The sequence below is a fragment of the Neobacillus rhizosphaerae genome (assembly GCF_937468385.1).
GTDB classification, from domain to species: Bacteria; Bacillota; Bacilli; order Bacillales; family Cytobacillaceae; genus Neobacillus; species Neobacillus rhizosphaerae.
In genome coordinates this window covers 1-57,671 of record NZ_CALBWS010000013.1, presented here as the reverse complement: position 1 = coordinate 57,671, position 57,671 = coordinate 1, and the positions used below count along the sequence as shown (strand labels likewise).

The window sequence follows — 57,671 nt, the reverse complement described above, 5'->3', positions numbered from 1 at the left end:
GTTATGTACAGATACAGCAACTAATTATAAGAAATTCGCAAAACTTAAAGGTTTACAGCACGAAACTGTAAATGGAAGTCAAAAACAACGTGTGAAAAAGGGCATATTCCACATTCAACACGTCAACAACTCTCATAATCGTTTAAAAGGTTGGATGGAGCGTTTCCAAGGTGTTGCAACGAAATATTTGGACAACTACCTCTATTGGTTTCGATGGCTCGATATAGGGAAAAATGTTGCATTTGAAAAACGAGTTGAGCAAATGCTAATTTCAGCCTGTCAAAAATCCAATCATACAACCGTCAACATTTTAAGGAGCATTTAATGAAGGACAAAAAAAGCCGTCAATTGACGACTAATTTATCGGTTTAATACTTCTTTTTCTCTTCCAAATAACAATAACGATTACTGCCCAAAGTAAAAAGGCACAGGCATAAAGTGGATATGAAGACGAATTGAATGCAAAAGTAATTTGGTCAAATATTGTGGGGTCTTTTTTATATTCAATTGCATAACCTCCCACAACCCCACTGAATATTGAAAATAATAGAAAACCAAGTGTACTTATAACAAGTTGAATGATGTAAATAAAATATCTCATTTGGTTTAACCTCCCTAAATAACAGAATTTTCCCTTAGTGTAATTTTACACTAAAAGAGGATATTGTCAATTATAGTATTATATATATTTTGAGCTAAAAAACAACAAACTTTACGAAAACAGCCTAAATGTAAGACTTAAAAGCTTTACATCATGCCGCCCGTAAGGTGAGAGTGTTTAATATCTTTAACGGGATTTTAGCGTTTTTCATTTAATTACCTTAGCAAAATGTTAGCATTTTGGTTAGCAAACTTTTTTTAATTTCTGCATTGGTATTTGAGCAATGCTATTTCATAGCATCGCTCAAGTATAGGTAAATTTGTTAAACACACTACTTAGCTTTGGCGGTGATTGCAAAATTAATTAAAGCTTTTTTGATGAACTAATGTATATTTTTTCCAGATCGCTTACTTCTTCTATGTATAATGTGTCCTCCTAATATTATAGTGTTTTATAAAATGCTTTTAGTTCCTGCTTAATATCATCGGGCAAAAAGTGCCACCTAATACCCTGTATTGCCCCCTCTAAGGCACATAGCATATTGACACAAGAGGTACTATCTTTTTGTTTAATTCTAAAAAATGCTTCTTTACTTCCAATCTCTTTAAGCAACTGGGGTGTATCAATACCAACTTCAACAAGTTTCCCCTCAATTACTTTACTGATATTGGGAAGCTCGTGTAATGTATTCATAATTTTCATCTCCATTACTAAGCGTATTTTCCAATATCATACAAGATATTTCAGTTAAAGATTAGCCTTATTTTAGAAAAAATAAGTCAAAAAATTGAATCTCTTCAACAAATTTTCTTCAACTAATGAACGCCAATAGTTACATAATAAAAAGCCGCCAATTATGGCAGCCTGATCTTAAAGAATATCCTCAAATAATACAAAATGCTATTTTTCAATGGTCTCAACTTTTCTTAGTTATCTCGAGCCTCCAGTCATTACATTGCATGATACTCCCAGGAGGATATTCGAAGTCGCACTCCCCGATAAACAAGAAGTCGAGCTTCCGACAAATAGCGTTAGACGCGGGGTTGTTGATTGAAGGAAAGGCATGAATGAACCTGTGCTTATGTTCAGTGCTGGCATGGGTAATGGCTTCCGCTACAGCTTCTGTCGCTATTCCTCTACCTTGAAATGTCGGTAGGACACTCCAACCAATCTCATATACAGTCTCTTTTTGCCAGAAACTGTCCCAATAGCCCACACTGCCTACGGTTTCGAGAGACGAGAGCAGGACGATCCTAAACATACGTCCAGTTCCCCGCCCGCCGATTTCAAGGTAACGTTTATGACGATCGAGGATCTGCGCCTCAGTCTCTGAACCTCCAAGGTGTTCCATCATCTCAGGTGCATTAATAAGTCGAAGCAAAGCAAGATCGGCATCGCCCCAAGGTTTAATCCGAACCTGTGGTGCATTCATCCGTTCTGACATTCTTATCACTCCAATTTTTGTTTTCTATTTCAGACCGAATTGTGGTTGCTAGTGAGGTTAATTCCCGTGAATAATTCCTGATATTAATAATTATAACCAGAACATTAGTTCCTAGCAAAGTATTTATTTGTTGGATTATCAGTATTAGATATTAAACAAAGCTGTTGCTTTAGATGAAGAGGAATATTTAATAAGGTCATCTAATGAAAACATTACATCTTCAATTCCTTAACGCTGTTAGTTAGATATCATCTCTTCGCATACAACACCCGTTTTGAAGCTTTGAATCAGCTCTTTTTAGAATCCAAGTCTTTATTTTTATACTGTTCTAGATCTTGTCTAAGCTTAATCAACAAATTTCCCTAAAAGCATTTCATAATTTTTGGTATTTGTCTTAGTCGTGTTCTTGAAACGTCTGTCATCCAGAAAGTCTTGATACGCAAATTTTAATAACACAAAAAACCACTCCCTAATTTTAGGAAGTAGTCTATTCTTTAGAAAAAAGTCATTTAACCATTAAAAAGGGGCTGACTCTGCCTGTAGATTAGTAATTTAAACAGGTAGATATCTATCTAATACCAATCTAACTCTTAAAACAGCCTCTTATTATGCTTTAGAAATATCAATAAATCCTTCTCCGAACACATCACGAACATCGTGTATAGCGATGAAAGCATTCGGATCAGTAGATTGAACAATTCGTTTCAACTTTATTACTTCTTGCTTACTAATAACAATATAAAGAATTTCCTTTGGGGTTTTTGTGTAATAACCATGACCCGAGTATACGGTTACCCCTCTGTCCATTAATGTAGTCACCTGTTTGGCAATGTCATTCGGTTTATCAGAAATAATCGTAATAGCCTTCTTCGAATTCAATCCTTCGATTACAAATTCCATCACTTTCGTTCCAATATATAGCATAATAATTGTCAACATCAGCTTTTCTGCACCAATGATAAAATAAGATGAAAAAGCGACGATTAAATCAAAAAACAATAGACCGTAGCTAATATTCCATCCTAAAAACTTATGTGTAATCCTTGCTAAGATGGTAGTACCTGCTGTTGTTCCGCCAACCCGAATAATTAAGCCAATCCCAGCCCCTATAATGATTCCTCCAAAAATAGCATTCACCATCAATTCATCAGAAGCAATATTCCAGCCTTCTGTCAGATGAAGAAAAAGAGAATTAAAAACCACTGCAATAATCGTATAAATCGTTGTTACCTTATTCAAAAATTTATAACCAATTATTAACAAAAATGCATTCAGAATTAAGTTGACTAAACCTGGTGACCACTCAAATAAATAGTAGGTAATAATTGTGATACCCGTTACCCCGCCTTCCCCAAGCTCGTTCGGAATAACAAATAAATTAACACCTAACGCAAAAAGAAAGGCACCAATAATGATAAAAATGATGTCTGTGGTTGTTTTTTTCATACACTACCTCACTGCTTATAAAAATATTTACTCAGGCACAAACTCTCACCATTATATCGTTTAACATTTAACTCGTACAGTAGTCTGTTATTTATTAGGAGTAAATTAAGGGGGGGGAGTCTACTAGACATTATCAAGCTTCTGTTGTTCATTTCTTAGAAGAAGCAGGATATTTATTGATTATCATCAATCTTTTGATTTTATATAAGGCAAGAGGGTCTAAAGACAACTTGAATATATATACCTCCTAACTTTTTGATTATGTAATGAGATTAGAAGCGATAATTATACTTGGAAAACAGACACTGGGGTAAATGCCATATACATACAATTTGTTAGTTTGAAGAGGAATATACCTTTATAATAGTTCTAAAAGCTTATATCGGGCGCACACAGGCTTATAGAATCCCCTAAAAAATCTCCCTTACATAAAACCAACATACTGAAAATTGCTTGTATGAGTTTTAAGTACATCATATTAAAAAGATCATAATGTTTCTCAAGTTTCCCCTGAAAGATTAGTGAATCAGCATATTTATTAATGATGTAAGGTTAGATAAAGCATTTCAATTTCCTTAACATTTCAAAAGAAAATGATGAACAGATGAAAACCGTATTACTTGGAGAAGCAGATAGTTGAGAAGATATACATTAAAAAAGAGGCCTCCAATAAGTTCACTGACTTAATGAAAGACCTCTCTAAAAATCTCATCAAATAATATCGGTCACTTTTTCGGACACTACAGATTGCAAGTAGTCTTATAAAACCTTACATATAAAGGTTTATAAGTCTTTATTACATCATGCCGCCCGTATGGTGAGAGTGTGTAATATCTTTAACGTTGTGTTCCAAAAGTGCGGTATATCAAGGTTTTTCTAAATATGCGGTTTAACATCTTTAATGTGAATTTACTTTTTTTCACGAACTTGCGTTAGCAAAATGTTAGCATTTTAGTGCATTTAAATAAACCATAAACGTTTGTGTTATAGATAGATTAATCGAGCGAGTGGAATTTTAAGAATATGCGAGATAATAAACCTTTTAATGGGTCTAACTTAGCCAGAACAGTCCAATATTTATTATAAAAAGATAGAAACTATCTCTTACTATTTTGAGATAGCCTCTTTCATACAAATGAACTTTTAATTATTTCAGAGTAGCAGATGCCTCTTTTCCCTTTTTATAATAGGTTTCCATTACATCTTTTGGAACCATACTACCTCCTGTTGCCCAAGCGATATGTGTAACATTTTTTATTTTATTTTTTAAGTTGTTATTCTCTATATACTTTTGTCCAGCTTCATCTCTGAATAATTGAATTGGACCATGTATTCCAGCTAATGCAGAAGGTTCTAATTTAATATTTTCTGAGTCGGATAACATACTTAAAAGTATATATAACTGCTCATCATTTACAGTATATGATCCACTTATTAGGTTTTCTAATGTTTTCCCTACGAAACCTGAAGCTCTACCAACCGCGAGCCCATCTGCATCAGTAATGTTATCAATGTCAAAATCTTGTACCGATACTTTATCATGCAAACCTGTCATTAATCCTAAAACCATACATGGAGAATGTGTTGGTTCGGCAAAGAAGCAATGTACATTATCCTTGAAAACTAACTTTAACCCGAATGCTACTCCACCAGGTCCGCCACCAACTCCACATGGAAGATAAACAAATAATGGGTGATTCTCATCTACAACTACATTAATTTCTTCTAATTGCTTTTTTAATCTATAAGCTGCAACAGAATATCCCAAAAATAAGTTAGTCGAATTTTCATCATCAATAAAGTACATGTTTGGATCAGCTTCTGCTTGTTTTCTACCTTCCTCCACTGCCTTACTATAATCTGATTCATACTCAATTACTGTAACACCCTTGCTTCTAAGGAGGTCTTTCTTCCATTGTTTTGCGTCAGCTGACATATGAACATAAACCTTAAACCCTAATTGTGCACTCATTATTCCAATACTAAGTCCTAGGTTTCCAGTTGATCCTACTGCAATAGAATACTTAGAGAAGAACTCTCTAAATTTATCACTATCCATAATTGAATAATCATCTTTTATTGTTAGCATGTTATTCTCAATAGCTAAATCTTCTGCATGTTTTAAAACCTCATAAATACCGCCTCTTGCTTTAATTGACCCCGAAATAGCAAGATGACTATCACATTTCAGCAATAATTGACCTAGGATTTCTTGATTATATGTTTCTGCTATATTACTTTGCATATTAGGAATTGGAACAATAGGTGATTCAATAATTCCATTTGTTTTTTGTGTTTCTGGAAAAACTTTAGCTATATATGGGGCAAATCTATTTAATCTTTCTTCTGCATCTTCTACATCCTTCTCTGATAAAGAAATCTTTTTTATAGCATCTGTAAATTTTTCATATTTAGAATTTGTCCAAAACACTTCGTCAGTTGAAATAATCTTGCTCATTAAAGGATACTTCTCTTCCCATTCCTTTATAGTGTGTCCTTGAATTATCTTATTTTCCATACAAACCCATCTTCCTTCTATCATTTATTTATCTAAAGCTTTCCGTATATTCATTAAAATATACAATTATGATATTTGGATTGCCAAAATGTTTTTGGTGATTAAGATTCAGCAGTTTATCCTAGGTAAAAGTATTTACTACTCTTAAAATATCCAGCAATGATCATTAAGTTTATTAATTAATAGATGTTATCCTGTTCCCTTTATAAAGCACATAACATTGGACAATGTGTAAGTAATAAACCAATTCACAATGTTAATAAAATGAATTGATTTATTACTTTTAGCCTGTACATCTTTAAAATAAGAGTTTATTCCAAAGAAATTCACTAATTCGTTTCTTATCTTGATTTTTTTATATTACTTGTGCTAAAAGTAATATCCCTCCGAGTGCAACAACTGATGCAATAACGGTTGCAGCAGTGAAGCTCTTAAACGCATCTGGTAATGATAATCCAAAAAATTCTTTTACAAGCCAGAAAGCAGAATCGTTAACATGACACCATCCAATAGCCCCAGCACCAATAGCTAGAACCAAAATTTCTGGACTCAAATGTGGATAAACGGCCATCAATGGAGCTACTATACCCGCAGCACTTATCATGGCTACCGTAACAGATCCAATAGCAAGATGTAAAATCGAGGCTACTAGCCAAGCCAGAATAATTGGGTTCATATGTAAAGATGTCATAATATCAGATAACTCTTTACCTAACCCACTAGCAATTAAAAGGGCATTAAAAGCACCGCCCCCACCGAAACGGAAAACTTCTTTGAAAATCCAGAAGACATCGTGGATTCTATTATAGAAGAGTTTAATGAAGAAAAACAAATTCCAACCGAGCGCCTGACCTAAGAGGAAAAGGTGGAGTTAATTGAAAAGCTTGAAAGTGCAGGTATCTTTAAACTCAAAGGTTCTATCAGCCATATTGCTGATAAGTTGATGGTATCTGAGCCAAGTGTGTATCGATATCGTTCGAAACTGCAGAAAATGAAGCAGGGTATGGACTAAACGTTATTTGAAAATACAGGAGGTAAAACGGGAAATGGGTCAGGTTACTGAATCTTTTTTACAGAGAATAGGGTGATGATTACGGCCATAGGAATTTACCACCTATGCCATCTTTTGCACCACTCTTTGCCAAAGAATTTACCAGGCATTTCCTACTCTCTTTACCAATAAAAAACTCCTCTCATTACTAAATTGTAATGTGGAGGAGTTTTGTTTTTGATTTATAGCTTTTGGTTAACCCTTAATTTAAATACAGCTTAATGTTATTTGGTTTATCCTGCTCTTGTTTCTAACTTTATTACTAATAAAAAAACTTGTCAAAAAAAATTGAACATGTAAAAACTATATGTTTTCATCGAACTGCTAGTTTTAGTATAGAAACATTATTGAAAGTATTAATAAAAAAATTATATTAATGTAAATAAAACTTCTCTTTCATTTAGATGCTTTTGCTTTCGTTCGTAGCTTACAAGATAGAGCGTCTGCACGGAAGTATAACTAGGGGTACGACAATAATTGATTTATCTTTCCCTGTAAACCCATCCCCTGCACCCAAAGCAAAAAGAAACCGTTAAACTACTTCTCCTCGTTTACTGTTCTTACATGTTGTCCACCTTCAATAGAAGTCAAAGGAGATTTTTACCATGTTTTTACTTTGCAGAATTGACTTTAATTTATCTGGTGAAATTGTAAAAATGTTTGAGTCCTACTCAGTTGTGACAATAGACCCCATTATTTCTTTTGCAATTGGTTTCCAATCATCCATTTTTTCTTCAGTACAATTAAATGTAGCAATTAATACTTTATTATCCAATTCAATTAGATACATAAAATTATATATATTAGTATCGATAGCAGGTGTTATTACTTCAAGAACACCTACATTTTTTCCATCATTAGTTTTTATTACTTTTTCGTCTAGCCATTTTGCTGATGGATAAAGTTTTTCAAACATTTGCTTAATTGAATTATGAAATTCAGGAATCTGACTATCATTTATTTGGGTTGTGGTATATTTTAAAGAAATGTTTATAGTAGTTTTGTCATTTGTGTATATAATCGTAGGCCTATTTTCATTCGGATATTTTATTTTGGCTACTTCTTCAGACATAATATGAAATGATTCTGGCAATAGCATTTCAATTTTGTTTGATAATAGTTCTTTTTTCTTTAAAACTATTTTCTCTCCCCCAACAATATATTCTTTTTGCAAAGCTTCTTTGTTTGTTACAGTTTTTAATTGTTTATTATCAGAGCAACCAAATAATAATGAGAATGTAAAAACAATAAAAATAAATGCAAAAGTTTTTTTCATAGATATTCCCCTCTAAAATTAATCTTTCTATAACAATATCGACAACCGATTATAAAAGTTAAGATATATAATATTCATCAACGATTTATCACCTATAATTAGGGAATGTTTTTAAGTACCATCTTTTTTAAATCTACTCTTTAATAGAAGTCTTATCCAAATTCATTTTTATTTACTTCCAAAGTTCTAACCTATGTATTTTGGGTAGTAACATACTCTTCTAATTTTCGCAAAAATGTAGAGCCTATCCCTTTACCCAGTGTATTTAAAAATACAAATTCAATGATAAAATTCTTTGGTAATCTACCTACCACCATGAGATTCTGATTCAAATATGAAAAAAATTTTTTTAATAAAACCATTTAATTTAAAAACCTTAAAAGGTAAAAATTAGATTTTTTGTCTAATAACTCCATTAAGTCATTAAAAAAATTCGCTAGGGTCTTTTTTATGGATACTGTATTGCGGTTGTTCAATACTCCGAATGTCTACTCCATACTTTTTCAATTCTCAGTGAACTAACACTTTCACAATGTCTGACCGCCTAGCGTGACAACATAATCCACCTCACGGTGGCTTAGGTACTCCAACATCTCATGAAAGCCTAATCTGTTCACTTCTAACGCTTCTCCATCCTTTAGCACCTGCTACCTTCGTCCTATAACAAGCGTAAAAGCGTGTATCCTTGAGCCTGACAATATGCACGCTTTTTAAACGAATAGCGAGTATTATACGACCGTCTCTAGTAAAAACACAACCCAAAATTTTTAAGCCAAAGTCAGTAAAAAAACACTCTTTCACGTTACCTATTGTTTATCGCCACGAGCTGGTACGATCTCGTTAGTTTGTTAATTATGCTATGTTATAACTACCCCTGCCATGTAAAATGTCATCTCGCCTAATTATCGTACTTGTCACCCAATCCGAGCATTAAAACCAAACTCCATGATGGTACTACCATCATGAGCTCTCGATTCTCAAACAAATCATTTTCTTAATGTCTCACTCAATTATCAGCTGATTTAATATAAATTAAAGTAAAAAACCTTGAAAGGCATTTAGCCAATCAAGGTATGGAGTATTAGAATTCTTCCAGTGAAATAGCTTCCATAGAACTACAGTAAAACTCAATAAAGTTGTATCCATCGTTCTCACCATACCCACTGTCATCATGAACATGGTATCGTTGACTGGTATCCCATCCTAACTCTTTTTTATCATGTACTATCAAACTTCTCGTCAGGTAAAGATTTGTTATTTTTCTTACACTAAGGTCAGAAACATTAAAATATCTGATTTTCATTTTGAATCGTTGATTTGTTTCAATAACCGAGACATGAAAAGAAAGGGTTAGTGAAGTCGTGTAATTATCTTCAAAATCAGTATCCATAGCGTAGTTAATTCCCACTATTTCCTTATAAGCCCACGAACCAAGGGCGTTTAATTTATCTGTTATTGTCTCGTAATTTTTTATAACAATCAAAAATCGTTCCTCCCTCATTAATCAATAAACTTTATCTTGTTTGTTTTCCCATCAATTATCCCTTGTCTCAGTCTACCAGTAGAAGAGTCCATAAAATATTTTATTTCTGCTTTAACACTTTTTCCTGCATCTTGATAAATGTACTCATGCATATGTGGGTCTGTGTGATGAACAGAATTTCCATGGTCAGTATAATCAATTCTATATTTTTGCTTACCTGCTTGGTCATAAACTACTCTGGAATTTTCTATCTGACCACTTGAACCTAATCGACTAAAATTAATCCTAGCTCCTGGTGTTCCTTGCATAGGGGCATAGTTATTTTTGTAATATTCATCCGGCAGGAATGATTCTTTAGCAAAGTCATCAACTTTACCTGTACCCTTAGGAATATCTAAAATTATACTTTATAAAAGGATGGCAGTTTATTCAACCACCACCCAAATTAATTAACTTACTTTCGTTACAGGCATTTCAGGCATGATATAAGCATTTTTATTTTTCATCATACCATAGATTATTCTGAATAATCTTCTCATAGCGCTAAGTAGCGCCACACAAAAAAGAAACCTTGAAAGGCAAATAGCCAATCAAGGTTTCAAAGATATTTTACCAATGTCCTCTTTCAAAATCTGGATTATCTATTTCTTTGATATAAACTGAAATCCATAAAACTGTCTGTTCAACGGGGTCTGTTTCAAGGTAAACTCCTTTAGAACTACAATAAACTTCTTCAAACTCATCGTACATAAAACTTGGTTCTAATCTTAGAACATCATCAATATGCATTCCTACCCTTATATCATTAAATAAAGTGCCTTTATAGTTACTTAAAGCAGTTATTTTAAATAATTTACCGTTAAATAAATTAAACCATAAATCAATTGAGTTGCCTATTTCATATCTTATTAAATATTTCCCTAATAGTTTTGGTTGTTTACCATGTTCTTCTATCATGGAATAAAATTCATTGATGTGACTATATAGCTTTATATTCCCCATTCCTTCCCAAGGGACGATAGGTGCCTGTGAATCAATCAAATATATCACCTCCCAGTAAAAATAATAGTAGCATTTTCTTTTCCATCAGTTTTATAAGTGTTCTTTATTCCATTTACAATTTTAATTATTCCTTGGTCACTTGTACTAATTTTTATATAAGGATTTTCCCCATGTCTGCCTCCACCAGGTGATACTTGTAATTGTGTTATATTTCTCCCGTTACCAGGATTATTGATTTTAATTATTTGTGCACCAGAGCGTGATTTAGTAGAGGCTTTTACAGTAACATCATTACCTTGACTCTTTAAAAGTTTAGCAATTTCATCCACATTTTTCCCACTAAATGCACTAGGGTTTGATTTTATTGACTTAACAGTAATTCTACCATTACTAATAACATTATCTATAACCTTAGCAACATCATAAGCATAATCTGTACCCTTAAAACTACTGATCGCTTGTTTTAGTTTACTTTTAAGTACTCCTGAAGCTGAATGAATAACCTCTACTGCTTTTGGAATTTTTGATATTAGAATACTGTCTAATGCCATCCTCAATGTTACTATATCTTTGTCAATTTGAGGGGCGTACGGACTGTCTATAATCATCATTTGCTCTTCAGGTGTCAATTCTGACCATAGATCATATCATAAGTAAATGGCAATCCATCTAATGTGCTGGAGCTATAGACAACCCGGGCATTCGGTGGTGCCCCATAGGAGGCGATTTCACCGGCATTTTGTTCCATGAGTTCCTTTGCCGTAATAACATTGTACCACTCTAAAACATTGGTTTCGCTAAAGGTTTGGGTTTCCTCTATCAGTATTTTTCCAAATTCTCCAAAATACTTCTTGTAATCGTACTCCCACGATTCTGTGATGGTTTGCTGGTAAGTTTGCTTATAAAACTTGTCCGTCTGAATCGTTTCCACAAGTGACGTTGGGGATGTCTGCTTCTGATAAGAACCCGCGATATAATTCCAGAGCTCAACATAAGTGGTCCCACCTTGATCGTACTGTAAAGAATAGTCCTCTTGATTTCTCACCCATTCCGGAACACGACCGCTTGGATCGACCATATTTACCGGATTATTCATCACATAGGCATAGCGGTTTAACGATTGTGGATTGCTTAAATCCCCTATGACCGTATCCTCTGTAAGGAATCGTCCGATTGTTGGGCTGTACCAGCGGGCACTATAGTCCATTAACCCGGCTGCTGGATCATAGTTTTTCCCCGTATACCCTGTTGCATTGTACGGTGCCGGCATGTCTGTAAAGAGATTGCCGAAGGCATCGTAACGATAATTCATGACGGTATCTCCAACGCGGTCGTCTACGCCTAGGACATTCCCTGTTGCATCATAGTTATAATACAGGAGACCGCCTCGCGTGCGAATGTTTCCTGGCCATCCTGAGGTTTTATCCCCGTGGAAGCCGAACATTTTACGGGAGTTCACTTGGCTGTTCGCCCAATAGTATTCAGCTAGTGGCTGGCCTTTCGGGCCGTATTCCTTCATCACATCCGATGTGGTCCCGTTATACATATAATTGGTCGTATCCATGGATAGAGTACCGTCGAGTTGTTTGTGTAAGCCGACTTTTTTACCATTTCCATTATAACGAATTGTAAAATACACTTATAAACTATTTTAGACTTCACCTTTACTTAATAATTGAGCCATTATTTCAAAAAAGATTTCAATAAACTTATCCTTTTAAAGTTATTTCTTTTACCCATTGCTCTGAGCAGTTAGTATGGTTATTTTTATTTAAATGTCACTACCACAAATCTCCTGTGTCATTTAACCATCATGGGCTTTAGATTCAAAATTAATATATTTTAAATCGTAGGATAAAGAAAAAACCTTGAAAGGCATATATAGCCAATCAAGGTTTAAAAATATATTGTTCATTTAGACTACTTTAATCACTTCATACTCTTTATGGAGGCCTCTATTATTACCTTTCTTGTTCTTCTAATCCTTCCTTAGCATCTACATGGCATTCCATGATGGTACAACCATCATGAGCTATGAATTTAGAACAGTCCTCGCTCTTTCTGTCCTGCTCAAAAACCATATATTTCTTCCTAGGTTGATTAAGGGTATGCTAACCTAAAATTTAAGATTACCCGCTCTCCATTGTCTAAGAGTCATTTTAGCTGAAAAAGGTAAGACCCCTTTTTTCTCCGTTAATTTCTCTAGTGTCTTTTCTGCTTTTTCAAAGTTAAGTGTCAATAGTTTTGTTGCTGCTTCAAATTGAACACCTTCATTTTCATTATCTAATAGTCCACCAAGTTCATGAAGTTTCCCTTCATTGCGAAGTTCTATAGCAATAGAAAGAAGCTCATCGTAACAGTTATTTCCTTTGGTGCTATCATCATTGTTAAGATATTCCCACCTTTTCTTTGCAATATCACCAAACTTAGGCGCTCTTTCATCCATTCTGATTAATTCCTCCTTTATTTAAATTCTGTAAACACCCATCCCTTACTTGTTGAAGACACATCACCAAATTCTTCAAGAAGTTCTTTTCCGTATTTAAATTGATCCTCAAATGATTGAGTCGCAAGCCAATCACGAACAGTTAAACCATTTGTATAGTCAAATTTTGATGAGTAGTGAGCTGATATTTTTGAGTGAACTGTACCACTTCTATGTGGGATTGAAATGATATTCTTTACATTGTTTACTTCACTTGCTGGGAAATTAGCTCGCTTTCCAACTTGAGATTGTTCAACTATATGGTGCCATGCTTTTCCTTCTCCCGGACTTCCTATATAGTTTTTCAATTGTGTGAAATTGTCGAACCCCTTATTTAGTATTATATCAGGGATAAACTTACCCGTACCCTTAGGAATATCTAAAAATCTACTCTATGAAAGGTGGCAGTTATTCAACCACCACCCAATTATATTTAACTAGCTATTGTTTCAGGTTGATCTGGCAGGATATAAGCCGTTTTATTTTTCATCATACCATAGATTATTCTGACTAATCTTCTCATTATGCAAAGAAGAGCTTGTGATTTGGATTTCCCTTCACTTAGTTTTTGATTATAGTAAGCATAAAACACAGGGTTACGAGGTATTTTACTTCCTTTACATACTTGGACTTGTTGGACAGCTAGGTTGTAAAAGGTATCGTATAGCTTTCGATTACCTTGTTTCGTTTTTTTCATCGTTTCCTTACCGCCCGACCCCATTTTGATTGGTGCTATTCCTGCATATCTTGCGAGTTTGTCAGAAGTTGCGAAACGATGAATGTCTCCGATTTCTGCAATCAAAGCGGATGAGGTAACCGTATCAATTCCTGGCATAGTCTCAAGCTGCATACCTAACTTCTGAATTGTCACTTTTATTTCTCTTTCACCCTTCTTAATTTCCTGTTTCTTAAAGCAGATATCTCTGACCATGCTTTGAACGATAAAGTCTCTTGATGTTTGGTGCTCTCTCTTTATCTCACCATCAGCTTGAACAAGTGATAATATTTGTTCTGCTTTTCTAGTGGAACAAGCTTTGTTACTTGCTTCTAATAGGAATGTTCGTAATCCCTCTACCGTTTCTCCCACCAAATGAGATGGTGAAGGGTAGCTTTCCCAGAAGGCTAAAGCTGTTTTCCCATCCACTTCTGAAAAGAAATCCTTGTAGCTTGGGTAATGATAGTTTAATTGCATATGAAGTTGATTTTTCAAGGCTGTTTGGGCTTTCACTAAAGCATTTCTTCTTCCCACAAGTTGAGAGATTATCCAATGAATATCCGATGGTGTAGCGTCAGGTAAATACGGTAGCTTACGAATTAAAACATCTGCGACACATTGAGCGTCCCAACTATCATTCTTTTCAGTCATTGCATAACTGTTCCGTTCTGCATTGGATAATGAGGAATTAACGAATTTTACAATGTAGCCTTGTTCAATCAGATATAAAGCTAAATCCCTTCCGTAACCGCCCACATCTTCTAATCCAAATACAGGGGTCAAACCTTCTGTAAGGTATCTATTCACATATTCTAATAAACTAGGAAAAACAGATGGTTTATTTTGAAACGTCATTTCTCCTAACTTCTCAAACCAACAATCCACTATCACCGCTGTATGTTGAAACTTGTGTAAATCTAGCCCTATGTAAATATACTCATCTCTTCTCATCAGAAAGCCTCACCCCTATTTTAGATTGAACGATTAAAGCAAGACAGAGAATGTCGGCAACCTTAGGTCGAGCGTTAGTCTTTAGGACTCGCAAGGGTACGAAAGCCTATCCATTCTCAATCTGTTAACCGTTATAAAATCGCTTGATGTTTGCCATGTGCCGTTATTTCACCATAGCGGTATAAGCCGCTATAAAAGGCTTTTCTATCTAAAATCCGTTTGATCTGGACTTTCGTAAACAATTTTTCTTGTTTTGTTCGATGTCCTTCTTCATTCAGTTGTTCCGCTAGTTGAGTTAAAGACCATAAAGGATACTGTTCTTTTAAGTCAAACACTCTTTGTACGGTCTGTGCCTGTCTATCATCTATGACAAGCCTTTTTACCTTTTTTCACTTTATAACCTAATGCGACATTTCCTCCTGCATAGCCGCCCTGTTGGGCTTTCTTGTTTCGCCCTCTTCCTAGCTTTAAAGATATTTCTAATCGTTGATATTGGTCTAATAACTCCATTAAGCCATTGATTAAAAAGTCACTAGGGTCTTTCTTGTGGATACTGTATTGCGGTTGTTCAATACTCCGAATGTCCACTCCAAACTTTTTCAATTCTCGATGAACTAACACTTTTACAATGTCTGACCGCCATAATCGGCTTGTATTCAATGTGACAACATAATCCACCTCATGGTGGGTGAGATACTCCAACATCTCCTGAAAGCCTAATCTGTCCACTTCTAACGCTTCTTCATCCACTTTAGCCCCACTGATACCCTCGTCCTTAAACAAGCGTAAAAGCGTGTATCCTTGTGCCTGACAATACGCTTTGATTTCATCTTCTTGGTAAGCAAGACTGTATCCATCCCTTGCTTGACCTTGTGTGGATACTCGAATATATCCGATAACTTTCATGATATTTCCCCCTCCGTTACGCAAATTGAGATTTATGTAACGCTTAGCCGCTATATTTAATATAAATTCATTGTATGCGGCTTTAGCGATACATTCAACCCCTTTACCGATACAAATTTTTTGTGTATCGTAAAAGTAACATGAAAAAAGGAAGGGAATTATCATGCCAATATCCATCAAACTAAAGGAAATCCTGAAAGAACGTGACATATCACAACGTGAATTGGCACGAATGACAGGGCTACGCCCTAATACGATTAGCCATCTATGTTCAGACAACGTGGACAGAGTTTATCTATCAACATTAGAAACAGTATGCAAAGTGTTAGACATCGAAATTCAGGAGTTAATCGAGGTGGAGTAGTCCTCACTATAATAATCGTTCTATGTACGTCAAAGTTGCGAAAAAATTTAAAAGGTAGGGAGAAAGCGAAGATAGACTATTCGAGCATGAAAATGGTGGTAACTGACGATTTTGTTATCATTTGTAGGAGGTAAAATACATTAAATAGGACATTCGATTTAAAGTTGATGTACGTACTCTTTAATTTGATAAAACATCATATTTGGCTTATAAGGGTTGTATCTATTTTAGTAATAACAAGCGGTTTATTCGTCACTAGGTCACTTATTATAACTTGTATGAACACTAAAAAGAGGGTAGCTTGTAAATTTAAACAAGCCACCCTCTAGTTACTACTGCATTTCCTTTATATATTGTTCTAATAATAAATCAAAGTTAGGCATATCATCGTTTATTTCCTTTTGTTCGTAAAGTTTTGTATCTCCTGTATTAAAGTCTACTACTTCAATATCTACCTTTTTTGAACTCCAAACCGTAATTCTCCCCATAGAGCTATTCGAAATATGGTCAACTCTTAAGCTAGGGTCAGGTGAACTTTCAACAGAATGAGTTAAATCATCTAACTTAATACCTAGCCCCTCAAGTTTTTTCTCGTTTAGAGATAACCATTCCTTTAGTATTGCTAACATTTTACTTCATCCTTATCGTTCGTATATTAGTAGCCGATGGCATTTGTGGAATTGGTAAACCTTTTTTAGCTGCCAATCGCCCTTCCAAACTGTTTGGTCCTATGATTTTTGCCCATCCTTCATTGGTTTGCTTTAAAGATGATAATGGTACTTCAAATTCAGCGTATACACTTCCTAGTTTTGCTTGTTTTCCAAAAGCACTAGGATTAGAAGGATGAGCTACATGGGTAGTACCAGAATAACTTTCTTGCACTTTTCCTGTTTTGGTCATTTTTGAAAGTTCATCTTCTCCCATCCATCTACCAACTGTAGTTTCACCTTCTCCTATACCCTTAGGAGAAGTCTTTAACATATTTTTGGCGCCCTTAAGCATATTTCCTGCTTTACCTATTATTTTTGGGGCAGATTTTACTAAACCGTAACCACCAAACGCAATTCCTCCAACTATTTCGGCATTATCGTATAATTGTGTAGCTTCTTTTCTATATCCAAAGCTGCCACCTACTGTTCCAACTGCTTCTCGCATTATATTTTTTGTCTTAAAAGTTGTGCCTTTTGTAAAGGCATCTGCGATAGTAAGCAGCCCTGCTGTAGCATTATTTACCCCGTAGGCAGCTACCATCCCCCCGGCAACAGCACCTACACCCGTCGTAGATGTTGCGACCGCAAAACTTGCACCACCAATAGCGGTTAAGCTACCTCCTATTGCCTGGAGGGTACCTATACCCACTTGTTTCCAGTCCGCATTTTTTGCGATATTCCATGCGCTAGAGAAAAATCCACCTATACCTTTTTGAACCTGCATTTGCTTCGTATGCCCTGTGATTTGACGCATCATTCCGTTGTACTGCTCGGCTGCCCTTTGTCCACCATAGATCATATCATAGGTAAATGGCAATCCATCTAATGTGCTGGAACTATAGACAACCCGGGCATTCGGTGGTGCCCCATAGGAGGCGATTTCACCGGCATTTTGTTCCATGAGTTCCTTTGCCGTAATAACATTGTACCACTCTAAAACATTGGTTTCGCTAAAGGTTTTTGTATCATCCGTTAATAGCTTCGGAATATCGTTGATGATGAAATACTTCTTGTATGTGTATTCCCAAGATTCTTCGATTGTTTGCTGGTAAGTTTGTTTATAAAACTTGTCCGTCTGAATCGTTTCCACAAGAGACGTTGGGGATGTCTGCTTCTGATAAGAACCCGCGATATAATTCCAGAGCTCAACATAAGTGGTCCCACCTTGATCGTACTGTGAAGAATAGTCCTCTTGATTTCTCACCCATTCCGGTACATGACCGCTTGGATCGACCATATTTACCGGATTATTCATCACATAGGAATAGCGGTTTAACGATTGTGGATTGCTTAAATCCCCTATGACCGTATCCTCTGTAAGGAATCGTCCGATTGTTGGGCTGTACCAGCGGGCACTATAGTCCATTAACCCGGCTGCTGGGTCATAGTTTTCCCCGGTATACCCTGTCGCATTGTACGGTGCCGGCATGTCTGTAAAGAGATTGCCGAAGGCATCGTAACGATAATTCATGACGGTATCTCCAACGCGGTCGTCTACGCCTAGGACATTCCCTGTTGCATCATAGTTATAATACAGGAGACCGCCTCGCGTGCGAATGTTTCCTGGCCATCCTGAGGTTTTATCCCCGTGGAAGCCGAACATTTTACGGGAGTTCACTTGGCTGTTCGCCCAATAGTATTCAGCTAGTGGCTGGCCTTTCGGGCCGTATTCCTTCATCACATCCGATGTGGTCCCATTATACATATAATTGGTCGTATCCATGGATAGAGTACCGTCGAGTTGTTTGTGTAAGCCGACTTTTTTACCATTTCCATTTGCTAAAGCATTCCAGCGCCCGTTTCCGTTTCCATTTCCATTTCCATTGTTTACATGCGATTTTAAATAATTCAAATCATAGGTAGTCGCAGTCCGGAACACTTTTCTCCCTAAAGCATCATAATCGTATTCTACCTCTTGACCATCAGAATAATAGACCCCTTTTAATTGATTATCTTCTGTGTAGTCATACTTAACCGTACCTTGTTTACTATTTTTCTCGACAAGATTACCGTTGGCATCATAGATGTACCCAGTGTCACCCGCGCGGGTCATTTCGTTGGCAGCATTGTAATCGAATGTGGTGTCTTTGCCGTCAACAGTCATCTTCGTACGGTTGCCCGCTTTGTCATACTGATACTGCACATGTGATGCTGGCTCCATCATATAATCCGGTTCTGGATGAGTGACTTCATTGTAGAAATCCTTCCATTTTTTCGGATTACCGCCATGGTATTTTTTTGCCCCGTTACCTTTATCGGGTTTATCCTGACCCTTACCATTTCCAGAACCTTTATCGGGTTTATCCTGACCCTTACCATTTCCAGAACCTTTATCGGGTTTATCCTGGTCCTTACCATTGTTAGAACCTTTATCGGATTTAGCTTGGGAACCATTACCTGTTTGGCTGCCACTATCCTGTGAAAGGGCCGCTGCTTGGGCAACATAATTTAATGATGCAAAGAAATGACTCACACTATCCCAGATAGAGCTAAAGAAATCTTTCACCGCTTTTGCAGCAGCTTTAATCGTTTTCCAAACTGTTTTAAATCCATCACCAATCTTGCTAAAGAAGGATTTATTTTCTTTTTTCTCAACCTTTTTGTTTTTATCTGATGCAGCCTGTTTTTTGGTATCTTTCGTTGTTGTTATGCCTTCATCACGATTTTGTTGAGCTGATGTCCCACTATCTGATAATAAGATATCCTCAGAACCACCATTATTAAGAGTACTCTCTTCATTATAAAGACCTGAGATCCCCTCATTTACTAGCTTCTGATTGCTGTTACTCCTATCGACTAAGCCAGGCTGCTGATTTGTCTTATCTTGATTATTGTCCTTTTTGTTCTTTGGCGGAGTATAGATGTTATCCTTTATACTACTATATTTTTCTTTTGGATAATGGACATCGACTAGACGATTTAAGGCATCGTATTGGTAAGTCGTTTTCTCCTCATTATTAATATTCTGGCTGATTTGGTTACCTAACGCATCATATTGATACTCTAGCGTGTTAAGAGTTTCCCCTGAATGACTTAATGGATTTCTGTCAGCTATTTTCTCGATATATCCATCTTCATTATAGGTTGTATTCACCTGATGACCATTAGGCAATTGTTTTGTCGTTTCTTGCCCAATTGCGTCATAAGCATAGGTGGTCTTATTTTCATCTGGATCCGTGAGGCTCGTCACAAGGTTTCGCGAATCATAAGTATAAGAGATGGTTCGATCTTCGCTATTGGTAACGGCTGTGAGGTTCCCGACTTTGTCATATTGATAGTTGAGCTGTTTGTCCATGGTAAGGTTCGACTGAGTCGTTAATCTTCCTAATTTATCATAAGCAAACTGGTCCACCGAAGCCGGCGAATTCATTTCAACCAACCGCCCCACACGATCATAATTGTAGGACAACGTTGTATCATTCGCATTGACCGTTTTCACTTGACCATTTGGTGTATAAGAGTACTTTAAAGCATCCCCGTTCGGCGTGTCTTTTTCAATCAATTGTCCAGCTAAATCATAGCTGTAATGGGTTTGATCACCCAGCGCATTCGTTTCTTTTACAGTTTGTCCATTTAAATTGTAAGACCAAGTTCGTGCGTTTCCATTCGGATCAGTAAGCTTCGTTAAATTCCCCATCGGATCATATTGGTAGCTAGCCTGACCGCCAAGCGCGTCCGTGACGCTATCAAGCTGATTCAATTTATCATAATGGTAGGTCGTTTCCGCCCCTCGTGCATTGACTTGTTTGATAACATTTCCATTCGGATCATACTGAAAGAGTGTGGTTGAACCTTTTGGAGTTTGGACTTTTTCTAACTGATTCAAGCTATCATAAGTATAATTTACCGCTTGCCCCAAGGCATCGGCCTGTTTCACCAAGTTTCCAATCGCATCATAGTGATAGGCTGTCTTAAAGCCTGCTTGATCTTTCCTTTCAACGAGACGATTTAATGGATCGTATTGATAAGAGACTTGATGATCTAACGGATCTGTTTCCTTAGTCAAATTCCCTTCGGCATCATACTGATAAGCTGTCTCGTCACCATTAGGATTCGTAACGCTTGTAACTTGGCCAAGGGCATTATAGTGGTACGACCAAACGGAACCCTCTGCATCCTTTTTCTCAGTCAGCCAACCAAGGAGGCTGTAATCGTATGTGGTCACTCCTCCCGCTGGATCTTTAATGGATTTAATATTACCAGCTTGATCATAGCCATAAGTAGTTTCCCGCTTTAAAGGATCGACTACGGCTGTACGGCGATTTAAAGTATCATAGGCAAATGCCCACTCGCCGTTCTCAGGATCGATTTGGCTTGTGAGATTATTTACCGAATCATATCGATATTGGGTGACACCTTTACGGGCATCTACTTCCTTCGTTAAACGATTCAGTAAATCATACTGGTAAGTTGATTGATCCCCTAAAGGATCCATAACAGCGGTTTGATTCCCCGATAAATCATAGTCAAATTTATACACATTCCCATTTTTATCGGTATATTGGGAAACAAGACCCATTGTATTATAGGCAGATGTCTCCTTGTTCCCCTTTGGATCCGTCTGCATAAGAATACGGCCAAGTGGATCGTAGCTGTATTTTGTTGTTTGATTTAAAGGATTCGTGACCTCAACCAAACGCTGTAAGGCATCATATTGCATTACCGTTGTTTGCCCTAAAGCATCTTTTTCTTTGACTTTTCTTTCATTATCTAAGTACTCATATGAAGTGGTGTCGCCTTTCCGGTTAGTTTCACTTAAAAGACGACCTAAAGCATCATACGAATACGATGTTGTTTTTCCTGCAGGGTCTGTAATTCCAATAACATTATTAAGTGGATCATACAGATATTTTGTCACTTTATCTAAGGCATTCTTTTCTTCTACTTTCCGTCCTAATGCATCGTATTGATAGCTTGTGACAGCTTCGTTCGGTTGTTTAACAGAAAGGAGTTGGCCCGCTTTATCGTACGTATATGATTCTATTTGATTGAGCGGGTTTGTCATTTTTATTAACCGGCTATTTTCATCATATTCATAGGTCGTGGTATCATCTTTTGAATCCGTAATCGAAACGAGCTGGTTATTTTTATTGTAAGTCATAGAAGATTCGTAATTTAACGCATTTGTAACCGTTTGAACATTGCCGTTCGCATCATATGCATATTTTGTCACTCCACCCCTTGGGTCAGTGACAGTTAATAAACGCCCAGCACTATCATAGTTTTGTTCAATCACTCCTTTATTAGGTTGAATCACCTTCGTTAACAGATTACGCGGATTGTATTGATATTCTGTCACTTCATTTAACGGATTTATGACCTTATCAAGACGACCTAAAGCATCATATTCTTGTTTTGTTGTAAACCCGAGGGCATCTGTTTGTGCTGTCTGTCTTCCCATGGCATCATAAGTAAATTTTGTTGTTCCATTCAAATCACTTACTGAGGAAAGCCATCCGGTTTGCTCTTCATAATGATAGGAAGTGGTTTGATTAAGCGGGTTTTTTACACGTTCAAGGCGACCAAATGCATCATATTGATAATCAGTCGATTTCCCATCAGGTCGAATTTCCTGTGTCATCTCATCAATCGCATTGTATTTATATTCCGTTACTTGATGAAGTGGATCGGTAACTTTTGATAACCGGCCGCCTTGATCATATTGATAGGTTGTGGTTGCCCCAAATGAATTAGTGATCGCTATCGGCTGCCGAAGCGTATTGTATTGATAAATGATTTGCGATTCATCCGGCAGGATGATAGTCTCTTTATTTTCTTCATCTTTGTAAATCCACCTATACACATTTCCCATGGCATCAGTGAACGTCAATGGCCGGTTTAACGCATCATAGGTATAAGCTTTTCGGCTGCCTTTTGGATCAATGACAGCAGTTGCACGGCCGGCATTATCATATTGATAGGTTGTTTTTTCACCTTTTGGATTCGTTACAGAAGTGACCCAGCCATTTGGATTGTAAGCATACGTCGTGGTAAACCCATCCGGACTAATGGTTTGTTTGAGTTGACCATCACTATAATACGTATACTTTGTTGTTTGATTGAGTGCATCCGTCATACTGGTTAGCTGGTCATCTTCATAATGATATTGAACAGTCGTTCCATCCCGTTTAACTTCTTTTGTTAACCTTTTGGCAGCATCATAATAAAATTTTTCTTGAGTTTTATCTTCAAACGTTTTTGTATCCAGCAAACCTACTGCATTATAAGTAAATTGAATGGTTTGCCCGTTTGGTAAGGTTTGCGTCTTTGGCTGCCCATTTGTATCGTAGTCCATAGAGGACGTTCGGCCGAGTGGATCTTTTACTGTTTTCAACCTTCCATCACTGTAGTAGGTATATGTAGTCGTACGGTCGAGCTGATCCGTTACCGAATCCATAAGGCCCTTATTATTATAGTGAATAGTATAGGTCCCATAAGGGTTGTCGATTGTTATTACACCGTAGACACCATAAGTGTACGTCGTTGTTCCTACAGTTGAAGTCATTGTTTTAATTCGTCCAAGGGCATCATATGTAAAGTTCTGCTTTTCGCTTGCAGGATTCGTGATTGATTTTAATCGTCCCGTTGGAAAATAATTATATGAAAATGTTCTGCCAAGGGCATCAATATATTCTTTTAATCTTCCATTGGCATCATAATGGTATTGTTGGTCATTCTTTAAAGGATCGATTGTTTTAATCAGACGACCCGCTTTGTCATATTGATATTCGTATGTCTGACTATCTCCTACTTTTTTTGTCAATAAACGGCCTTCATTGTCATAAGTATAAAGAGTCTTTAGACCTGACGGGAGCTGTTGTGTTACTAAATGTCCAAGGGTATCAAATGTATAATTTGTTTTTTCCCTTTCTCCATTGATAACTTCGGTTAATCCACCCTCAGAATTATAGGCAAACGTCATATTTCTTTGGTTGGCATCTCCGACTGAATCAATTTGCCCTTTATTCGTATAATGGTAAGTAGATACAATGCCATTATCATTTTTCTCTGTAACATTTCCAGTACCATCATCAACAATAAATGTTGACACACGCCCATGGTTATCTTGAATTAATTCTGGCACATCCCACTTAGGATTATACCGATACGTTGTAGTTGTCCCATCCGGCAGGGTTTGGGAGAGTTTCTTATTCTCATTATCATAAGTAAAAGATAATGTTCCATTAACTGCTTTTTGTTCTGTCAAAAACCCATCACTATTATATTTATAAGTAGTTTCTTGACCTAAAGGATTCGTTTCTTGAGAAATTTGGTTGTTTTCAATCACGTACTGCCACTTCTCATCGCTTGCATTGGTTATCGTTGTTTTCGTGACAATCCCTGAACCATTGACCTGATAGCTTAGTGCAAACGCCTTTGTCCCATCCGGTTGAATAACCTCATCAACTCTACCATTATCATAATGATACTGTGTTTTTTCATCATTACCATTTACTTCGGCAACTACTTTAGATCCACTATATTGATAGCGAATGGAACGACCATCACGGAAAGTGACTTTTTCCAGACGCTGATCGCCATCATAATCATAACGGATACTTTTTCCAGACGGGTCTTTCACCTCTGAGATGACATTTCCATCCCATACGAAATCAATGGTTCTTCCCGCTGTATCAATTACATAGTCCAGCTGGCCATGACTATCATATACATAGCTCATCGTATTGCCATAACGGTCGGTTCTTTTTGTCATTTTTCCTGCACGAGGGTCTTGGTTATCCCGCCACGGAGCATAATAACCATTATAGGTTATTGTTGTGCCATGTGCCGCTTCAACGCTGTATTCAGACTTGCTTATTCGTCTTAATGTGTTCCCATTTTTAGCGCTTTCATAATGACCCTTATCCAATTCATAATTGATAAGAGTATCGTCATCAAATTTCGTGATATACCCATCAGGATCATCCATCACAAACTTATAATCGAGCACGTTACCATCAGCACGTGTTTCTGTCATGTTATAGCCAGAGTAAATTCTGAGTTGGGAATTAAAATTAAAATCCCAGCCACGACCAAAAGCACCAACTGTGTCTTTATCACTTGAATAGGTTCGGTTTAATGAAAAATCAAAACCGATACCCGAGATGTTTAAATCTGTTTTATCATATTTGAGATTGCCGGTAGCCAAATTAACATTGGCGGGTTTATTTTGTTCAGTACTAGGAAGGCTCCCAGCCTGAGGCTGATTTACCGGCCCTTGTGAACTTTGCTGGTTCTGAAGAGGCTGCGGGAGTCTTGGTGTCAAATTGTCCACAGGATTATGCACTTGAGGTACCATTTGTTGTTGATCCGGCAGCATATCCATAATAGACGCCGGATCCATAAAATGATCTTTAAATGATAAATCGACCGCACGACTTGCCAAAGGTATGCTGGTAAAAACCAATAAAACGCTTACAAAAATTGTAAAACTTGATCTTAAAAGCTTTCTCTTTTTATAGCCCAAATTTTTTCCCCCTTTTTGACTTTAATAACTACAAAAAACACCCCACGGATAGACGGAGTGCCTTAAGATCGCATTTAATCTAGGCAGTCCAGCCATCATTGTCGCTCTTTCGCAACTTTAGATCCGTGACTTTGCGTCCCCATTTTTCAATGGGTTTGCCATTAACTTTTTAGATCATAAGAATGTTAGTCAAATAATGACAAAAAACCTATATTTTACATATCGACCAAAGTTACAAATACTTTAATTTTTTTAGAAAAAGTAGGTCTAAAAATCTATTACAAAATAACTACATTGAAGCAGTGTAAGCGTCAAATAGCCCCCACCTTAAATGTAGATGAGGGCTGTAGTATTATTTAGATAACTTGTTAAAAGTGTTTTACATCCAAAAAATACTTAATGTGGATTTAGGGGAGTAACATTACGAGGGTCTGAACATTAGGTTCAGACCCTTATTTTTAGGTTTATTCAATAGATGAAAAACAAGTAATATCTTTTGCACTAACAAAAGTTATTTAATTTTTCTTTGATCCAATCATTCCGTAATCCTTTATCGTAATCGATACATCATAGGTGATGGGAATCTCACTAAATTTTTCATCCCAATTGCCCTTCACGTTTTTCCAGACATTAGGATATTGTATTCGCAATTGGTTGCCAAATCCTCCAACATCTACTCCGAATTCCTTTTGCATTTTTTTTGTGGTATTCACTACTAAGCGCATAACTTCTTTCTCAGCCGCATGTTCTATTTGTTTAATAGTTTTATTCTTAAAAGCAGGTTTAAAGTGAGGATCCCAATATTCAGCGATTCTTCCCTCTGACTCAATTTTTACATCAAACGAAATTCTATTACCGGTAACATGCGGCTTAATTTTGCTTTTCATTGACTCAATCTGATAATATATGGGTTTATCCGACTCTTTTTGGAAGGCTTTTACCGCTCCGCTTTTACCTTCTCCTGTTATCCAATTTATGCCTTCAATCTCTTCCTTATTAAGAATCCCAATCATCTTGTTTGTTCTTCCTTTTATTACGGCCGCTCCATCAAATTCAATTTCTCCCTTTTTTAAATCAATCAGTTGTATAAGGAAGCTGGTCTGAGAGTTCGATTTTCCCCAAGTCTTCATTAAAGAGAGGTGCCTCAAAGCTCTAGTTGTAAGTTCCTGTTCTGCAATTTCTACCAAGCGTATTGCAGGAATGACGTCGGCATCCTTTGATTCGAGAGTTCGTGCAGCTTCTCCTTTAGAAATAAAGATTGAGGTACTTCCTCTAATCTCTATATCCCGAAAATACAAATCTGTTATTTCTCTAATTGGCTCTTCACGAGCAAGATCTTGCCCAATAATTACTGCTTTTTGATGTGCCCCAGAAATAGGACCCTCTCTTCGTAAGGTCGTTTCCCAACCGATTGGTTCTAGTGAAATTCCTGTCGCAGAGACATTAATATAAGGTTTTTGTTGTGGTGATTTGCTATTTGAAGTACCGATTGCATGTGGTATTACATATTGAAGAGTTGATCGTATTTTTCCATCTTTTGATTTATCTACAGCTGAGCCAACGGCGATATTTACATCTTCAATGGACTTGCTGCTCCAGCAACCTGACAGCAGAAAAAGTAAAAGCATCGAGACAAAAGAATTTCTTAATATAGGTCTACATTTTTTCATATTTTCTTTCCTTCACCTTTGAGATAATGAAAAGGATCAATGGCATAATAGAAAATAAACAAAGGGAGAAATTGCCAATTATATCCGCCATTTTAAATACCTCATTTATATTTTTAGGAATCATAGAAACTAAATAAATGAGAGGTATTAAACTATATATAAATGCGTGAGTACTTTTCGAAAAAATCTGCTTTAATCCTAGAGTAGCAATAAATAAAGCAATGACATACGTAGCGAATATTTGCATAATCCAAATGACAAGAATGAGGGAATCGAACCGTTCAAATAAAAGGCCTGTGATTTCAAAGCTTCGAACAAATGTAAGTACAGGCCATGTTTGTGACACTACTGCGTCTACTGAAAGGGAACCTATTACGATTACCACTGTAAAGGAATAATAGATAAAGGGTATTGCAACTCCAAGTAATGGAACTTTTGTTACCTTGTTTTTTTCTTTCATAAACATAAAAATAAAGAGGAGAATTTCGAAGCCTGCAAAGGAAAGAGAGGAGGTTGTTAACCCCTTTAAGACGGGCTTAACCCCCGATCCTAACACCGGACGTAAATTATCAACCTCAAATATTTTCATGCCTAAAAACATGACCAAAAGGAAAAAAATAACCGTAATTGGAAAAATAATTTCTAATAACCGAGCAATGGCATTTACCCCGCCCTGAACTAAGTATAGACCAATCCACAAAAATGGCATCATAATAGCCCATGTTGGAGTTCCCTGAAGTAAGAATAATCGTGTAGTTTCAGCCATAGTTCGAACCTCATATGCGGACAACGCAATATAATAGGAGATAACTGTTAAACTTAGCAGCGATCCTACCCATTTCCCAAGAAGTTTTTGATTAAATTGATAGAAAGTTTCGTTCGGGTATCTTTGGCATAGTTTTAATATTATTACTGCTAAAAGAGTAATAATTAATCCACTAACAATTATTGCGATCCAAGAATCGGGAGTTTTGATTTTCTCTGTTGTGGTTCTGGGCAGCGTTAAAATCCCTGCACCGAAAATAAAATTTGTGATAAACATTACTGCTTGATACGAAGTTATTCGATCTAAAGGACTGGAAGTCATAATTAGTCAACTCCTTTCGAACCGTTACCTTTTTCTTACTGAATCTTTTGGATGCAACAGTTTTGGACGGCGTTTCATCAGGAATAGGGGGACCCGTATCATAAAGTCCTTCCAATCATTCAATCGAAATGATACAGCAGGGCTCACATATGGAATGCCAAAACTTTTAAGCCTGACCAAATGGCTGCATAGCAACAGGAAGAACAGAATGACTCCATATAATCCAAACACACTAGCAAATAGCATTGAGGCAAAGCGAAGCATTCTTAATGCAATCCCTACATTATATTGTGGAAGCGTGAATGAAGATATGGCCGTGACAGCAACTACGATGACCATGATTGGACTAACTATTCCTGCTTGCACTGCTGCTTCTCCAATGACTAAACCGCCCACGATCCCTATCGATTGTCCAATTGGTTTTGGTAAACGAAGCCCGGCTTCTCTTAATACTTCTATAGATAATTCCATTATGAGTGCCTCAATTAAAGGGGGAAAAGGAACTCCCTCTCTGGTGGCTGCAATGGAAAAAATGAGCTTGGTTGGAATTAATCCCGGATGAAAGGAAATAAAAGCAATATATAAAGAAGGACCAAATAAAGCAATAAAGGCTGAAAAATAACGTAATATACGAATTAATGTCGCAGCCATCCATCTTTCGTAATAGTCCTCAGGTGACTGCAACAGCATATGGAAGGTAACAGGAACAATTAAGGCAAAAGGTGAGCCGTCCAACAGTAGAGCTATCCTTCCTTCCATCAAAGCACTCATAACACGATCAAGTCGTTCTGTACTTTGCACTTGCGGGAATGGACTTAAAAAATTATCTTCAATTAATTGTTCAATATAACTAGAGTCATGTACATCATCAATTTTTATTTTATTAATCCGTTGCTTAACCTCTTCTAATAAATGAGGGTCCACAATATCCTTCATGTAGATAATGACTAGTTCTTTTTTGGACCGCTCTCCTACCTGAGAGCTGATTATGGATAAGTTTTGATCTTTGCCATGCCGCCGTAGAAGAGCTGTATTATCCTTTAAATTTTCAATAAAGCCTACCCTGGGTCCACGTACCGATCCCTCAGTAGCCGGCTCATCAATATTTCTTGTTTTAGCTTTAGCACCGCCAACCAGGAAAACGTCTTCTAGACCATCGACTAAAATCGCAATTGACCCAAACATTACTCCGGAGGTTATATCTTTAAGAGTACGAACTTCATTTAAGCCGGATACAGAAAGGGCTTGGTTTTTAATATAATCTTTTAAGGAGGAGTTTTTTAGTGGATGGCCGGTTTCTTTTGGTGAAGCCGACATGAAATCAACCAAAATATGATTATTAATTACATCCGCATCTGCAAACCCATCTATAAAAATAATGGCAATACGAATACCCGTTGTTCCCATTTGAAACTCACGAAATTTTACATCTGAATTATGCCCAATCTCTTTGCGAATTAGATTCAAATCTGCCGTAAGATTGCCGGTCACTTCATTAATAGATTCTTGAAATGGCTGTTTATCCTGTTTTGCTTTTTTGGCAGATTCTTCAATCTTCATCTTGTTTTTGTTTAGCCTCCGCCATTTCACTAATCATCACTCTTTCTCTAATGAATGAATCCATTTGAAAAGTTTAAAAAATCCAAGTGGAACTAAAAATGTAATAAATGCTTGTACGAAAATGATAAAGTCCGGTATTAGAGAAAGAATTTTCTTCAACATAAAAACCTCTCCTATAAATGCTCAGAAGTATTTTCGTTAGAACGTTTTAGAATACATTGATTGTAGTATTTACTTTTTATGTTAAAATTAACCGATTTTTAGAATAGTAATTTATCCATCAACAAATTTCCCTAAAAGCATTTCATAATTTTTGATATTCGTTTTGGTCGTATTCTTGAAATGTCTGTCATCCAAAAAGTCTTGGTACGCAAATTTTAACAACACAAAAAACCACTCCCTAATTTTTATAGGAAGTGGTTTTTGCTATCGATATAAATTATTTACATGACTACTTCTCAAAATGGGGGAAAATAGCCGTAACTATTTCTCAAATGTATCGCTAACGCCTTACATCATGCCGCCCGTAAGATGAGAGTGTGTAATATCTTTAACGATAAGTGTAAAAAGTGAGGTATATCAACGTTTTTGAAAAACAGCGTAGTAACATCTTTAACGGTATTTAACCTTTTTTTATGGGATTGCGTTAGCAAAATGTTAGCATATCGTTACAAGGGATTAATTATTGAAAACATATGGTTAAGCCGCAATATTTCAATAAGTCTAATTGACTGAATTATTTAGTGTTTACCTCAACTGAGCAAGTTTCTCTATAAATTCAGCCACAAGCTCAAGAGATTCTAGGTCATAGCTTTTAAGTAATTCCAAACTCTTTTATCCAATTCGATATGTAGTTCTTGATGTAGTTTCGATAGCTCAGCACCTAAAGGCGTATCATAATAATAAATTTCTTTGAGATTTGTTGGCGATTGTGTTCTTTTTATTAAACTGCGTGAAATAGCATAAGTTTATCAGAAAAAGGGACTATTGGGAAAAACCAATAGTCCCTTCATATTTTGTTATTTATCCCTACTTAATCTTTGCTTTTTAGATTTTCTGAAATAAAGCAGCTCGTAGAACACTGGTACAATTACTAATGTCAGTAGGGTTGCCACTGTTAGACCGCCAATTACTACGACTGCTAAACCTTTTGACACAAGGGATCCTGTTTCTGGATCACCAAATAGAATTGGCACCATCGCACAAATTGTAGCTACTGCTGTCATTAAGATTGGTCTTATCCGGGTGGCTGCACCCTCAATAATCGCTTCTCTTATGATCATATGTTCCTCATTTTGTTTAACCCTGTCAATTAGGACAATAGCGTTAGTAACAACAATTCCGATGAGCATTAATGCTCCAAACAATGCGGTAGGGTCAATGGATACGCCTGTAATTAACAATCCTAAAATCGCTCCAATGGAAGCAAGCGGTAAAGTCATTAAGATTGCAATTGGTGTCCGTAAGTTTTTAAAGGTAATAACCATTATCAAATATACGAGGCCAATGGATGCCAGCATGGTTAATCCTAAGTCAGCAAAGTCGCTTGATTGTTGGTCTGATGCCCCGCCTGTGGCAAGCTTAACTCCTTTAGGCAGCTTAAGGTCCTTTGTAGCTTTATTAATTTTGTCCGATACGACTGAAAGTTTATCAGAATCTACAAGAGCACTTACACGCAAGTATTGATCGCCATCTTTATGAAGAATCGTACTTGATTGTTCACTTTTATCAATAGATGCAATAGTGCTAAGTGAAACAACACCTGTTTCAGTCATGATTTTACTGTTTTCTAAATCCGCCTTTGATGTTGGATTAAAGCCTGCATTCAGGTACACTACAGTTTCTTTCTCGTTTATTTTCACTGTTCCAATTGGTGTTTGATTCATTAGAGCATGAAGTTGTGTCGCTATCTGCTGTGTATTTGTCACATTTGAATCAACTTTTATCGTATAAACAGGTTTTGTTTCTTCTTGGTTGCTTGTAACCTTGTTTACCCCTTTAATTCCCTTGATACTATCCATTACCTTATTGGATGCATCAATAAGATCTGGAGTCTTTTTACCAACAAGGTCTAGGGTAATTACAGAGCTTGAAGAAGATCCCATCATAGAACCTGCTGAAACAGAAAGGTCCGCCTCCGAAAACTCATTTTTGAGTTTTTTAACGCCTTTCATAAATTTGTCCGCATCAGCGCCATCTTTCATGATTACTGTATATGTTGCTTCAGTCGGGTTGCTTACCTGACCCCATGCTGCTGCATCTGAATTTGTTCCAGCTTGAGTGATGAGATATTTATATCCATCAAGGTCTTGGACTTTCTTTTCAAATTCAATTGCCCTATTTTTGACTGTATCTATTGGGGTTTGACTTGGGAATGTTAATTGAATCGCTACATTTTCTGCATTTTTAGCATCAATGGCTCCCTTTGGCATGGCAAAATAAAGGCCAATGGATCCTACAAAGAAGAAAACAGCTAGCAAGATCGGAATGAATTTATGGTTAAGGGACCATCTTAATACTTTCATATACCGCACTGGCTGCTTATGTGCAGGCAGCTTTGCTTTTCTCAGCATTCCAAAACTCATTAATGGGACAACCGTTAATGCTACTACAAGTGAAGCAAGCAATGAATAGGTGATGGTTAATGCAAATGGATAAATAAAGCTTCTGAGAGAACCTTGAATTAATCCCATAGGCAAGAAAACCGCGACCGTTGTGAGCGTTGAAGAAGTAATAGCTGTCGCCACTTCTTTTACCGCCTCTAGAACAGTAGCTTTATTAAACTCTTTTTCTTGTGTTTTTCTAAAAATGTTCTCAATCACTACGATACTATCATCTACTAAACGGCCTACTGCTACAGCAACCCCGCCTAGGGTCAAAATGTTTAGGGTGATTCCTGATTTCCATAATAAAAATAGGGTAATTCCTAATGAAAGTGGAATCGAGATAATCGTAATGAAGGTTGCACGGATATTTCTTAAGAATAAAACAATGACGATAGTTGCAAAAAGTGCTCCCATTAAAACTTCTCTCATCATGCTATTGACTGAATGTTGAACCATGTCAGATGTAGCAAAAACAACTTCTGCCTTTGCACCTGATACCTCTTTAGAGATTTTTTTGGCTTCTTTTGTAATCTCTTTCCCAACGGTCACAGCACTTGCATTATCAGCCTTTGTTATTACAAGAACTAGAGCTTCCTTCCCATTTATACGCGTAATGCTTTCCTGATTCGATTCCTGCTTCACTGTTGCAATATCGCCTAATTTTACTTTTGGTGCATTAGGTACAGGTAAAGGAATGGTTAGTTTATTGATTGCTTCTAAACTATTGATATTTCCAATAACCTTCAAGTTGGACATTTTTCCATCAATCGGCTTTTCTCCAATAGATACAGCCAAATTCTGTCCTTGGAGAACCCCCATCACTGATTGAAGCGGGATATGGGCAGCTGCCATTTTCGCATTATCCAATTGGATTACGACTCTTGGATCTGTTTTCCCATATAAAGTAACACTGCCAATTCCATCTAAAGATTTAAATTTAGGCTCAATTTGTTTTGCAGCCTTTTCCATATTTTCTTTTGTTAATCCATTGCTAAATGTTAAAGAAACTTGAGCAATAGGAATTTGGTTTGTATTAAGTTGAACAACTTTAGGCTTTTGCACCCCTTCAGGCATGCTGATTTGATTGATATTTTCTTCAACCTCAGCCTTTGCTTCCTTCATTTTTGTTTTGGAATCGAAGGAAATGTTGATCTGTGAGTACCCATCACCTGTCGTAGAATATACATTGGTTTTTCCTTTAACAGCTACTACGGCATTCTCAATGGGTGTAGTGACTTCATCCACCATTGTTTTCGAATCATATCCCTGCCCAAGTGTCACCACCGTAACTTGTGGATTATCCGCTTCTGGCAAGAATTCCATGGGAAGTGTAAAGTAACTCACAACTCCCATTACTAACGATAAAATAACAACGACTATTAAAGCCGCTTTATTTTTAAAGGCCCATTTTGTAAGTAAAGTCATTTAATATTTGCCCCCTTTATTTTCATCTTTGATTCATGGCGCTTTTTTATTGTACTAGACTTCTGCCTGAAATTTTTAAGGTTGTTTTAACAAAATGTTGTCTTTTTGTAAAAATAATGTAAAAATACAATCCTAAATGACTATTTATCTTTTTTCAATACAATTTTGTTAAAGGATTCAATATTCACCTCTTCCCAATCACATTTTTATTAAACCTACTTTTCTTCCTAAACAGTACTCTACATCTACACTCTGTTTTAACGCAGTTCCACTTCTATAATTTACAAGTTTTCAAGCTTTCCTGTAACAGCCCCTGGCATGAACCTTTTCTAGGTCCCAGGTCTTAGAACTGGAAGCCCGAATTATAAAAAAATAAGCGTACCTTCCGATACGCATCACAAAAACTTATTACGATGAGAAAAATAATACGTTTCAGTATCAACTGCTTCCACCTAACTTGCCTCAGTAGTACAATAAAAAAAGAGTTGCCATCATAATCCTATCTAAAACTCTTACACTTCGTTACAGTTCGCTATTATCCTCTTAATAGGGTATTGATCCGGTATAATCAATTTAAATAAGTCTACAATTATATCTTTTCGTCCAATTATCCTAAACCCTCTCTTCTCTTAGCTTATCGGTAGATATTCCTCTTCAACCACAAATTTCTTCTCTCCTGCCTGGTATCAAAAAGTTATAAAACTTTTAAATAAATACATAAATCTTCATAGATATTGCTATTTTCTTTGATTCATCATTACATTTTGCTAAATAGAAATGTGGTGATGAGTTTTCAATTTAATATCATGTGATTAAATTTAGATAGGGGAATCGTTTTGATTTGTAATTCTTTAGCTTTTTTCAAAAGGACATAATCAACATCATCAGTATAAATAATCACATCAACATTGTATCCATTTGTTCCTTTATTTAATCCTCCTACCTCCATATGATTAACCAAAATATCTTCAACCTTACTTTGTATTCTAAGAGGAAGTAATGCTATATTTATAACTTTCCCTTTTAGTTCAGGAATTTTTTTAAACGGAACACTTGATTTAGTATCATTATCTGTAGCGGCAGCAACACTTTGTCGAGTAATTGTAGCTGTTTCTAAATTTAAATCCTTCGAAACTGCATCGATAAACCATTCGTCTGTCTGTACTTCTATCCCTAATTCTCGCGCTTTAGATAATTTACTTCCTGGTTTTTCCCCACAAATCAAAAGGTCTGTTTTAGATGATACACTTCCTGTCACTTTTGCTCCGCATTTTGTTGCTATTTCTGTCATTAGGACTCTCGGAAAAGGACTCCCGCCTGTAAAAACTATTCTTTTATCTTGAAAAACCGTAGACTGTCCTTCTACATTTGCAGTAGCATTTACAAAATTCTTGAATTTTTTAGGAGAAACTCTATATAAAGGTATCCATATTGTAGGATTCGCTTTTAAAATCACTTCATAAAGTGATTTAACATCATCCAGTGCAATATGAGTCATTGGGCGATTAATATTATAAAAGGATAATAGATATCCTAATGAATAAGAAAATAGATCCGGATTTGCATATTTGATAGCTCGGATTGAATCGTAACATTCATAATCCTCATCTAACCATCCATAATGAACAAGGAATTTTCTATCAAAAGGGACATTATGAGCAACAACTGGGTAGTTATATGTATTGATGATATTTCGAAATTGTCCTTTCTTTAATTCATTTTCGGATATATCTGCATATCCAGCACCCATACCTAAATGGATAGAAGCTTGATCTTCAACTTCTGCAATATGTTCGCCTAACACTATTTTTCCCTCTTCTATTACCAATAAAGCGACTTCATGTATCCCCGAATCTATATCAAAATCTCCAGTCTCAATATCTACCAAAATCATATTTTCCATTACATTCCCCCCTATAAATTAATCACAAATATTGATTGTTTTAATAAAAATATGTGGCACCAAATCTTTTGAGAATATAACCGTCTAATTCTTCCCTATTATTAAATAGCAAAGATTCTTTTTCCGTTAAAAAATGATAATGGTCGCTATACGAACTTTTTCTAATTGTAAATGTAAGTGAAACATTCTTTTCTTCTTCATCTTTAAATTGAACAGTATTTTTATATACGGGTTTATACTTATATCTGTTAATTTCCTTTCCATCTTTCCTTACGATGATTAATGCATCATCTTTTATATTATGAAAATCTAAATTTTGATAATCGTATAGTCCTTTAGAACTCCAACATTCTCTACCTTTAGCCAGATAGGACTGTAACATTTCTTCTCTCGTGAATCCTGTTGTATAAACTTTAGCACCCACAATATTTAAAATACCACTGCTTAATTCATTCACCCTATTTTGCAACATAAACAAACCACCCTCTCTTTTTATTTCTTGCTATATAGTAAAATATATCCATATATGTAATCTAAAACAACAACTAACTTTGCTGGTTTTCTATTTTTTGTTTTGGCTCTGTTAAATTAGAGTGTTGATATTTGATACTTTTCCAAATTCTTAGTATAAAAACCAGAAAAGTTCTTCATATTGTCCAAAGGAAGCAATTTAAAGGAATAGCAGTAAAAAGGAGAATCCATTTGCTTTGGATTCTCCTTAAACTCTATGTATCAATTGATATTTGCACAAGCAAACTCATTTTAATTTTGAATGGCAATCGCCTGAGCTTGTTCGAATATTCTACTATCCCTTGTAAGGAAAGAATTAAAACAAAACAAAAAAAGAGGCTCCCTTTAAGTTCAATAACTTAAATGAAAAACCTCTTTAAAAATCTTAATTATCAATTTCGGTCACTTTTTCGGACACTACAGGTTGAGTAAAAACTTATAAATCCTTTTATATCAGGGTTTATAAGTAAGGATTACATCATGCCGCCCGTAAGCTGAGAGTGTGTAATATCTTTAACGATGTATGCCAAAAATGCGGTATATCAAGTTTTCACTAAATCCTGTCTGTAACATCTTTAACGAGAGTTTGCCTTTTTTCATGGGAGGGCGTTAGCAAAATGTTAGCATTTTGTTTATTAAATTCCTTAAGACTAAATTATGCTCGACACCAATCCATATTTGAACAAGTAAAGCGATGCTATTTAGGCATCGCTTTTTTAAATAAGAAAAGTATATATTTTAATATTCAAGTGCTACACACTGCTTTTAAACCTACTGGTAGCATCTCTTTTCAAGTTTACCTCTATGTTTTGAGCTGGACTACCCAAGACCTATCCAATTAATCTCAAAACTGCAATCGTTGTCACTATATATTGCTTTGGTTTTATAAGATTTTTTCTTACTTAAGCTTTTAATCCTGTTATTAATCTCTGCTTCATATACAATAATTAGCGAGATACATACCTAAATCGGTTTACATTCTAGGACATTGTTTAATCCCTTCAGGTTAATCTTTTATATAGTTCTTTCAATTTTGAGTTTCCAAGCATATTTGCACTTAAATTTTTCCATTCAGATTTTTGAAAAGATAACACTTCATCAACTCCGTTTATTTTTAATTTTGCCAAGAACGTATTGTTATCCTGTAAGAGATAAAACCAGTTATTTTCTATTATTCCTTTACCTTCAGGGTTCCACTTATCTGCTTGATTAATCATTTGAATGAATGTATTTACAGCTCCAATTACTTCATTTTTATAATGTGTTTCTAAGTCCATTTTTACCACCTCTTATTTGTATTCTTGACAAAAATACTTTAACGCGTATTTTTATTTTGTGAAAAATATATAAAAAAGTATGAAAACTACTAAGGGAATATTAGTAGTTTTCATACTTTTATTGATAAAACTCTTCTTTAACATTTATATTCCCAGTTCTATGTCCGTATTTTGAGAACTTATAACGGATATACATTGATATCTTATCCTCATGAGTGGATAAAATAATTTGTCTATCTGAGAAATCATTTCTTAGCAATTCAACAAATGAAGCCATATTTATTTCATCCATTGTTTGGATTGGGTCGTCTATTAGTAAAGTTCCTAGACCACTATTATTATAGACCTTATTCAATGCTAAAGAGAAAGCAAGTACGGTTGCGGATAACTGACCAGAACTAAATGAATGCATGATATCATGATCCGTTTTCTCAGGTGGAACGAAATTTATTGCTTTTAATTGAGGGTCATCAGTTTGTTCATTTGGGTCTTCTTTAATAAACACCCCTATACCTCTTTGATGATTTTGGATTATTTTCCCACTATAAATATAAAATGGTATTTCAATGTCACTAATCATCTTAGCACGGTACCCATTAATCTTTTCATTGTAAATACCAATTGAATCAGTAAGAGAATTTATGGATTCATCTACTAGCCTCAACTGATTGACTAATTTTTGATGCTTAATAAACGATTCACTCGCTTGCATATAGTACATATATTCAATATATTGTTTCTTTTGATCAATATTTGCTATATTTATACCTTTAAGTATCTCTTCATTGTTAGCAAAAATATTCCTATAAAATTCTTTATATTCATTAAATTTATCAATCTCTAGTATACTTTTAGAGAGTTTACCGTATAGGCTATCCTTTATACTCTCCACTCTCTCACTTAGATTTTTCACGTAATTCTTTTCTTTATTAAAGTAAGCCGAAATATCAATATTTAATTCACTAAAAAACTTCTTCGCTGCATTAAAATCAATATTTAAAAGCTTATACTCATGAAGTTGATTAAAGAAAGCATCATTGATGGATTTCTTTATAAATTCATCTAAATCGATGACCAACTGAGTCAAATATTTTTCATATAGATTATCAATTTCCTTAAGAATATTAGTAGAAGAATTATCAAGTTCCTCTTTTAATAATTCAGTTTTATTATCCATTTGTGTAATGAGGTCCTGGTATGATTCCCATTCTCTACCGCAAAGTGGACAATCGTTACCATCAATCTGTTTGCTTTTAATGTATTCATCATACTTTGAAACAAGGTCTTTTCTAGTTAAAAGTAACTTTTCTACTATCCGTGAGAGATTACTTGAATTCGTTCTTAAACCTTTAATAAAATTTACCTTTTGATTAAGATCTTCTTTACTAATAGTGAGCTTAAAATGTTCGTAGACTAAATTCCAATTTAAATCAGTTGTAAAGATTTCTTTATTTTCAATTTTCACTTTGATATTTTCAAACTTCTTTTTCAGATTATGAGAATTCTTTATTTGCTCGAACTCTTCTTCAAAATGTCCCAAAACAATTAATGCTGATAGTCTTTGATCCTTTGAAGCAATACCTCGAATCCTTTCGTTTTGGGACTCTAACATAAACTCAGCAAAATTAGTTAGTAGACCTTTTATAGCTTCTAGTTGTTCTAAATACGTTGCTTTATTTTCTTTATCCAAAGGTTTGATAATTTTTTGATCCCATACAATTTTATTGGAAGGAATGTTGATCAACTGAGAATATTCCACCTCAGATGATTGAGCATTTTCTTCGATAGTAGTAGAATCTATGGCAATTTCGCTAATTTTTTGATTTAAGCTTGTTTTATGACGGATCAATTTATTTTTAGCTTTTTCAAGAATATCCCGTTCGTTCATTTCAGATTCAATGTTAAAAAGTTTACTTATAGAATCCATTCGTTCTTTTTCATTTTTTTTCAGTAAATGACTTGATTCCTCTTGTTCAATATAATGGTATAAACCGAACTTAGATGCAAAATCAGAAATCCCAAATAGTTCCTCAATAGTAGTCTGAGACGACTTATTTCTATTTGTTAAGTTCTCTTCAAAATCTCCAAGCAAATGGACAGTATAGTCAAAATCAAATGGTCTCTTTCTGGATCTATTTAGTGAACTCGGTTCAATCTTCCGTCCAACAATGATCCTTTCAATTAAGTCGAAATCAGCGTCAAATACCTCTAGTTCAACTTTTAAAATAATTGGTTTAAATTGATCTTTAGCAAACAGGTAATCGTCATATCCTCTGTTTCCAACATTTATTTTTAATTGTTTAATTCTTCTAATGCTGCCTGTCAATATAAGTTCTATGACATCATAAATACTGGTTTTACCAAACCCGTTTGGTCCATCAAGAACTGTAACCGTTTGATTCTTAAATCCAAGACATGCTTTTTCTATCGACTTGAAATTTTCAATATAGACCCTTGAGATTTTTATTACATTATTCATTGTGTTCAACCCCTAGCGTAGTTAAGATACCGTCAATATGAAGTTCTCGATCATTTGAATGTTGTTCGAGTATTAAATTAACTATTCTTGCTTGAGTTTGATTGAGGCTTTCGTCTATTTCATGTTTTAAACTTACTAGTCTCTTTTGCTTTATAAGCACACTTAGAAATGGTAATTTTATGAATAACTTTGTTACTAAATCGTACAATAAAACTTCCTGCTTTTCAGTAGTACTTCTATCTTCTTCTTTCTTTTTAAAGTAAGCAAATAACTTTTTCTCTTGCAATAGGTTATTTAGTGTTGTAGTTAGAGGTACTTCAGTTTTTTCTTTTAAATGTCTTTCCAAAGCTTCAACTTGACTTTGGGTATATGTAAGTACATATTTCTTAAAGTCGTAAGGGTCTTCTTCTAGGTTATAAATATATCTTATCTGTTCTTTTGAATAATTTATAGATTCGGTCTCAAGTAGTAGCAGAAAGGAAAGATTCTTATCTATGCCTGTTACATTCATTTCTTCAAGAATAGATTCAAAACATTGATCTAATTGTTCCTTTAAACTATCAAGATTTACCTCTCCCTCTTTAAAGTTAGCAACTAGATAGAAATCAAATTTATTATTATTTGTCCTTGTTAAAAAAGAGAAGTTTGCTGAAAAGTTACCTCTTAGGTTAATTCTTTCATTCATTTCAAATTCTGCTTCTTTGAAGATACTATTAATTAGGTTATACATATGGCTTAAATTCCTCCATAGCAGTATTTATATCCATAAATTTTATTTTTTTAGGACCAGTAAATTTCTCCTTATTCTGATTCTCTGTATCCGATTCCACTTCTGTAATGGTTCCTCTATACTCCTCATTAATTGATTTGTTGATATACGTCTCCACTTCAAAAAGCAGTTCTAATAGAGCTCCATCATTATTAAAATTATTGAAGATATCCTTGCCTACTTTGGAACAAGCATTCTTACCCTCTGTTAAAATAAGAGTAATCAAGTTAGATGTCTTACTTTTCTTTATTAGAAGAATATCGTTTTTTAACCTTGCTGCTTCTAACAAATGATGGAAAGTAAATATACACTCAAATAACATCTGCTTAACACCATGCTGATCAATTAGCCTTTTGTATTCTGATATACTAATAGAATCTGACTTTTTTATAGAGATGTTGGGTGCAATTTTCCTACAAATGAGCACAAAATCTTCAGAGGCCAATAGTTTTAATACATCTATATGATGGGTCCAAATGCTTGCTTTTTCTTCATCTGCTTCAAGGTCAATTCCTTGTTCTTCACAGTACTCTTCAAAATATGTAGTTAAATCGTCCATAAGTAAACTGGCAACTGTTTCATTCGTTAGATTAAATACACTATCACTCTGAAGAATTTTTAGTACTTCAGTAAATGCAATAACTGGATTTGTTTGCTTTTTCATATGAATATCAGCTATGAGATTATTAATTGTATGTAGTAAGTTTGAGTAAGCATAATCAATATTCTCACTACTAATTGCTGAGGAATCCCTATGTATATCATTTTGAAGAAATACCTTTATTTGTTCTCTTATTTTGTCGTTAATTTCATCAACTTGAACAACCCTATGAACATTTACCTCCCCATTCTCCACATTAATTTTAAGCTTATCCCATGCCTCATTGAATTTATTTTCTTCAAATAGTAACGTTTTAAAATGATTTAATAAGTCTTTCTTTTTATTAGGTTCATAAGCAATTAAGTCCCCTTTCAAATCTGTAACAGTAAAAGCTTTTATATTAATTGCTGTATGTAAACTTGCTTCTTTTACAGTTGGTTCAATCATTGTTTTCCCTAATAATTCAAGAATTGTTGCTTTATAACCACCAATAGTTTCCTTGTCTTGATAAGACTTTACTTGATGTATTGAAAAATATTGATCTTTGTACTTAATAGAAAAATCTTCAAACCACTCTATTTCAAGAGTGTAATAATTTACATCTTCATTTTCAGCAGTTAGTTGGTTTATTAAACAAAGCATTGTATATACTGCAATTTTCCCTTGATATGTATATCCATTCCAAGATGATGCAGCACTTGCACAAGCTACGTTAGTCCAATTAGTTACCATATCAGTAGATTCCATATATCCTCCCAGTTTTAATTTCTATCTAATTATTAAGTGTTTATTAATATAAGAATGTTCTACATTTATTTAATTTTCTAAGATTAATATTACCAATATATCGCAAAATTTGTAACATCCTTCCTACAAATTGTTCATAATATGTCATTTTCTCAAGAAATATATATTTTATTTTTTCTAGTTATAACCCATTTAGTTTCTAATAAAACTAAACTGACCATGGAGTCGTTATTTGAAGCTTTGGGATTAGGTTAAATACTTTCCTGTTACGATATCATGGAATTAATATCTAAAAGATACTCTAAAGCACCCATTGCACCTGACAACCCCATGGTACTCATCACAGATGTATTCATCTCTAGATTTCATTGAAAAGTTAGAAAATCGTAGAAAACTAAACAAAACAAATCCATTCGCTTCCTCATTTCCCAACGAAAAGAATTGTTCATTCCGAAGTCGGTATAATGTAAATTTTGTAACACAATATTTTGGAAAGTGAGGTTATTCAATGAAATGAAGGTCATTTTTACAGAAGAGGATGCAAGTACAAAAGGAAAAAATGCACTTGTGGCTCCAAGTGGGCTTTTATGATTGATATTGGTATTGATCCAGTTACTGGTAAACGGAAACAAAAAGGAAAAGGGGGTTTTAAGACTAAGCAAGAAGCTGAAGCAGCTGCTATCGCTCTTATTCATGAGGTAGAATAAGGAATGTATGTAGAAGAAATCAATCAAACCTTCAGTGACTTTTCAAAAGAATGGCTTGCCATCTATAGGGATTCAAAAGAAGTGAAACCGGGAACGATTCGTGTCAGACTGCATGAAATAGGGAAATTGATGCCCTATTTTGCTCAGTTAAAATTAAAGGATATAACAAGGAAGAGATATCATGATGCATTAAATGATTTAAAAGAACAAGGTTATTCTAATAGCACGATGGAGGGCATACATCGAACCTGATGAATGATTTTCCGAAAGGCGCTGGAAATGGAGATGATAAAAAAGGATCCAACAGAGTATGCCTATCTAAAAAAAGATAAGAAAACAATTGAGCAATTAGAGGAAGAAGAAGTTCCTAAATACCTTGAAAAAGAAGAACTTGCTATGTTTCTTAAAACCGCGAGGGAACAGGGACTTGAGTTAGACTACTTAATGTTCCTTATCCTGTCATACACCGGAATAAGGGTTGGAGAATTAATTGCCCTTAAATGGAAAGATATTGACTTTAATAACCATACGATAAGCATTACCAAAACATACTACAATCCAACTAATAATACACTGGAGTATCAGTTAGTCACACCAAGACGAGAAAATCACGACGAAAAATTTTTGTAGACGAAGAGGCGATTAAAACATTGAAGGAGCATAAAAAAACTCAATATCAAGTCATTGAACAGTTAGGGGATTGCAGAACTAAACCCTGAGTTAACACCGCTCCTCATTAAGGCATACACATACGTCGCTTCTTGCCGAAGCTAGTGTCTCACTCGAACAGATTATGGGCAGACTTGGACATTCCAATGACCAAATCACGAAAAATGTCTATCTCTATGTTACCCAAGAAAATGAAAAAAGAAGCTTCCCAAAAGTTCAGCGAACTTATGAGAAGCCTCCGTTAATATCCTCAATGTTAGCATTCCACTCTCATCTTACTCACAAACCCTTATATATCAAGGGATTGACGGGGCTATTACATCATGCCGCCCATTCCACCCATGCCGCCCATGTCAGGCATCATTGGAGCTTTGTCTTCTGGTTTGTCAGCAACAACTGCTTCAGTTGTTAAGAACATGGCTGCAACAGATGCAGCATTTTGAAGAGCTGAACGTGTAACCTTAGTTGGGTCAACGATACCAGCTTCGATCATGTTTACCCACTCGCCGGATGCTGCGTTGAAGCCTGTGCCAACTGTTTCACGCTTTAAGCGATCAACGATGACAGATCCTTCAAGACCAGCATTTTGAGCGATTGTGCGAACAGGCTCTTCCATCGCACGTAATACGATGTTGATTCCTGTTGCAATGTCGCCTTCCGCTTGAACTTCAGCCACTTTGCTGTATACGTTTAGAAGGGCAACACCACCACCGGAAACGATACCTTCTTCAACTGCTGCACGAGTAGCGTTCAAAGCGTCTTCGATACGAAGCTTGCGCTCTTTTAATTCAGTTTCAGTCGCAGCACCAACTTTGATTACGGCAACACCGCCAGCTAATTTAGCTAGACGCTCTTGTAATTTTTCACGGTCAAATTCAGAAGTTGTTTCTTCTAATTGAACACGGATTTGGTTAACGCGAGCTGCAATTTCTGCAGATTCTCCTGCACCTTCAACGATTGTTGTGTTTTCTTTTGTCACAACTACTTTAGAAGCGCGTCCTAAAGAATCGATTGTTGCAGTTTTCAATTCACGTCCAAGCTCTTCAGTGATCACTTCACCGCCAGTTAACGCAGCGATATCTTCAAGCATTGCTTTACGACGGTCACCAAAGCCAGGAGCCTTAACAGCTACTGCATTGAATGTTCCGCGAAGCTTGTTCACTACTAACGTAGAAAGGGCTTCACCTTCAACATCTTCAGCAATCAACAATAATGGCTTGCTTTGTTGAACCACTTGCTCAAGAACTGGAAGAATTTCCTGAATGCTTGAGATTTTTTTGTCAGTGATTAAGATATATGGATTTTCTAACACAGCTTCCATTTTATCTGTATTGGTTACCATGTAGGCAGAAGTGTAGCCACGGTCAAACTGCATACCTTCGACAACATCCAATTCAGTTGTAAAGCCTTTAGATTCTTCGATTGTGATAACGCCGTCGTTGCCAACGCGCTCCATTGCTTCAGCGATTAATTCGCCTACTTCTTTATCGTCAGAAGAAATCGCAGCAACCTGTGCGATTGACTCTTTTCCTTCGATTTGTTTTGAAATAGCTTTTAATTCTTCAACAGCAGAAGCAACTGCTTTTTCGATCCCTTTACGGATACCCATTGGGTTGGCACCAGCTGTAACGTTCTTTAAGCCTTCGCGAATCATCGCTTGCGCAAGAACCGTTGCAGTTGTTGTACCGTCACCGGCAACATCGTTTGTCTTGCTTGCAACTTCAGCCACAAGCTTTGCACCCATATTTTCGAATGCATCTTCTAATTCAATTTCTTTAGCGATGGTTACACCATCATTTGTGATTAGCGGTGAACCAAATTTTTTCTCAAGTACCACGTTACGTCCTTTAGGTCCAAGAGTTACTTTAACTGTATTTGCAAGGGCATCAACACCACGAAGCATGGCGCGGCGTGCATCTTCACTAAACATAATATCTTTAGCCATCGTTCAAAAAACCTCCTCGTATTTTTTAATCTTTTATTTTTTTAAAAAATCCCTTACTCACCAATTACAGCAAGGATATCGTTTTCACGTAATAGTAAATATTCTGTACCCTGGTATTTTACTTCCGTACCAGCGTATTTTGAGAAGATAATGCGGTCGCCCACAGCAACTTCAAGTGCAACACGTTCTCCACTTTCAAGGACGCGGCCAGTGCCAACGGCAACAACTTTTCCTTCCTGAGGCTTTTCCTTCGCTGAATCTGGTAATACGATACCGCTTGCAGTTTTTTCTTCTGATTCAACAAGCTCAATGACAATGCGATCACCTAATGGTCTTAACAAATCAAACAACCTCCTCAAAAATATATGTAATTCTGACATTATTAGCACTCTCTAACCTTGAGTGCTAACACAATTATTATAATAAAGAATCTGAAAATCTTTTGCAAGTAAGAAGCATAAATTTTTTCATTTTTTTACAACCTTACAAGTATGTGAAAAGCGGAAATTTCTATACTTCATTTTCCTAATAATGTTCCTCAAAATTGAAACTTTCCTGTATTTAAGAGTAGAATAATAAGATAGTGTAGGAAATTTGGAATGGATTTAAAAGGAGATTACAAATTTGAAAAGGGAATATTGGATTATCATAATCGTTTACATTGTGATGCAGTTTTCCAGCCTAATCGGACTTCCTGTATTGATGTTGGGCTTTAAATCTTTAGGAATTAGCCAAAATCTTGCTATTCCTATTTGGCTCATTGCCAGTTTTTCGCTTGCCTTACTAATCATCCTTTTTTTACTGCGAAAGGAAATCAAGGAAGATAGCTTTAACAAACGAGACCATACTTTTGGATATTCAGTCATGTGGGCTTTTTTAGGAGTCTTTTTAGCTCTTTTTGCTCAGTACGTCGCAGCCATTATCGAAACTCTCTTAGGGATTAAGATGGGCTCTGAAAATACGCAGCATATCCTTCGAATCATCGACTTATTCCCGTTGGCCATCATTGTAACGAGCATTATCGGACCGATATTAGAAGAAATCGTCTTTCGAAAAATTATTTTTGGTGTCCTGCATAAACGGTTTAACTTCTTTATCTCAGCATTGATTAGTTCTGTAATCTTTGCTCTGGCCCATCAAGAGCCGGTGCATATTCTACTTTATTCGGCCATGGGCTTTACGTTTGCTTTTCTTTATGTAAAAACTGGGCGTATTGCCGTGCCGATTTTTGCCCACGTCACGATGAACACCATGGTTGTCTTGGTTCAAACTGTTTACAAAGATGATATTGACAGATTAAGACGTGAGGCTGAAGCGGTTCAAAACTTTATCGGAGGCTTTCTATGAGACGTTCACCCTTGTTTTCCGGATTAATTTACTTCCTGCTTGGCGGGCTATTTACTTACTTTGCCATTGATGATGTGCAGAAAAACGGTTGGGGCTTCTTCAGCTATCTCCTGATTTTATTAGCCACATTTGATTTCGGCTCAGGCTTAAAAATGATTGCTTTTCATTTTAGATATAAGAATCAACAAAAAAAATAATGAAAGGGACCCTAATTGTGCATGGGTCCCTTTCATTTATTTTTTCCCCTGTTCACTCAATTTCTTGCCTGTTGATCACCATTCGCTCTTTCCCCAAAATAAAGATAAACAGGAAGGCTAAGCCCGCGGGAACTAGCGCCCAGGTAAAGGTGTGAACGATTGAACTGGAAAGGGCATTCGTGATTTTTTCCAATATTGGTGCTGGAATCTGGCTTCTTGCCTGCTCCGATAACAATTGCCGCGAATCACCTTTAGGTATTGGTCCCATCCCAGAAAAAGCATCAGCTAATTTCCCGCTAAAATTATTTCTCTGAATCATTCCAAATACCGTAATACCTACCGTCATGCCGAGCGAGCGAATAAAGTTACTTGTCGAGGTAGCCGAGCCCCGTTGCTCCATGCCAAATGGATGAATCGCCGCCATGCTCAAAACAGAAAATGAGAAACCGACACCCAAACCAATCACAACCATATAGATTGTCAGCAACGCCCTGCTTGTATCCGGTGTGATCGTGCTTAACAATAAAAATCCGATAATCAAAATGACACCCGATAAAAACATGATGTTCCGATAGCTCATTTTTGTTGTCAAAAATCCACCGACCTGTGCCGTTATCACCGATCCCAGCATCATGGGCAACAAAATAAGCCCTGAATTGGTGGCACTGCCGCCATAAACCCCCTGGACAAAAATCGGGATATATACTGTTGCCGCCATAAACGCGGCCCCGTAAAACAAGCCAACGATCGTACTTCCGGCAAACAGTTGGTTTTTAAACATCGAAAAAGAAATGATTGGATCCTTCGCTTTTGTCTCAACGAATAAAAAGAGTAGAAATAGTGCTGCAAATCCTGTGAATAAACTTAAAATGACACTAGAATCCCAATCATATTTCTGTCCGCCAAGTTCCAGGGCAAACATTAAACAAACCACGGCTCCAATTAAGGTCACTGCTCCCCACCAATCAATTGATTGCTTTTGGTGAATAGGCGATTCTTTGTAGGAGATGACAATAAAAATCAGCGACAAAATCCCAAGTGGTAAATTAATATAGAAAATCCAATGCCAGCTAATATGGTCAGTAATATATGCCCCGAGCAATGGACCAAAAATACTCGACAAGCCAAATACTGCTCCAAACAAGCCGCCCATTTTCCCGCGCTTTTCAGGAGGAAAGAGGTCAAACATGATCGTAAACGCGATCGGCACTAGCGCGCCACCGCCTACCCCCTGAATAGCACGGTAAATACTTAATTGTGTAATGTTCTCTGCTGTCCCGCACAACGCAGAACCTGCCATAAACAATATTAATCCAAAAATAAAGAACCGCTTCCGGCCATACATATCCGATAGTTTGCCGAAAATCGGCATCCCCGCCATTTCCGCTACCATATAGGCAGAAACCACCCAAACGAAGCTCTCGAGCCCACCGAGGTCACCGACAATCGTTCCCATCGCAGTAACTACTATCGTATTATCCATCGATGCCATTAAAATCCCCAATAATAACCCTGCAACAACCAATCCTAGCTTACTATCCTTTGCTACCATCCTATTCTCCTTTGTTTTTTTGACTTTGTTTTATCGTTGATGAAGGGTCATGAGCCAATTCATTAGTGTACTCCACCAATCCAATTTGGCAACCAGGGCCAATTTTGACCATATTGCCTCGAACTATATCGGCTTTCGTATTTTCTAAATAAACATCATCCCCTTCGATTACTTTAGCCGTTAGGAATCCTACCTCTTTTCCAAAAGGAAACAGAGAATTTTTCTTTCTCTTAACTGTGATTTTTCCGCCACCGATTTCTTCTGCTGAGCTCTGGCCAAAGCGCAATCCCACCATAATCGTATCAGCCGTTAATAATCCCTTGATTTCAAAATCTCCGCTTGAATCGAACCTTTCATATTCAACATCACCATTGACCACGATGCTCCCTTTAATGGTTGCTTCATCTCCACTGAGCTTTTCACCCACTTCCAGCAACCCGAGAATCTTCACTTTTTTCAAATAGGCTTTACCATCGACCTTCATGGTCCCCATGACAAGCGTTTCCTTCACTTCGATATTCCCTTGGAATTCTGCCTCACCAATTATTTTTACTGAGCCTGCTGTAACATTCTCGACGGATTCGCTCGTGCCATAGACATTAAAAATTGAACATTCCACATCATTAACGATCGTACCTTCTCCTCTGATGCTGATTTTATCGTAACGGCCGCCGGGGTAACTTCCTGATCCATTAATAATAAGATTTTCGCTTTTTCCCATTTTCTTCTCCCTCCCATTAAGCCTTTCTGCTTTCACCTACAATGGCATTTTTATCCTGTGAAAATTCTTCTGTGTATTCAACTACGCCAATATGACAATTAGGACCAATCCTAACCTGGTTACCACGGACGACTTTTGCTATCGTATTTTCAAGTTCAATTCTGTCTCCTTCAATTAAATCCGTTTCTAATTGGGTTTTAAAAAAAGGCTTGAAGATAGTGCCCATGAAAGATCCTTTATGTTGTTTTACGATGATCGTTTGCCCGCCGATTTCTTGTGCTTTACATTCTCCATAGATCTCAATATCTACTTGATCCGCGTTTAAAAGTCCGCCAATAGTAAACCGGTATTGTGCTTTAAACGTTTCAGCCTCACAATCTTCTCCAATCGTCAGAATGCCCCTTAGTTTAATTTCCTCAGCTTTTACTTTTCCGCCAACAGAGGCTTTACCTGAAACCTGTAATTGTTTCGCATACAGATTTTGCCCAATTTTTGCTGTTCCGTCCACCGTAAACTTCTGACTTTCGATTGTTCCTTTAAAACTGGCATTCCCGCTTACCTTAGCTGTATTTGCTGTAACATTGCCATTGACCGTACCTGAACCATTGCATTCAAATTCACTACACTCCAAATCACTGTTAACTGTTCCTCGTCCATTTAAGGTAACAAGATGGAACTGCCCACCGTTTGATGCCCCAATACCATTAATGACCAAATCTCCTCTATTTTTTGTTTCCATCACGATTCTCCTTTACAATAATTTCGATTTAATTTCTTCCATACAGGTCATCAGTGCGAGAGTCGTGACAACTTTCGTTCCTCGCTCAAAATGAGCAGCTTCGGTATTCAATAATAAAAGACACGATGACACTCCTAGTTTTCGCGTAAATACCAATTCACAGCTTTTTTGCTTGATATGCTGCGCATTGTCCTTTAATACCTGTAAGAGCATTTTCCCCTCATCTAAATTAATTTCACCTGACTGAAGCAGCTTTTCTAATATATATACTTCAAGGATTCTCGGAAAATTAAATATCTTCACGCCTTTATCGTTCTCTAGATAAAAATTCATTACTTCAATTGAAACAATGTTACGTTTTATTAAATCATCCTTTTCCAACTGCAAATCACTAATATTTGGAGAAAACATATCGGCTAGCTCATCCAATGACAAATTTTCCTTCATTGTTTGAATTTTATTGATTCTTTCTAAGATCTTTTCCTTTGGAAAGAAAGTTTCTTGCCCCGTAAATGTGGATTTCCGAATAAACCATTCTTCAGGAATGAGATCCTTCCGTTTCCAGCGATATAGCTGTCCATACGATATTCCAGCAATATCTAATAAATCCTTCTTAGAAATTAACTCCTCACTCATATTGAAAACCCCTTTCTATTTTCAATGTAACATAACACTGTTACGTTTGTAAAGCAGCAAAAAGACCTTCAAGCACAAAAGGCGCAAGCGCCCGTTTAGGGCGTATGGACTGGAGCGCTCCAACTGAGATAAAGGAAACACGAAGAGCGATAGCGATTCGATGTTGACTTATCGTAGGGCGGAGAGCGAAGTACACTAGCCGCTGGGCGCTGGAGCTGGATTCAGAGAACTATTTCAATTTATCCACAATTAATTATCTTATAATTTCCTATACAACAAAAAAAGGGCTTTTCACGAGTAGATATTCGTGAAAAACCCTTTATGCTACTATTCTTCTTCTATTTCCCCAGTCGGATAGTGCTTTAAAAAGTAAATCAGTGATTGCAGTTCTACTGCTAGGTCGATATGGTGAACCCGAATGGCGGGAGGAACATTTAACCTTGCCGGAGTAAAATTTAATATCCCTTTCACATTGGCCTTCACAAGTCGGTCCGTGATCATTTGAGCAACAGGAGCAGGAACCGTTAGAATCGCCACAGATATTTGTTCCTCGACAATCACCTTCTCTAATTCATCCATGTGAAAAACTGGTACCTCACGGATCATCGTTCCCATTTTGGCCGGATCGACATCGAAAGCACACGCTATTTTCGTATTATTATTTTTTAAAAAATTATAGTTTAAAAAGGCAGTTCCGAGATTACCGACTCCTATTAACGCAACCTTTGTTAATTCATCTTGGTCTAAGGTTTTCCGGAAAAAGGATAATAAGTAATTGACGTTATAGCCATAGCCCTTTTTCCCTAAAGCACCAAAATAGGAGAAATCCCTGCGAATGGTTGCTGAGTCCACTTTCACCGCCTCGCTCAATTCTGCGGAAGAGACCCTTTGTTTACCGGAAGAATGGAGGTTTTTTAAAAATCGATAGTAGAGGGGCAGCCGTTTTGCTGTCGCCTGTGGTATTTTCATCGTTTCATTACTCATAATCTCCCACACCCCTTGAATGATTTAGTTACATTTCATTTAACTTGTTCGGTTCTTTTATAATCGCCGTTTTTGCCGCCCGTTTTCTCGACTAAATAGGTCAGTCCAATGACCATGCCTTTATCCACTGCTTTACACATATCATACACGGTTAAGGCACAAGCTGACGCCGCTGTTAACGCTTCCATTTCCACACCCGTGTTACCTTTGGTTTTTACCGCTGCTGCAATATGTAAATGATATTGATCTTGTTGATCTTCTTCCCATGAGAAGGAAATATTAACTCCTGTTAATGGAATCGGATGGCACATTGGAATCAGATCCCATGTTTTTTTTGCCGCCATAACCCCAGCAACCTGGGCCACAGCCAGGACATCGCCTTTTTTCATTTCATTATTAGTTATTTTTCCAAAAATTTCTTTACTAACAGTTATGCTTGAATGAGCAAGAGCGGTCCGAGCCGTTTCCGGTTTTTCGCTGACGTCGACCATCTTTGCTCTGCCTTCTTCATTAAAATGTGTAAAATTTGCCATAAATAAATCCTCCCAAAAAAATCATACACTATTTTTTAGTTATTGTGTGTGAAACTTTGAACTAATTCATACATTTTTTCAGAAAATCATGTCTCACACGCCGCTATAGGTCTGCCCTTTATTGCCGTCATTGCCGGAATAAGGTACACTATTCCTATGTAATAGAGGTGAATTAGAATGATTTTATTGCAGGTCAATCAACTACAAAAATATTATGGTGCTGACCTTATTTTATCGAATATAAAGCTAGAATTACAAACCCGGGACCGCGCGGCACTTGTTGGCCGCAATGGTGCAGGGAAATCGACATTGTTAAAAATCATTGCCGGACAATTGTCTCATGATGGCGGGGATATTATCAAGCCAAAAGAAGTGACCATCGGTTATTTAGCACAAAATACTGGTTTAGAATCAAATTTATCCATTTGGGAAGAAATGATAACCGTTTTCGAACCGCTTCAATTGATGGAAAAATCACTGCGCAGGCTTGAAAATCAAATGGCTGACCCAAGTATGTTAGGAGACAACACAAGATACGAACGTGTTCTTAAAGAATATGACGAGCTCCAAGTGAAATTTAAGGAACAAGGTGGATATCAATACGAGGCCGATATTCGCTCCGTGCTGCATGGGCTAAATTTCCGCGAAAGTTCTTTGCTGATTTCAAGTTTAAGTGGTGGGCAGAAAACCCGTCTTGCCTTAGGGAAATTGCTATTAACGAAACCTGATATCTTAATTTTGGACGAGCCTACCAACCATCTTGACATCGAAACCCTTTCCTGGCTTGAGCAATATTTACAGAGCTATGATGGTGCGATATTAATTGTCTCCCATGACCGCTATTTTTTAGATAAAGTTGTCACCCAAGTTTACGAAGTATCCCGCAAAAAAATTCAAAGATTTCCGGGTAACTATAGTTCTTACCTTGACCAAAAAGCGGCCAATTATGAGCGTGATATGAAGCTTTTCGAAAAACAACAGCAAGAGGTAGCCAATCTCCAGGACTTTATCCAACGGAACCTGGCACGCGCATCGACGACGAAGCGAGCACAAAGCCGCCGGAAAAAGCTTGAGAAAATGGAGACTATGGACCGTCCCTTAGGTGATGAAAAGTCCGCAACCTTCTCGTTTGAAATTGAAAAACAAAGTGGAAATGACGTTCTAATGGTAGATTCGCTTGCGGTTGGTTACGACGGGGAAAAAGTTTCGGATGCCATCACCTTTCGGGCTTATAAGGGAGAAAGCATTGCCCTTGTTGGCCCAAATGGAATCGGTAAATCGACTCTGTTAAAAACAGTTATCAAAAAACTACCTGCGCTTGCAGGAGCCATACAATATGGGACAAACCTTTCAATCGGGTACTATGACCAGGAACAGGCTGAATTGACCTCGAATAAACGCGTGTTAAATGAACTTTGGGATGATTACCCATTAAAAAGTGAAAAAGAAATCCGGACAGTTCTCGGCAATTTTTTATTTTCCGGCGATGATGTCCTGAAAATTGTCTCTACCTTAAGCGGCGGAGAGAAGGCACGGCTTGCACTTGCTAAACTGATGTTAGAAAAAGCAAATGTGTTAATATTAGACGAACCAACCAACCATCTAGACCTTGATAGCAAGGAAGTCCTCGAGAACGCCTTGATTGATTACCCTGGAACGATTTTATTCGTTTCACATGATCGGTATTTCATTAACCGTATTGCTACAAAAGTATTGGAATTGAGCCGTGAGGGAAGCACTGAATATCTTGGTGACTATGATTATTATTTAGAGAAGAAACTTGAAAAGGAAGAACTCGAAGCACTTGCTTTAGCAGCGTCGGTAAAAAAAGCAGCAGATGTGGAAGCTAAAGAGAAAAATAAATATCAACAGGATAAGGATAGTAAAAGGCTTGAACGGCAGCGAAAAAGAAAATTGGATGGAATTGAGTTACGAATAGAGGAGCTTGAAGAACAAATTAGCGTTTATGAGCAGCAATTATGCGCACCGGAGATTTTTCAAGACCACGAAAAAGTATTAGAAATCAACTTAAAAAGTGAAAAAGCTAAGATAGAGCTCGAGCAATTGATGGAAGAATGGGCAGAACTGGCTGAATAATTGTGATAACCGGACTGATTAGTCCGGTTTTTTTACTATTTCTTTCCTGAAATAGCTAGGCTGCTGAATATATGAACCAATTTTAGTGGGCTATCGACAAATCTTGATCGATATTAACAAATCCCTGGAATCTATCGACAAATTATCGTAGGATAATAACAATTTATTAAAAATAACACCCTTGTCCACAACCTTATTCACATTTCAAACAGCTTATTTTTAAACAGTTAATTAACTTTTACACATTATCCACAATAAACACCGTTTTTATCCACAATACCCACAGTTACATACCCACTTATCAACAACTCATGGTATTTTGTTTCAACTTTTTCAAAAAATTATCCACATTATTCTGCAAATTAACGTTTTCCGAAACCTTAATCCTATTTAAACAAACGTTTGATTAGTTTTTTTATAAGATAAAAAAACTCGCCGATTGGCGAAGTCAGAGGTGTAGTTGCACGTATACCTGATAGGAAATGATACTTTCCTGTCGGCCAAAAAAGCCCTCCAGTAGAAGGGCTAATTATTATAAATTTCGATATCTAGTCCCGGATTCGCATTCAGGGAAAGCTCTGCTCGGATTCCTTTTTCGAACATCACACTTCCAGCCGCAGCAATCATCGCAGCATTATCGGTACACAATGATAAAGGAGGAATCACTAATTCTACCCTACTATTATCAGCGAAAGCCTTTTCTAAAGCGGCTCTTAATCCTTTATTCGCTGCTACACCGCCAGCTACTAATACCTGGTTCACGCCGTACTCAGCTACAGCTCTTTCCGTCTTCTTCACTAACACTTCAATGACGCTTGCTTGGAAGCTCGCCGCAAGATCCTCAGGGGCTATCGATTCTCCCCGTTGTTCCGCATTGTGAACCGTATTTATTACTGCCGATTTCAAGCCGCTAAAGCTAAAATCATACGATCCTTCCTCTAACCAAGCACGCGGTAAATCAATCGTCGGGCTACCTTCCTGCGCCATGCGGTCAATATGAGGTCCGCCGGGATACGGCATATTTAATGTCCTCGCTACCTTATCATAAGCCTCACCGGCAGCATCATCCCTTGTTTCACCGATTATATCAAAATGACCGTGCTCTTTCATATATACAAGCTCAGTATGTCCCCCAGAAACAACTAGGGCTAAAAGAGGAAACTTCAACTCAGTTACCAGTCTGTTCGCATAAATATGCCCGGCAATATGATGGACCGGTACAAGTGGTTTGTTATGAGCAAAGGCAAGTGCCTTCGCAGCATTAACCCCGATTAACAGGGCCCCTACTAATCCCGGGCCTTCTGTAACAGCTATCGCATCGATTTCTGCAAATGTAACATTTGCTTGCTTCAATGCTTCTTCAATCACAATTGTTATTTGTTCAACATGATGGCGCGAAGCAATTTCAGGAACCACACCACCAAAACGTTTATGGCTTTCAATTTGTGATGCGACAATATTTGCGGCAATTTCACGGCCATTTTTAATAATCGCGACTGCGGTCTCATCACAACTCGTTTCGATTCCTAGTATCAATAGATCTTTTTTCATAAATTCACCCACATAATTAGTGCATTTTCCTGATTATCAGAATAATAATTTTTACGAATCCCACCGTTTTGAAACCCGAGTTTCCGATAAAGTGATTGTGCTACATGATTCGTTACCCTGACCTCAAGTGTCATTTTTCTTGCTCCCATCTCCCTGGACATTGACATTAACTTACTCATTAATGCCTCTCCGAGTTTCTTACCTCTATAGCCCGGTAAGACGGCCACATTTGTCACATGTGCCTCATCTATCACGACCCATGTCCCACAATATCCAATGACTTTATTATTTTCTTCAATAACAATATAGACAGCAAATTTATTATTATATATTTCATTATAAAAAGCTTCCCGGCTCCATGGCGTTGTAAACGAGGCATGTTCCACTTCTAAAACTTGGTCAATATCCTCTTCCCTCATATAACGAAAAACGTAAGAATCTACCATTTTCCTCTTATCCTATCCATTTGAAATTTTCCCTTTTGCTTCTAACCACTTTGCTTCCGCTTCAGCTAAACGGATATAATTCGGTACAAAGGAATGTATATCTTCCCCTTGTATATCTCTGCCTAACAATGCAAGTTCCGACGGACGTGGATTGTGTTCCGTGATACTTGCAAAAATGGCTTTTGTTCCTAACAACTCTTCAATCTTAGCTCTATGAATGGGGAGATCATTTCCAACAAATAAAATCGGTTTGCTTAATTCCGTTAATTTCCCTGCCCAGTCGGCTAACATAACCAACTGATCCTGCTCCACCGTTGTCAGATTGCCATTTTGAAACTGATATAGTGCTGTGTAGACTTGTCCCCTCCTCGCGTCAAATAATGGTGATACATAGCCTTCAAAGTATCTTCCTGTACCTGACGCTAAAATTTCCAGACTAGAAATTCCAACAAGCGGTATCTGTAAAGTCCATGCTAATGTTTTAGCAATCGTAACACCGATTCTTACTCCCGTATAAGAACCAGGACCCTTTGCTACCACAATTTTCGTTAAATCAGCAGGTACCCTTTCACAATCCTTCATAAGCGTCTGAATAGCCGGCATAATTCGCACGGAGTGGTTCTTTTTTAAATTAGTAATATACTCGCCAAGTATCTGATTATCTTCTAAAAGCGCTACCCCTAACGCATAGTTAGAAGTATCGATCGCTAATATTGTCATCGAAAAATCTCCTTACATAATTGCTCATATCTCTCACCCATTGGTGATAAAACCATTTTCCTTGTATCCCCTTCGCCACGGTACAAGAAAATGGTCAGCCTTTCATGAGGAAGTTGCTCCTCAATCAAATGGGCCCATTCCACTACAGTTACTCCATCACCTTCAAAGTATTCTTCAAAACCCAAGTCTTCAAAAGCATCAGCTACGCGGTAAACATCCATATGATATAGTGGCAGCTTCCCTTTATATTCTTTAATAATTGTAAACGTTGGGCTATTTACGGTCTTTTTTATCTCCAACCCTTTAGCCAAACCTTTTGTAAAGGTTGTTTTGCCAGCACCTAAATCGCCTTCAAGAGCAATGACATCTCCTGCTTTTAAAAATGAGGCCAACCGTTCTGCGAACTGAGAAGTTTCATCAGTATTCATTGTATTTAGTTCTAATTGATTCATCCAATCACCTTTATACTTTAACATAACTATCCTATATCTTCATTTTACCCTTATTTATGTGCAAAAAAAACCTTAGGATATCTCCTAAGGATACTTATTTCATTTGAAGTTTACATGATTTATGAAAAAAAAATGAGAACTACCTATTAAAAGGCATAAAAAAAGACGAAACCCTGTTTCGTACTTAGTTTACAAACTATAATGGCGGTCCGGACGGGACTCGAACCCGCGACCTCCTGCGTGACAGGCAGGCATTCTAACCAACTGAACTACCGGACCATATTGCGGGGACAGGATTTGAACCTGCGACCTTCGGGTTATG

Annotated in this window: 46 protein-coding genes, 1 tRNA gene, 3 pseudogenes and 1 riboswitch (1 of these 51 running past the window's edge); of the genes and pseudogenes, 7 read left to right on the top strand and 43 right to left on the bottom strand. The window is 36.6% G+C overall.

Going from position 1 to position 57,671, the window contains the following annotated elements; all coding sequences use genetic code 11:
• Positions 1 to 325: the final stretch of an IS1595 family transposase gene (locus M5A78_RS11485; protein WP_248735409.1), read on the top strand. 683 nt of this gene lie to the left of the window's left edge; only the last 325 of its 1,008 coding nucleotides appear in the window; its start codon lies off the left edge, out of view; its stop codon occupies positions 323 to 325.
• Positions 326 to 355: 30 nt separating this feature from the next.
• Here M5A78_RS11485 and M5A78_RS11480 read toward each other — a convergent pair whose 3' ends face one another.
• The 6 genes from M5A78_RS11480 to M5A78_RS11455 form a co-directional block, all read right to left on the bottom strand.
• Positions 356 to 601 carry a hypothetical protein gene (locus M5A78_RS11480; protein ID WP_248735408.1) on the bottom strand — a complete coding sequence of 82 codons (246 nt, stop codon included), beginning with the start codon at positions 599 to 601 and terminating at the stop codon, positions 356 to 358.
• 441 nt (positions 602 to 1,042) lie between these two features.
• Positions 1,043 to 1,294, bottom strand: a complete 252-nt coding sequence (locus tag M5A78_RS11475) for a TfoX/Sxy family protein (protein WP_248735407.1) — start codon at positions 1,292 to 1,294, stop codon at positions 1,043 to 1,045.
• 223 nt (positions 1,295 to 1,517) lie between these two features.
• Positions 1,518 to 2,045 carry a GNAT family N-acetyltransferase gene (locus tag M5A78_RS11470; protein ID WP_248735406.1) on the bottom strand — a complete coding sequence of 176 codons (528 nt, stop codon included), beginning with the start codon at positions 2,043 to 2,045 and terminating at the stop codon, positions 1,518 to 1,520.
• A gap of 606 nt (positions 2,046 to 2,651) precedes the next feature.
• Positions 2,652 to 3,491: a YitT family protein gene (locus M5A78_RS11465; protein ID WP_248735405.1), complete on the bottom strand. Its 840-nt coding sequence runs from the start codon at positions 3,489 to 3,491 to the stop codon at positions 2,652 to 2,654.
• A gap of 1,147 nt (positions 3,492 to 4,638) precedes the next feature.
• On the bottom strand, positions 4,639 to 6,009 hold the full coding sequence (locus tag M5A78_RS11460; RefSeq protein ID WP_248735404.1) for a D-serine ammonia-lyase: 1,371 nt from the start codon (positions 6,007 to 6,009) through the stop codon (positions 4,639 to 4,641).
• A gap of 355 nt (positions 6,010 to 6,364) precedes the next feature.
• Complete coding sequence (locus M5A78_RS11455) at positions 6,365 to 6,841, bottom strand: GntT/GntP/DsdX family permease (protein ID WP_248735403.1); 477 nt, start codon at positions 6,839 to 6,841, stop codon at positions 6,365 to 6,367.
• Positions 6,842 to 6,874: 33 nt separating this feature from the next.
• Here M5A78_RS11455 and M5A78_RS11450 point away from each other — a divergent pair, with 33 nt between their 5' ends.
• The gene (locus M5A78_RS11450) at positions 6,875 to 7,021 is read left to right on the top strand and encodes a helix-turn-helix domain-containing protein (protein ID WP_248735402.1); all 147 of its coding nucleotides are present in this window, start codon (positions 6,875 to 6,877) and stop codon (positions 7,019 to 7,021) included.
• Positions 7,022 to 7,727: 706 nt separating this feature from the next.
• Here the strand turns inward: M5A78_RS11450 and M5A78_RS11445 are convergent.
• The 11 genes and pseudogenes from M5A78_RS11445 to M5A78_RS11400 all read right to left on the bottom strand — a co-directional run bounded on the left by M5A78_RS11445 (position 7,728) and on the right by M5A78_RS11400 (position 15,878).
• Positions 7,728 to 8,336 (bottom strand): hypothetical protein, encoded by a 609-nt coding sequence (locus M5A78_RS11445; RefSeq protein WP_248735401.1) that lies wholly within the window; start codon positions 8,334 to 8,336, stop codon positions 7,728 to 7,730.
• A 398-nt stretch (positions 8,337 to 8,734) separates the two neighbouring features.
• Positions 8,735 to 9,042, bottom strand: a pseudogene (locus M5A78_RS24935) (recombinase family protein); the annotation flags it as partial.
• 375 nt (positions 9,043 to 9,417) lie between these two features.
• On the bottom strand, positions 9,418 to 9,819 hold the full coding sequence (locus M5A78_RS11440; RefSeq protein WP_248735400.1) for a hypothetical protein: 402 nt from the start codon (positions 9,817 to 9,819) through the stop codon (positions 9,418 to 9,420).
• 17 nt (positions 9,820 to 9,836) lie between these two features.
• Positions 9,837 to 10,127, bottom strand: coding sequence for a hypothetical protein (locus M5A78_RS11435; RefSeq protein WP_248735399.1), 291 nt, complete (start codon positions 10,125 to 10,127; stop codon positions 9,837 to 9,839).
• 301 nt (positions 10,128 to 10,428) lie between these two features.
• Complete coding sequence (locus tag M5A78_RS11430; protein WP_248735398.1) at positions 10,429 to 10,869, bottom strand: hypothetical protein; 441 nt, start codon at positions 10,867 to 10,869, stop codon at positions 10,429 to 10,431.
• Complete coding sequence (locus M5A78_RS11425) at positions 10,866 to 11,372, bottom strand: hypothetical protein (protein WP_248735397.1); 507 nt, start codon at positions 11,370 to 11,372, stop codon at positions 10,866 to 10,868. The genes M5A78_RS11430 and M5A78_RS11425 overlap by 4 nt, the downstream gene beginning before the upstream one ends.
• Positions 11,373 to 11,446: 74 nt before the next feature.
• Positions 11,447 to 12,460, bottom strand: coding sequence for an RHS repeat-associated core domain-containing protein (locus M5A78_RS11420; RefSeq protein ID WP_248735396.1), 1,014 nt, complete (start codon positions 12,458 to 12,460; stop codon positions 11,447 to 11,449).
• 477 nt (positions 12,461 to 12,937) lie between these two features.
• On the bottom strand, positions 12,938 to 13,267 hold the full coding sequence (locus M5A78_RS11415) for a DUF2019 domain-containing protein (RefSeq protein WP_248735395.1): 330 nt from the start codon (positions 13,265 to 13,267) through the stop codon (positions 12,938 to 12,940).
• A 17-nt stretch (positions 13,268 to 13,284) separates the two neighbouring features.
• A complete protein-coding gene (locus M5A78_RS11410) occupies positions 13,285 to 13,614 on the bottom strand; it encodes a hypothetical protein (protein WP_248735394.1) in 330 nt (109 codons plus the stop codon).
• 125 nt (positions 13,615 to 13,739) lie between these two features.
• A complete protein-coding gene (locus M5A78_RS11405; RefSeq protein WP_248735393.1) occupies positions 13,740 to 14,972 on the bottom strand; it encodes an IS110 family RNA-guided transposase in 1,233 nt (410 codons plus the stop codon).
• A gap of 131 nt (positions 14,973 to 15,103) precedes the next feature.
• Positions 15,104 to 15,878, bottom strand: a pseudogene (locus M5A78_RS11400) (recombinase family protein).
• 163 nt (positions 15,879 to 16,041) lie between these two features.
• Here M5A78_RS11400 and M5A78_RS11395 point away from each other — a divergent pair.
• On the top strand, positions 16,042 to 16,242 hold the full coding sequence (locus tag M5A78_RS11395) for a helix-turn-helix domain-containing protein (protein WP_248735392.1): 201 nt from the start codon (positions 16,042 to 16,044) through the stop codon (positions 16,240 to 16,242).
• Positions 16,243 to 16,574: 332 nt separating this feature from the next.
• On the opposite strand, the gene M5A78_RS11390 is transcribed toward M5A78_RS11395, so the two are convergent.
• From M5A78_RS11390 to M5A78_RS11335, 13 genes are all read right to left on the bottom strand, one after another.
• On the bottom strand, positions 16,575 to 16,871 hold the full coding sequence (locus M5A78_RS11390) for an immunity protein TriTu family protein (protein ID WP_248735391.1): 297 nt from the start codon (positions 16,869 to 16,871) through the stop codon (positions 16,575 to 16,577).
• Between the two features lies 1 nt (position 16,872).
• Positions 16,873 to 25,419 (bottom strand): TreTu family toxin, encoded by an 8,547-nt coding sequence (locus tag M5A78_RS11385; RefSeq protein ID WP_248735390.1) that lies wholly within the window; start codon positions 25,417 to 25,419, stop codon positions 16,873 to 16,875.
• 79 nt (positions 25,420 to 25,498) lie between these two features.
• A riboswitch (cyclic di-GMP riboswitch) is annotated at positions 25,499 to 25,589 on the bottom strand.
• A gap of 345 nt (positions 25,590 to 25,934) precedes the next feature.
• A complete protein-coding gene (locus M5A78_RS11380) occupies positions 25,935 to 27,089 on the bottom strand; it encodes a Ger(x)C family spore germination protein (RefSeq protein WP_248735389.1) in 1,155 nt (384 codons plus the stop codon).
• Positions 27,076 to 28,176 (bottom strand): GerAB/ArcD/ProY family transporter, encoded by a 1,101-nt coding sequence (locus M5A78_RS11375; RefSeq protein ID WP_248735388.1) that lies wholly within the window; start codon positions 28,174 to 28,176, stop codon positions 27,076 to 27,078. The genes M5A78_RS11380 and M5A78_RS11375 overlap by 14 nt, the downstream gene beginning before the upstream one ends.
• Before the next feature lie 24 nt (positions 28,177 to 28,200).
• Positions 28,201 to 29,766 (bottom strand): spore germination protein, encoded by a 1,566-nt coding sequence (locus tag M5A78_RS11370; RefSeq protein ID WP_406603691.1) that lies wholly within the window; start codon positions 29,764 to 29,766, stop codon positions 28,201 to 28,203.
• Between the two features lie 6 nt (positions 29,767 to 29,772).
• Positions 29,773 to 29,898: a hypothetical protein gene (locus tag M5A78_RS24720; protein WP_264760455.1), complete on the bottom strand. Its 126-nt coding sequence runs from the start codon at positions 29,896 to 29,898 to the stop codon at positions 29,773 to 29,775.
• An 857-nt stretch (positions 29,899 to 30,755) separates the two neighbouring features.
• A complete protein-coding gene (locus M5A78_RS11365; protein WP_248735387.1) occupies positions 30,756 to 33,767 on the bottom strand; it encodes an efflux RND transporter permease subunit in 3,012 nt (1,003 codons plus the stop codon).
• Between the two features lie 793 nt (positions 33,768 to 34,560).
• Positions 34,561 to 35,670 carry a BRCT domain-containing protein gene (locus tag M5A78_RS24930; RefSeq protein WP_406603690.1) on the bottom strand — a complete coding sequence of 370 codons (1,110 nt, stop codon included), beginning with the start codon at positions 35,668 to 35,670 and terminating at the stop codon, positions 34,561 to 34,563.
• A gap of 40 nt (positions 35,671 to 35,710) precedes the next feature.
• Complete coding sequence (locus M5A78_RS11355; protein ID WP_248735386.1) at positions 35,711 to 36,142, bottom strand: hypothetical protein; 432 nt, start codon at positions 36,140 to 36,142, stop codon at positions 35,711 to 35,713.
• Between the two features lie 1,039 nt (positions 36,143 to 37,181).
• Positions 37,182 to 37,457, bottom strand: coding sequence for a hypothetical protein (locus tag M5A78_RS11350; RefSeq protein ID WP_248735385.1), 276 nt, complete (start codon positions 37,455 to 37,457; stop codon positions 37,182 to 37,184).
• A gap of 118 nt (positions 37,458 to 37,575) precedes the next feature.
• Entirely contained in the window at positions 37,576 to 39,936 is a 2,361-nt protein-coding gene (locus M5A78_RS11345) for an AAA family ATPase (RefSeq protein WP_248735384.1), read from the bottom strand.
• Entirely contained in the window at positions 39,929 to 40,666 is a 738-nt protein-coding gene (locus M5A78_RS11340; RefSeq protein WP_248735383.1) for an ABC-three component system middle component 1, read from the bottom strand. Before M5A78_RS11340 ends, M5A78_RS11345 begins: the two co-directional genes overlap by 8 nt.
• On the bottom strand, positions 40,659 to 42,053 hold the full coding sequence (locus tag M5A78_RS11335; protein ID WP_248735382.1) for an ABC-three component system protein: 1,395 nt from the start codon (positions 42,051 to 42,053) through the stop codon (positions 40,659 to 40,661). The genes M5A78_RS11340 and M5A78_RS11335 overlap by 8 nt, the downstream gene beginning before the upstream one ends.
• A gap of 587 nt (positions 42,054 to 42,640) precedes the next feature.
• On the opposite strand from M5A78_RS11335, the pseudogene M5A78_RS25105 reads away from it, so the two are divergent.
• Positions 42,641 to 43,674: pseudogene (locus M5A78_RS25105) on the top strand (tyrosine-type recombinase/integrase).
• 71 nt (positions 43,675 to 43,745) lie between these two features.
• On the opposite strand, the gene groL reads toward M5A78_RS25105, so the two are convergent.
• Entirely contained in the window at positions 43,746 to 45,374 is a 1,629-nt protein-coding gene (gene groL / locus M5A78_RS11315; protein WP_248735378.1) for a chaperonin GroEL, read from the bottom strand.
• A 53-nt stretch (positions 45,375 to 45,427) separates the two neighbouring features.
• Positions 45,428 to 45,715 (bottom strand): co-chaperone GroES, encoded by a 288-nt coding sequence (groES, locus tag M5A78_RS11310; RefSeq protein ID WP_024027274.1) that lies wholly within the window; start codon positions 45,713 to 45,715, stop codon positions 45,428 to 45,430.
• A gap of 283 nt (positions 45,716 to 45,998) precedes the next feature.
• Here groES and M5A78_RS11305 point away from each other — a divergent pair, with 283 nt between their 5' ends.
• Positions 45,999 to 46,721: a CPBP family intramembrane glutamic endopeptidase gene (locus M5A78_RS11305; RefSeq protein ID WP_248735377.1), complete on the top strand. Its 723-nt coding sequence runs from the start codon at positions 45,999 to 46,001 to the stop codon at positions 46,719 to 46,721.
• Positions 46,718 to 46,918: a YdiK family protein gene (locus tag M5A78_RS11300; protein ID WP_248735376.1), complete on the top strand. Its 201-nt coding sequence runs from the start codon at positions 46,718 to 46,720 to the stop codon at positions 46,916 to 46,918. Before M5A78_RS11305 ends, M5A78_RS11300 begins: the two co-directional genes overlap by 4 nt.
• A 52-nt stretch (positions 46,919 to 46,970) precedes the next feature.
• On the opposite strand, the gene M5A78_RS11295 is transcribed toward M5A78_RS11300, so the two are convergent.
• The 6 genes from M5A78_RS11295 to moaC all read right to left on the bottom strand — a co-directional run bounded on the left by M5A78_RS11295 (position 46,971) and on the right by moaC (position 52,083).
• On the bottom strand, positions 46,971 to 48,470 hold the full coding sequence (locus M5A78_RS11295; RefSeq protein WP_248735375.1) for an MDR family MFS transporter: 1,500 nt from the start codon (positions 48,468 to 48,470) through the stop codon (positions 46,971 to 46,973).
• A 1-nt stretch (position 48,471) separates the two neighbouring features.
• Positions 48,472 to 49,191, bottom strand: a complete 720-nt coding sequence (locus M5A78_RS11290) for a cytoplasmic protein (protein ID WP_248735374.1) — start codon at positions 49,189 to 49,191, stop codon at positions 48,472 to 48,474.
• Between the two features lie 16 nt (positions 49,192 to 49,207).
• On the bottom strand, positions 49,208 to 49,930 hold the full coding sequence (locus tag M5A78_RS11285; RefSeq protein ID WP_248735373.1) for a bactofilin family protein: 723 nt from the start codon (positions 49,928 to 49,930) through the stop codon (positions 49,208 to 49,210).
• Between the two features lie 12 nt (positions 49,931 to 49,942).
• Positions 49,943 to 50,566 carry a YhbD family protein gene (locus tag M5A78_RS11280; RefSeq protein WP_248735372.1) on the bottom strand — a complete coding sequence of 208 codons (624 nt, stop codon included), beginning with the start codon at positions 50,564 to 50,566 and terminating at the stop codon, positions 49,943 to 49,945.
• Between the two features lie 327 nt (positions 50,567 to 50,893).
• Positions 50,894 to 51,550 (bottom strand): redox-sensing transcriptional repressor Rex, encoded by a 657-nt coding sequence (locus M5A78_RS11275; RefSeq protein WP_248735371.1) that lies wholly within the window; start codon positions 51,548 to 51,550, stop codon positions 50,894 to 50,896.
• A gap of 35 nt (positions 51,551 to 51,585) precedes the next feature.
• Positions 51,586 to 52,083: a cyclic pyranopterin monophosphate synthase MoaC gene (moaC, locus tag M5A78_RS11270; RefSeq protein WP_248735370.1), complete on the bottom strand. Its 498-nt coding sequence runs from the start codon at positions 52,081 to 52,083 to the stop codon at positions 51,586 to 51,588.
• Between the two features lie 177 nt (positions 52,084 to 52,260).
• Between moaC and M5A78_RS11265 the strand changes: the two genes are divergently transcribed.
• Positions 52,261 to 54,180, top strand: a complete 1,920-nt coding sequence (locus M5A78_RS11265; RefSeq protein ID WP_248735369.1) for an ABC-F family ATP-binding cassette domain-containing protein — start codon at positions 52,261 to 52,263, stop codon at positions 54,178 to 54,180.
• 525 nt (positions 54,181 to 54,705) lie between these two features.
• Here the strand turns inward: M5A78_RS11265 and tsaD are convergent.
• The 5 genes from tsaD to M5A78_RS11240 form a co-directional block, all read right to left on the bottom strand.
• Positions 54,706 to 55,731 carry a tRNA (adenosine(37)-N6)-threonylcarbamoyltransferase complex transferase subunit TsaD gene (tsaD, locus tag M5A78_RS11260; protein WP_248735368.1) on the bottom strand — a complete coding sequence of 342 codons (1,026 nt, stop codon included), beginning with the start codon at positions 55,729 to 55,731 and terminating at the stop codon, positions 54,706 to 54,708.
• Complete coding sequence (gene rimI, locus M5A78_RS11255; RefSeq protein WP_248735367.1) at positions 55,728 to 56,177, bottom strand: ribosomal protein S18-alanine N-acetyltransferase; 450 nt, start codon at positions 56,175 to 56,177, stop codon at positions 55,728 to 55,730. Before rimI ends, tsaD begins: the two co-directional genes overlap by 4 nt.
• Before the next feature lie 12 nt (positions 56,178 to 56,189).
• Positions 56,190 to 56,897, bottom strand: coding sequence for a tRNA (adenosine(37)-N6)-threonylcarbamoyltransferase complex dimerization subunit type 1 TsaB (gene tsaB / locus M5A78_RS11250; RefSeq protein ID WP_248735366.1), 708 nt, complete (start codon positions 56,895 to 56,897; stop codon positions 56,190 to 56,192).
• Positions 56,894 to 57,349: a tRNA (adenosine(37)-N6)-threonylcarbamoyltransferase complex ATPase subunit type 1 TsaE gene (gene tsaE, locus M5A78_RS11245; protein ID WP_248735452.1), complete on the bottom strand. Its 456-nt coding sequence runs from the start codon at positions 57,347 to 57,349 to the stop codon at positions 56,894 to 56,896. Before tsaE ends, tsaB begins: the two co-directional genes overlap by 4 nt.
• A gap of 202 nt (positions 57,350 to 57,551) precedes the next feature.
• Positions 57,552 to 57,628: transfer RNA gene (locus M5A78_RS11240), tRNA-Asp, on the bottom strand.
• Positions 57,629 to 57,671 lie beyond the last annotated feature (43 nt).

Excerpts from the sequence above, each read along its gene's own strand:
- M5A78_RS11390 (WP_248735391.1), bottom strand. The coding sequence starts at position 16,871 with ATGTTAGCAATACTAAAGGAATGGTTATCTCTAAACGAGAAAAAACTT.
- M5A78_RS11395 (WP_248735392.1), top strand. The coding sequence starts at position 16,042 with ATGCCAATATCCATCAAACTAAAGGAAATCCTGAAAGAACGTGACATA.
- M5A78_RS11380 (WP_248735389.1), bottom strand. The coding sequence starts at position 27,089 with ATGAAAAAATGTAGACCTATATTAAGAAATTCTTTTGTCTCGATGCTT.
- M5A78_RS11265 (WP_248735369.1), top strand. The coding sequence starts at position 52,261 with ATGATTTTATTGCAGGTCAATCAACTACAAAAATATTATGGTGCTGAC.
- M5A78_RS11285 (WP_248735373.1), bottom strand. The coding sequence starts at position 49,930 with ATGGAAACAAAAAATAGAGGAGATTTGGTCATTAATGGTATTGGGGCA.
- M5A78_RS11340 (WP_248735383.1), bottom strand. The coding sequence starts at position 40,666 with ATGTATAACCTAATTAATAGTATCTTCAAAGAAGCAGAATTTGAAATG.
- tsaB (WP_248735366.1), bottom strand. The coding sequence starts at position 56,897 with ATGACAATATTAGCGATCGATACTTCTAACTATGCGTTAGGGGTAGCG.
- M5A78_RS11470 (WP_248735406.1), bottom strand. The coding sequence starts at position 2,045 with ATGTCAGAACGGATGAATGCACCACAGGTTCGGATTAAACCTTGGGGC.
- M5A78_RS24720 (WP_264760455.1), bottom strand. The coding sequence starts at position 29,898 with ATGTTGAAGAAAATTCTTTCTCTAATACCGGACTTTATCATTTTCGTA.
- M5A78_RS11405 (WP_248735393.1), bottom strand. The coding sequence starts at position 14,972 with ATGAGAAGAGATGAGTATATTTACATAGGGCTAGATTTACACAAGTTT.
- M5A78_RS11295 (WP_248735375.1), bottom strand. The coding sequence starts at position 48,470 with ATGGTAGCAAAGGATAGTAAGCTAGGATTGGTTGTTGCAGGGTTATTA.
- tsaD (WP_248735368.1), bottom strand. The coding sequence starts at position 55,731 with ATGAAAAAAGATCTATTGATACTAGGAATCGAAACGAGTTGTGATGAG.
- M5A78_RS11460 (WP_248735404.1), bottom strand. The coding sequence starts at position 6,009 with ATGGAAAATAAGATAATTCAAGGACACACTATAAAGGAATGGGAAGAG.
- M5A78_RS11300 (WP_248735376.1), top strand. The coding sequence starts at position 46,718 with ATGAGACGTTCACCCTTGTTTTCCGGATTAATTTACTTCCTGCTTGGC.
- M5A78_RS11415 (WP_248735395.1), bottom strand. The coding sequence starts at position 13,267 with ATGGATGAAAGAGCGCCTAAGTTTGGTGATATTGCAAAGAAAAGGTGG.
- M5A78_RS11290 (WP_248735374.1), bottom strand. The coding sequence starts at position 49,191 with ATGGGAAAAAGCGAAAATCTTATTATTAATGGATCAGGAAGTTACCCC.
- M5A78_RS11335 (WP_248735382.1), bottom strand. The coding sequence starts at position 42,053 with ATGGAATCTACTGATATGGTAACTAATTGGACTAACGTAGCTTGTGCA.
- rimI (WP_248735367.1), bottom strand. The coding sequence starts at position 56,177 with ATGGTAGATTCTTACGTTTTTCGTTATATGAGGGAAGAGGATATTGAC.
- M5A78_RS11350 (WP_248735385.1), bottom strand. The coding sequence starts at position 37,457 with ATGGACTTAGAAACACATTATAAAAATGAAGTAATTGGAGCTGTAAAT.
- M5A78_RS11445 (WP_248735401.1), bottom strand. The coding sequence starts at position 8,336 with ATGAAAAAAACTTTTGCATTTATTTTTATTGTTTTTACATTCTCATTA.
- M5A78_RS11375 (WP_248735388.1), bottom strand. The coding sequence starts at position 28,176 with ATGACTTCCAGTCCTTTAGATCGAATAACTTCGTATCAAGCAGTAATG.
- M5A78_RS11365 (WP_248735387.1), bottom strand. The coding sequence starts at position 33,767 with ATGACTTTACTTACAAAATGGGCCTTTAAAAATAAAGCGGCTTTAATA.
- M5A78_RS11435 (WP_248735399.1), bottom strand. The coding sequence starts at position 10,127 with ATGCAAGGAACACCAGGAGCTAGGATTAATTTTAGTCGATTAGGTTCA.
- groL (WP_248735378.1), bottom strand. The coding sequence starts at position 45,374 with ATGGCTAAAGATATTATGTTTAGTGAAGATGCACGCCGCGCCATGCTT.
- tsaE (WP_248735452.1), bottom strand. The coding sequence starts at position 57,349 with ATGAATCAATTAGAACTAAATACAATGAATACTGATGAAACTTCTCAG.
- M5A78_RS24930 (WP_406603690.1), bottom strand. The coding sequence starts at position 35,670 with ATGGAAAATATGATTTTGGTAGATATTGAGACTGGAGATTTTGATATA.
- M5A78_RS11345 (WP_248735384.1), bottom strand. The coding sequence starts at position 39,936 with ATGAATAATGTAATAAAAATCTCAAGGGTCTATATTGAAAATTTCAAG.
- M5A78_RS11355 (WP_248735386.1), bottom strand. The coding sequence starts at position 36,142 with ATGTTGCAAAATAGGGTGAATGAATTAAGCAGTGGTATTTTAAATATT.
- M5A78_RS11275 (WP_248735371.1), bottom strand. The coding sequence starts at position 51,550 with ATGAGTAATGAAACGATGAAAATACCACAGGCGACAGCAAAACGGCTG.
- M5A78_RS11425 (WP_248735397.1), bottom strand. The coding sequence starts at position 11,372 with ATGGCATTAGACAGTATTCTAATATCAAAAATTCCAAAAGCAGTAGAG.
- M5A78_RS11475 (WP_248735407.1), bottom strand. The coding sequence starts at position 1,294 with ATGAATACATTACACGAGCTTCCCAATATCAGTAAAGTAATTGAGGGG.
- M5A78_RS11280 (WP_248735372.1), bottom strand. The coding sequence starts at position 50,566 with ATGAGTGAGGAGTTAATTTCTAAGAAGGATTTATTAGATATTGCTGGA.
- moaC (WP_248735370.1), bottom strand. The coding sequence starts at position 52,083 with ATGGCAAATTTTACACATTTTAATGAAGAAGGCAGAGCAAAGATGGTC.
- M5A78_RS11480 (WP_248735408.1), bottom strand. The coding sequence starts at position 601 with ATGAGATATTTTATTTACATCATTCAACTTGTTATAAGTACACTTGGT.
- M5A78_RS11465 (WP_248735405.1), bottom strand. The coding sequence starts at position 3,491 with ATGAAAAAAACAACCACAGACATCATTTTTATCATTATTGGTGCCTTT.